We start from the raw sequence: 57,671 nt of genomic DNA, 5'->3' as shown, positions 1-57,671 counted from the left end.
ACACCTACCGCACCCGCGGCTTGCTGCCCGAGGCGCTGGCGCTGGCGCAGGAACTGACCCGGCTGGGACGCGCCAGCGGCAACGACGTCGCCCTTGCCAAGGGCCTGCTGGCGGAAGGCTACGTGCGCTTTTCGATGCATGAACTGGCGCGCTCGCACAAGCTGGCCTGGGAGGGTGCGGCCCTGGCCGACAAGACCGGTGACATGGCCTTGCGCATTACGGCCGCCATCACCGCGGGCCAGGCCTACGCTGAGGAAGGCAATTTCCCCGAGGCGCTGGCGCGGACGCAGGCGGCGGTGGCGCTGGCCCGCGCGTACGACAAGCCCCTGCAAAACGTCATGGCGCTCAATGCACTGGCACTGCTCTACGGCCAGTTGAAGGAATACGACAAGGGTTTTCAGGCGCTCGATGAAGCTTACCGCAACGCCGCCCTGACCGATTCGCCCGTGCGCATCGTCAACCTGAAAAACACCGAGTACGGCCTGGCGATCGACACCAATCAACCCAGGCGCGCGCTGGCGGCCCTGCTGGCGGTGCTGGAGATCCAGCGCCGCCTCGACGCCACCACGCACCTGCCGCGCACGCTGGTCAATATCTCGGACAGCTATCTGCACCAGCGCGACTACCGCAACACGCTGCTCTACGCGAACCAGGCCATGACGGCCGCCCGCGCCGTCAATGACACCGCCATCGAGGCGACCGCCCGCGTCAACATCGGCCAGGCCTACCTGGGCATGGGCAGGCTGGTCGAGGGCAAGCGCAGTTTCGAAGCGGGCCTGGCGGTCTACGAACAGATCAACGACAAGCCCGAGCTGCAGGTCGTGCTGGCCGAATATGGCGAAGCGCTCGAGCGCGCCGGCGACATGGGCGGCGCCGTCGCCGCCTACCACCGCGAGCGCCTGCTGTCGAACCAGCTGTTCGAAGCGGGCCGCCAGAAGGCCGTGCAGGAACTGCAGGGCAAATATGAGGCGGACAAGAAGGAACGCCAGATCGAACTGCTGCGCCGCGAAAACCAGGTCAAGGGCGCCGAACTGGACAACCGGCGCCTGCAGCAGCGCATCTGGTGGCTGCTGGCGGTGGTGTGCGCGCTGGTGGCCGTCATCGTCGGCATCCTGTACCGCAAGGTACGCAACGCCAACGCCCAGCTACAGGTGAAAAACCTCGAACTGAAACAGCAAAGTTCGCGCGACCCCCTCACCTCGCTGTACAACCGCCGCCACTTCCAGGAATTCATGCGCGCCCGCGAGCAGCCCGAGCAGCGCGCCTTTGTGCCCGATGAAGATACCGTGGCCGCCCTGTTCCTGCTCGACGTCGACCACTTCAAGAACGTCAACGATACCTATGGCCACGCCGCCGGCGACGCCGTGCTGACGATGATTTCGGAGAGTCTGCGGGTGATCCTGCGCGAGACCGACATGATCGTGCGCTGGGGCGGTGAAGAGTTTCTGGCCTACTTGCCGGCGGTGCCGCGCGATGGCATCGACGACATCGCGCGCCGCCTGCTGGCGGGGATCTCCGCCAGCACCATCGACTACAACGGCAGCCGCATCTCCGTCAACGTCTCGATCGGCTTCGCGCCGTGCCCCCTGTCACCAGGCGAGCCGCCCTTGCCGTGGGAGCGCGCCGTCAACCTGGTCGACATGGCGCTGTACATGGCCAAGGGCCACGGCCGCAACCGCGCCTACGGCGTGCGCGGCTTCACCCCGGACAGCGGCAGCACCATCGAGCAGGTCGAGCAGGACCTGGAACAGGCCTGGCGCTCCGGCGCCGTCGACATGTCGGTGGTGCTGGGCAGCTGGGATGACGGCGCCGTCGTCCGCGACGCCGCGGCGAGCAGCCTCGCCTAAGCCAAGGCCAAGGCCAGCGCGCGCCGCTTACTTCTTGGTCGACTGCTGGATGCTCTCGCCCGCCTGCTCGACCTTCTTGCCCACCTTGTTGGTCGCCGCATCGAGCCCCTTGCTGGCATCGGCGGCGGCGTCGGCGGTGGCATCGGCAATCCGCTCGCGCGTCTGCTGCGCCGAATCGCTCACCTGCCTGGCGGCGGCGTTGGCCTTGTCGAGTTTTTCCTGCAGCTCGCGCGCCACCTTGTCGCCCGCATTGTCGACCGCCTGGCCGGCCTGTTGCGCCGGCCCCATGCCGTCTTCTTTTTTGCTGCAGCCGCCAGCGCCAGCCAAAGCGACCATCACCCCCATCGTTACCGCCAGTTGTGTCAATTTCATGATTTTCTCCGTTAAAGACATTGCGCTTTTGTTGCTGCTCAGCATACACCCGGCCACCAGGTAGCGGTTGACAGTCCGGCAAGGAATCCTGACAATAGCACGACCGTTCGATTACTCAGTTCTCCCACCCTTGCCGGAGCAGCCATGACCGAGATCACCAGTGTCCACCGCATCTGTCCATTTTGCGAGGCCTGCTGCGGCCTCAAGATCGATCTTCAAACGGACCCGGCAACGCGTCTGCAACGCGTCATCAAGGTGCGCGGCGACGATGACGATGTGTTTTCGAAAGGCTACCTGTGTCCGAAAGCGGTGGGCCTGAAAGAGTTACAGGACGATCCCGACCGCCTGCGCACGCCCCTGATCAAGCGCGACGGCGTGTTCGTCGAAGCGAGCTGGGACGAAGCCTACGCCGAAATCGCCCGGCGCCTGCCGCCCATCATCGCCGCCGGCGGCGCCAACGCGGTGGCCACGGTGCTGGGCAATCCGGTGGCCCATAAAATGGGGCTGATGCTGTACTTTCCCCGCCTGGCGCGCATGCTGGGCACCCGCAACATGTTCTCGGCCTCCAGCGTCGACCAGATTCCCAAGATGCTTTCGTGCGGCCTGATGTTCGGCAGCTGGCTGGGCATTCCCGTGCCCGACATCGAGCGCAGCGACTTTTTGCTGATTATCGGCGCCAATCCGATGGTCTCGAACGGCAGCCTGTGGACGCTGCCGGACTACCGCGGCAAGGCGCGCGCGCTGCGCGAACGGGGCGGTCGCATCGTCGTCATCGACCCGCGCCGCACCGAGACGGCGGCGGCGGCCGACGCGCACCATTTCATCCGGCCCGGCGCCGACGTGTTCTTCCTGCTGGGGATTGCCCACACCCTGTTCGATGAAGGCCTGGTCGCGCTGGGCGCGCTGGCCGCGCACGTCAACGGCGTCGAGCAGCTGCAGCCGGCCTTGGCGCACTACGCGCCGGAACGGGTGGCGGCCAGGTGCGGCATCGACGCCGCCGTCATGCGCGAGCTGGCGCGCACGCTGGCGGCCACCCCGCGCGCGGCGGTGTACGGCCGCATCGGCACCTGCACCCAGCAATTCGGCACCCTCGCCTCCTGGCTGATCGACGTCATCAACGTCCTCACCGGCCACCTCGACACGGTCGGCGGCGCCATGTTCCCCCGCCCGGCCGCGTTCGGCGCCAACACGCGCGGCAAGCCCGGCGTCGGTCGCGGCGTCGTCACCGGCCGCTACGCTTCGCGCGTTTCGGGGGTGGCCGAAGTGAGCGGCGAACTGCCGCTGACCTGCCTGGCCGAGGAAATCGACACACCCGGTCCCGGCCAGGTCAAGGCGCTGATCGCCATCGCCGCCAACCCGGTGCTATCGAGCCCGAATGGCGCGCGCCTGGCCGCCGCCCTCGACCAGCTCGACTTCATGGTCAGCCTGGACATCTACCTCAACGAAACCTCGCGCCATGCCGACGTCATCCTGCCCGGCCCGGCGCCGCTGGAAGACGATCATTACGATGTCACGTTTACCCAGTTCTCGCACCGCAACCACGCCCGCTACAGCGGCGCCGCGCTGGCGCGCACCGACGGCCAGCCGGAGGAGTGGGAAAGCATGCTGCGCATCGGCGCGATCGCGGCCGGCCTGGGCGCCCACGCCGACCTGGACGCCCTCGACGACGCCGCCCTGCGCGAGGACCTCGAACGGGCACTGGGCGACGGCGCGCCCGCCGTACTGGCGGCGCTGGCGGGACGGCGCGGCCCCCGCCGCCTGCTCGACCTGGGCTTACGCGGTGGTCCCTTCGGCGACCAGTTCGGCCGCCAGCCGGGTGGCCTGAACCTGGCGGCGCTCGAGGCGGCGCCGTCCGGCATCGACCTGGGCGCCATGACGGCGCGCATGCCGGAAGCGCTGCGCACGCCCTCGGGCAAGATCGAGCTGGCGCCGGCGATGCTGCTGGACGATCTGGCGCGGGTCGAGCGCGAGCTGGCCGCGCCGGCGCCCGACCTGGTGATCATCGGCCGCCGCCAGCTGCGCTCGAACAACAGCTGGATGCACAATCTGCCGGCGCTGGCCAAGGGCAGTTTTCGCTGCACGGCGCTGGTGCACCCGGCCGACGCCGCCCGCCTCGGCCTGGTCGACGGCGCCCTCGCCCGCATCCGCAATGGCGCCAAGGCCATCGACGCGCAGGTCGAAATCAGCGACGAGATGATGGCGGGCGTGGTCAGCCTGCCGCACGGCTGGGGCCACGACCTGCCCGGCACGCAGATGGCGGTGGCGGCGCAGCGGCCCGGCGCCAACCTGAACGCCCTGCTCGACGAAAACCTGCGCGATCCCCTGTCGGGCAATGCGGTGCTGTCGGGGATTGCGGTGACGATGGCGCCGCTGTAGGCGCGCGGCCGGCTACTCGAACTTGAATTCGCACACGGCGGTCGAACAGCCCAGGCGTATCAGTTCGGGGCGAAAATCGATCTGGTGTACGCTGATCAGGCGCCCGTCGATGCTCACGCGCAGCAGCGTGCTGCCGGCCTCGGCATCGATGCCGACGAGGACCGTTTGATCGACCGTGAATTGGCCCGGTAAATCGGCGCGGTCGTGTTCGGCTTTCTGGTCTGCCGACAGCGTGTTGACACTGGCGCCCAGCACAGCGCTGTCGGGCGCCGTGCGGAACAGCTTGAAACAGGCGAAGTCGCTCGGCGCCTCGGCGACCACGCAGACCGAGGCCATGGCAGCCCACTGGGGATCGTTTTTGAGCTCGCGCACCGTCAGCGCCACCTGGCCCCGCGGCGCTGCGGCGAGGCGGTAAAACGCGCTGGTAAACATGCCGGGCGCGCCCGTAAAGTGCAGCACATCCTGCTCCTTCAGGTAGTGCACCTCCGCCTGGGCCGGCGCCGGGTCCACCGGCGGGCGCCAGCCTGCTTCGATTTTTTTCAGGGCCTCGATCGCCTGCAGGTCGCCGCCCTCGGCCGCTTCGCGCAGATAGCGCGCGGCAGTGGGCCGATCGGCGGGCCGGCCCAGCCCCATCTCGTAGATCCGGTACAGCGAAAACTTCGCCTGCGCCTGCCCTGCCTCGGCAGCCGTCATGTACCACTGGTACGCCAGCGCCTCATCGCGCGCCACGCCCTCGCCGGCAAGGTACAGGTCGCCCAGCCAGACCTGGGCGCTGCGCAAACCCATCGCCGCGCCGCGGCCGCAGTGCAGCAGCGCGTCGGCAGCGCTGCGCGGGGCGCCCTGGCCCGTCTTGTAACGCCGGCACAATTCGCCTTGCGCCTGGCGGTCGCCCAGCGCGGCCCAGGCGTTCACGGCAGGCAGGGGGCGGTCCGCCATCGTCACTTCGACGGGCTCGCCGGCGGTGGCGCCGGCGCCCAGGCAGGATGCCAGGCACAACAGGAGAGTCGACAGGTTTTTTTGCATGTTGGGCAGGCGTGAATGAAGGAGCCAAAAATTGCGGCTGAATAATATTAACAGTAGTGTAATTATTGCAGCACTGTCAAGCCACCCGTGGCCCTGTTACTGGCAACGCTCGCCGCCCCAGTCGGCGCCCCGCGCCAGGCAGCGCCGGCGCTCGCCGTCGAGGCGTTCGGCGCGCGCTTTGAGTTCGCCGCATTCGCGGGTATTGGCATCGACCATCGTCACGCACACTTCCATGGTATCGGCGGCGGCGCGGTAATCGCCCCGCGCCAGCGCGCCCCGCGCCTCGACGAGCAAATTGCGCACAGATTGTGATTGCGCCTGCTGGCCACCTGCGCGGGCGGCGCCTTTGGCGGGCGTCCTGGCGCGCGCGGGCCGGCGGCATGCAAGGTCGGCCTCATCGAGCGCCGTTTGCAGGCGCGCCAGTTGGGCCGGCGTGGCCGTGGTTTTTTTCAGGGCGATCAGTTCGGCCTGGGCGTCGTTGGCCTTGCAGGCGACGGCCAGGCCGATCGCCTTGTCGACGCGGGCGTCGAGCCGGGCGGCAGTGGGTCGCGCGCTGATCCAGATCAGCCACAAGGCGCCCAGCGCCAGCAGCCACCAGCGCAGGCGCACCGGCTGGCGCCGCGGCGGCGCGGCGGCGGTGGGCGGGGCGGCGGACACGCCAGGCGCGCGCGGCGGCGGCGCCACAGCAGCCTGCGCCACCGCGGCAGGGGCGGCAGGGGCAAGCGCGCTCGCCTGGTCGCGCGCCACCGCGGCGGCCCGGCTGGCGGCGGCGGCGGCGCGGGCGTTCTCGTCAAACGGGGTGGGCGCCGTGCCCGTGAGCGGCGCGGCAGCGCCATCGGCCGCGCGCGCCCCCCCTTCGACAGGACGCGGCGCGGCCGTGACCTGGTCGATGCCGCAGTACGGACAGTAATTGACGCGCCGCGGCAGCGCGCGCCCGCAGGACAGGTTCACACACCGGTAAATCACTTCGTCACGCACGTCTGCTGGCCTCACGGGGAAACACCATCGATGGCATCATCGGGGATCGGGAATATCGTCGGCGCCGCCGGCCGGGTCGGCGATGACGTCGTCGAACAGGGCCGCCAGTTGCGCCACCGCGTGCGCGGCCTGCCACTTGCCCAGCTTCGGCGATTGCAGCATGTTCCACACCTGGGTGTCAGCTTGGACCTCGCCGCGGCGAATTTGTTCAGCAACCTGCTCGACCGAATACGGCCCTTGCTGGGCGCCGTGGACGAACAGCTTGAAGCGCACGGCTGCGGCGCTGGCGGCGGGGCCCGGACTGGCCAGTGCCCGCGCCGCCGCCGCTTCGCTCGCCAGCAGGGCCGGCCGCAGTACCCGCTTGTCGACCGCCCGCTCCACCTCCCAGTGGTAGGCGTCGCTGGCCGAGTCGGGCACGGCATCGGTCCACTGGGCCAGGCCGGCCACGGCGGCGTCAAAGCGCTGGCGCGCCCCCTCCCCGGCCGGGTCGGCATCCTGCGCCTGTGCGCGCCGGGTCCACTGCTCCACCAGCCGGCGCGCCGTGATGTTTGGAAGCGACGGCGAGGGTAGTTGGGCGCCCGTCTCGTCCACCTCCAGCTTCGGCTCATAGACGCGCTGCTGGTAGTGGCGCATCAGGGCCGCCAGCAGCGCCAGCTGGTGCGGTCCCATCGCCGCCAGCCGGGTGCGCACCGCGCCGATGAGCTGCTCGCGGTAGTACGGCGGCAGGCCGTTCGAGCGGATCGCGAACTCGTTACCGATCTGCAGCCATTCGCCCGCGCCCGGCTCGACCTCGAACAGGTACTGGCCACGGGGCTGGAAGGCCGCTTCCAGGTCGCCCAGGTCGGCCTTGCGCTTGATCACCCCCAGCGCCACCGCCTGCAAGTACCACTCGTAGTCGTCGGCGAGCCGGTTGAGTTCATCCATCGACGGCGAGATGGGGTGACGAAAGCGCGTCGAATCGAAGTGCAGGTGGGTGGGGATTTTCGGATTTTCGATCTGGTACGAGGTGCGCCAGGTGGGCAGGCCGCGCAGCACCGTCATCGGATAACCGGACAGCTCGATGTAGCACACCGCGCGTCCCTGGACGCCCGTGTTGACGATATTGAGCTGGTCGCCGTGGAAGGACCCGCTGGGCACGGCGGCGCGGATGTCGGCCTCGAGGCGGCGCCAGGCGGCGACGTCGCCCACCCCGATGAAGCACTTGAACTGGTCGGCGCGGGGAGTAAATTCGGCGGAAAAGCGCGCGTTAATCCACGGCATGGCGCTCTTGATCCATTCGTTGAACACGCGCGCGCGCTCGGGCGGCGCCATGGCCGCCAGATGCTCGAGCAGCGGGTCCGGCGGCGCCGCGCCGGCGACCTGCTCGACCGTCAACTGGGTCTGGGCGCGCCGGAACAGTTTAAGCAGCAGGCTGGCGCGCAGGCGCTCTTGACCGAGTTGCGGGAACAGGCGCGCCGAGCCGCCAAATTCGAGCAGCACTTCCTCGCTCCAGGCACTCACGTCGCCCGTCAGGCGCACCGGCGCCGGCTCGCTGTCGGTGGCCAGCTTGATGTAGGTGGCGTGCTCCTCGCGGGCGTCGGCGCGCAACTGGCGGATGCGCTGGTCGACCGCGCCCAGCATCGCCTGCACGCTGCGGCGGCCTTCCTGGAACTCGCCGGCGATGCCGCTCCACAGGGCTTGTCCATGGTCGTCGAGCGACTGCGGGTCGCCCAGCCAGGCCGACATCGCCCGCATCACTTCGACCGCCTGGCCGGCCGCCACCGCCAGCAAGTGAAAGCGCAGGTAATCGGCGATGTCGCGTTTTATATGCGTCATCACTTCGCGCGCCTGGGCGTCCTTGCCGAACAGCCGCGACGCGGCCTGCGACAGATTGTTGAGCGACTCCTCGACCTGGCGCGTGCGCAGGGCGTCGCGGATATCGCGGTAGCGCTTGCCGTTGCGTTCGACCACGCCCAGGTCGCGCTGCTGCAGGCGCGCCTTGACCTGCTCGAGCAGGGACAGCACGAATTCCAGGCCACCCTGCTTGCGATCGTCCAGCAGTGCATAGAGCTGGGTGCGCGCCTGGCCGCGCAGGCGGCCCAGCTGTTCGCCCGTGTGGCGCTTGATGCGGTCTTCGCTCGTTTCGGCGGTGGCGCCGGCTTCGCGGATGGCGTCGCGTTCGAGCTGCGGCAGCAGTTCGGCCACCTTCTCGCGCCACAGCTTGAGATCGTAAGCGCCCATGATGCGGTCGATTTCCAGCTGCACCTTGCTCTCGATCCGCTCGAGCAGCGAGCGGCCGTCCTTGTCCATCAACAGCTGGTCGGTCAGCGCGTATTCGGGAAACGCGGTCAGGTCCACCGTGCCCTTCTTGAAATCGGGGAAGGTGTCGAACGGGTGCTCGGCGAGCGAGAGAAAATCGCGCATGAAGCTGTCGCGCTCCTGGTCGCCGGCGCGCCGCGCGGCCACGCCGTCGGCGCCGGCCAGGCCGAAGAAGGCCTTGACCATCAGCGCCGCCAGTTCGTAGGCGCGGATATCGTCGCGCAGGCTTTGCTGGGTGTCGAGCACCGACTGGCCGAACGCCGAATAGACCTTCGAATACGACAGGCGCATGTCGCCGAAGCGCTGCTCGGGCACGCGCGGGTTGTACGGCCCCAGCTTGTGCTGCTGCTGGTTGACGGCGATCGAGCGCTTGCGGTTGGCGAAGTCGGCCGAGGCGAAGTCCTCGAACAGGGTGTCGGCCACCATCTGGTAGACATCCTTGATGTCCTGGGTGGCCTTTTTGGCCAGGTTGGCCGTATCGACAAAATACACGTCGTCGAACGGCGCGCCCTTGCCAATGACACTGTCCGGGTCCATCCACTGCACCCGCGCGTTCATGTCGCGCATCGTCGTTTCCAGTTCCATCAGGGTGGCATAGGCGTTCGCCTCGGTGCGCTCCTTGTTGGCCTTGGCGAAACCGGACGGCATGAACAGCACCAGGTCGACCTGGTTGTCGGCCACTTCCTGGCGGGCGATCGCTTTCGAGATCCAGCCCAGGTCGATGGCGCTGCCGGCGCCGGTGCCGCCGGCGCACGAGGCGATGACGACGATGCGGAACTTCGACGTGTCGACCTGCAGGCCCAGTCGCTGGTAATTTTCCTTGCGCTCGTTGCCGGCATTACTGCTGAGGAAATTGAGGGCGCCCTTGATGCGCCCGCGCAGCTTCGGGTATTTGTCGAACAGGTACAGGCGCGCCAGCGCGCGGATCTGGCCGGCGCCCTTCGACGGGTCGATGCCCAGCGAACGCAGTTTTTTCGGCCGCAGCGGCATCCACGATTCGATCAGGGGAAAGCGCGCCAGGCTGTCGTCGGACTCGTGGTACTGCGGCAGGTCGAGCGGCTCGACCAGGCGTTCCTCGTCGGTCAGCTTGACCAGCTCGTACCAGGGGTCGGTGCGCAGCGACTTGCCCTCGTCGATGATGGCGTGGTTGTCGAGGTCGAAATGGAGAAAGCGGGCGACGGGGAAGTCGGCGATCGATTCGACGCGGGTCGGATGCTGGCGGTTCCAGACCGCCGACAGGATGCGGCGGCGGATGCGCATCATCACTTCCATGCCGGTGCCGCCGGCGCCGATGAACAGGGTCGGCCGCAGATCGACCTTCAGCTCGGCTTTCAAAGCGGCTGCGTGGTCGGCGCTGGCGCCTTGCGGGAATTCTGCCATGTCATTCTTTCAGTGGGGTGGTTCAGCGGCGGCCGACAAACAGGGTGGCGACCAGGGCGACCAGGCCGACGGCCACGAGCGGGCCGGTGATGCCGAAGGTGAGAAATTTGCTGGCGTTGACCAGCGCCAGCACGGCGGCGGCGCTGAGAAAGCACAAGCCGACGAACATCATCCAGCCGGCGCTGCCGGCGCTCGACGGCGCCACCCGCCGCACCACCAGGTGGTGCACGTAGGCGTTACGGACAAAGAAGAAAATCAGCAGCAGGATCAGGAACGCGGTGGCGCCGATGGCCAGGTCGCGGCTGGACGTGTCGGCGGCCACGCTGGCGGGGGCGCCCGCCACTTCGAGGCTGGCGGCGGGCCGGGCGGCGGCGGGCGCGGCGACGGCTCCCGCCGGCGCGCGCTCCTCGCCGGGCAGTTTAAAACCGGGATCGGCGGTCGGCGCATTTGCTTCATTTTTTTGCTCTTGCTGGTTTTGCATACTGCGCTCTCTTCTGATAAATGCCTCGAACCTGCTGAAAACTGCCGCCCCCGCTTGCGGGCGCTAGCGGCCCAACGTCACTTGCGCGCCCTCGATCAGTTCGATCAGGCGGCTGCCGAACACGGTGGTGTGCAGTTGCCCCACCTTGCGCCCGGCCTTGTCGAAAATCGGCTGCGTCAGCCCGGCCCGGGTGCGCATCGTGCGCGCCTCGCCATCGACGGTGACGACGGCCTTGCGCGGGCGGCCCACCGCCAGCGCCGTCGCCACCAGCGCTCCCGCCGCCACCAGCGCGGCGGCGATCAGGGCGATCAGGGGCGCCATGCCGTAGTGGACCCGCACTTCCAGCGGCAGCAGCGCGGTCGAGGCCTTGATGCGCTCGGGCGGGGTAAAAATATCGGGCAGCGGGTCGCCCGGGAACAGCGCCGCCATGCGGTCGCGGAACACCTGCGACAGCGCCAGCTTCTGGTCGGTCAGGCGCAGCTCGATCTGGCCGGGCAGCACGAAGGCCGAGCCGGCCGCCTTGACCGCCTGCAGCGACCATGCCGAGGGCAAGTCGTTGCCGGGCAATTGCATCACCGAGCCCAGCGGCACGGAACTGCCCGGGGCCAGCGCCGTGATGCGGTCGCGCGCCAGCACGATGGGCCGCTCCTGGTCGGCCAGCAGCGAACTGGCCACCAGGTGCGCGCTGACGATGGTGTACGGGTACATGGTGTTTTCCAGGTTCCAGGCGATTTTCGCCGTCGGCGCCAGGGCGTCGTCGATGTCGGCGCGCAGCACCCCGGCCGGCGTGAGGGAAAACCCCACCCCCTCGCTGCGCTCGACGCGGCGCGGCACCAGCCGCACGGTATCGCGGTCGAGCGGCTTCAGGCGCGCCGGCCGCTCGGTGATGACGGTGGCGATGCGGCCGCTGGCAAGCAGCGCATCGAGCTCGCTGGCGCCCTGGGCGCCGACGGCGAACACGTACACCATCAGGCCGTTGGCGCTGTAGCGGGCGCTCTTGACGGGCATTTTGAGGGGAAAGGCGAGCGCGCGGGTGATGGCGCCGCCCTGGTGAATGCGCTCGTAGAATTCGCGGTTGCGGCGCGCCGTCGCCTGGTCGTTGTTGGGACTGTTGCGATTGTTGGTAAACAGCCAGACCAGGCCGGGCTTGCCGCCCAGCGCGCTGTCGATGGCCGCGCCCAGCGCTTCGCCCAGGTCGGTGTCGGCCAGCGCCGTCCCGCTCGGCTTGACGGCCGGCTGCAAGGACGCCAGCGCCTGCGCCACGCTGGCGCCGGTGGCGGCCCCCGCGCGCGCGGACAGCAGCGCCTTCGGCGAGGGAGCCTGCGGCAGGCTCTGGTTGAACGAGGCCAGCACGAATGGCGCGCCCGGCGTCGTGGCGGCCACCACCAGCGCCGTCACCAGCGCCTTGTAGGGCGAGGCCGGGTCGCTGTAGAACGGCTCCATCCAGCCCGAGTTTTGCACCAGGAAGACCTGGGCGCCGGGCGCGGTGCCGGCGCCCGGCGGGGCCGCGGCCGCCGCCAGCGCACTGGAGCACAGCAGCAGCAGCGCCAGTGCGCCGGCGGCGCGCGCGCGCAGGCGCGTCATGTCAGACCTTCCAGGCGCCAGCCGCGGATATGGTGCCAGTCCGGGTGGTGCAGCCACAAGGTGTCGTCGTAGACGAAGGGCGTGCATTCGAGGGGGCGCGCGAGGCGCACGATTTCGTCGAGAATGACATTGCGCCGGCCGATCCATTCGACGGTGGTGCGGCCCAGCGTGCGCCCGCCCAGCGCATCTTCGGCGCGCCCCGTGTATTTGTGAAAGCGCAGCACCAGGCCGCTGGCGGCACCGCGGTTGTTGTTAAAGCCGCGCAGCAGCGGCAGCACCAGCGAATCGTCGTCCTGCAGGTCTTCGACGTTTTCCAGGTCCCAGGGCTCGCCCGTGACCTCGTGGCCGCGGCGGAAAATGAAGTTGGCAAAGCCCAGCCGGGCGCCGCTGATGGCTTCGGCGTCGGGCATGGCGCGCCCCAGTTCGATGAAGGCGTATTCGTCGCCCCGGTGGCCGATCTGCCACAGGCGGCCGTCGCGGCTCTGGGTGGGGCCGCCCAGTTCCAGCCGGGGCGCAAAGCCGGCCGGCCACGGCAGCCACTGGGGGCCGGCGCCCGGTTGCCAGATCAGCTGGCCGTCGGCGTGCAGCCACAGCAGGCGGCCGTCGTAGCCGACCGGGCAGCGCCAGCCGGCGTCCGGGGCGCCGATGCAATCGTGCAGTTCGACCTGGCTGCCGTCGTTGTGCGCGCTCCACAGGCGCGTCACGCCCTGCTCGCTGAACAGGCAGGCATGGTGGCGACGCACGGCGCCGGGCGCGCTGACCAGGCGGGCGGCGAATTCGACATCGGCGCGACAAGTGCCGCCCACCGGGTTGATCCACAAGCGGCACAGGCCCCCATTGGTGGGCACCAGCGCCACCTCGCCGCGACGGGGATTGGCCACCGGCAGCCAGGCGTAGGCCGCGCCCGTGAACGCCAGGTCGGCGCTGCCGTCCTCGGGCGTCATCAGTTGCCACAAGCGGGCCAGCGGATCCCAGTATTGCAGCACATTGCGGGTGGTGGCCAGCGCCAGCAGGCGCGGCGCCGGAAAACCGTAATGGGCGGCGGCGAACACGCACACGGCGTTCGGCGGCGCCGCCATGGCCACGTCGAAGCGGCCGACGGCGGGGGCGGCGGCGCGCTCTTCGAGCGCATCGCCCAGCGCCAGCGAGGTGACGGGCAAACCTTGCGGCACGTGGCGCGGCAGGAAGGCATCGCAGGACGGACCCCACCAGTCAGGCTGCGAATTGACGGCGCCGGCCAGGCGCTGCAAGGGCTTGCCGCAGTCGGGGCAAAAGGCGAAGCCCTCCGGGTAGATGGGCGAGCAGTGGCAGGCCAGCGGCAACGAGGCCCCCAGCAGGTGGGCGACATCGGCCAGGCGATCGCGCGCCTCGCCCTGCCAGTCGATGACGGACAAGCCGGCGCTGGCGGCGAGCGCGAACTGCCCGCTCGCTTCGTTCTCCAGCCAGACACTGGCCGGTGTTTCCCATCGATAGTCCATGTCGGAGTCCAGCGGTCGCCATATGCATGTTGAACACGGCCAAAAAATGCCTTGACCTGCCTGTGTTTACCATTCAAATCATAGCGTAATTGGGCCGTTCTCGACGTTTGCTTGCCCGGTATCGCCTGGCGCGCCGACGGGGGGCGGCTGGCGGGATCTGCATGTCTGGTGCGGGGCCATTTTGCGTCACCACAAGCTTGAGCGCGGCGCCGTTTGCGACGGCGCAGGCGACCATCCCCGCCCCGCCTGCCGTGCCGGTTCTTTTGCGCGCAGCCCCGAGCTGCGCGCAAAACCCCATTGCGCCGTCGCAAGCTCCGTATAATTGGGGCATGAACCCGTCTTCCATTGCTGCTTCCGACCCGGCCGTCGCGCCGCCGTCCGCCTGGGGCGCCGTCGCCGCCGCCGATGTCGCTACCGCCAGCGCCCACCTGGGCGCCATCCTCGGTACCGTGTTCGAACACGGCCCCGCGCACGCCGCCCTGGTGGTGTCCGACACCGGCACCGACCTGGCGCGCGCGCTCACCGAAGCGTACCGGCGCCAGTTGCCGGACGCCCGCTTCATCGATTTCGACAGCGTCGCCGCCGCCGATGTGCTCGCCGCGTTCGCGGCGCTGGCGCCGGGCGACCTGGTGGTGCTGGTGCAGTCGACCAATTTCAGACTCGACGGCTTTCGCCTGCGCGTCGAATTGTTCAAGCTGGGCCTGAAAGTGATCGAACACCTGCACCTGGACCGCATGCCCGGCATCCAGGGCAGTTACTACATTGCCGGCCTGGCCTATGACGCCGGCTACTACCGCACGGTGGGCCCGGCCCTGAAGGCGCGCATCGACGCGGCCAGCTCGGCGCGCATCGACAGCGGCGGCGACGTGCTGACCTTCGGCTCGGCGCTGGAATCGGCCAAGCTCAACATCGGCGACTACAGCGCCATGCACAACGTCGGCGGCCAGTTCCCCATCGGCGAAGTGTTTACCGAGGCGCAGGACCTGGAAGCGGTGCACGGCCGCGTGCGCATCCACGTGTTCGGCGACACCGCCTTCATGGTCAACTGCCCGCCCGTGCCGATCACCCTCGTCGTCGAGCGGGGCCGCGTGGTCGGCGTCGAGGACAGCACCGCCGAATTCGACGAGGTGCTCGCCCGCATCCGCGCCGACGAGGGCGAAGTGTGGCTGCGCGAACTGGGCTTCGGCATGAACCGCGCGTTCACGCGCGAGCGCCGGGTCGACGACATCGGCACCTATGAACGCATGTGCGGCATCCACCTGTCGCTGGGCGCCAAGCACGGCGTCTACACCAAGCCCGGCTTCAAACGCAAGGACGCGCGCTATCACGTCGACGTGTTTGCCGTCACCGAAGCGGTCTACCTCGACGACGAGCAGGTCTACCGCGACGGCGCCTGGCAGGTCTGAAACCATGATCCCCACCGAGGAATTGAACATGCTCACTACCGAACAACAGGCGCGCTACCACGCCGACGGCTACCTGGTCCTGCCCGGCTTCAAGGACAGCGCCGCCATCGCCGCCCTGCGCGCGCGCGCGCTGGCCATCGTCGACGCCTTCAACCCGGCCGAAGGCAGCGCCATTTTCACCACCCAGAACCAGGCCGCCGCCAGCGACGACTGGTTCCTCGGTTCGGACCGCACGTTGCGCTGCTTTTTCGAGGAGGCCGCGTTTGCCCCCGACGGCACGCTCAAACAGGCCAAGGCCCTGTCGATCAACAAGATCGGCCACGCCATGCACGACCTCGACCCCGTGTTCGAGCAGTTCTCGCGCGATGCGCGGCTGGCCGCCATCGCCCGCGACATCGGCCTGGTCGACGCCAGGGTGTGGCAGTCGCAGTACATCTTCAAGCAGCCTGGCATCGGCGGCGAAGTGCGCTGGCACCAGGACGCGACGTTTTTCGACACCACCCCGGTGAGCGTGACGACGTTCTGGTTCGCGCTGGAAGAGGCCACCGTGGACAACGGCTGCCTGTGGGTCGAAACGGGCGGCCACACCAGCCCCTTGCGCGAACGCTTCGTGCGCGACGGCGAGCGCATCGCCATGGAAAAACTCGACGACATGGCGTGGCCCGACAACAGCGTGGCGGTGCCACTGGAAGCGCAGGCGGGCGACCTGGTGATTTTCCACGGCCTGCTGCCCCACTACAGCGCGCCCAACACCTCGCCCCGCTCGCGCCACGCGTTCACCCTGCACGCCACCGACGGCGCCACCAGCTACTCGGCGCGCAACTGGATCCAGCGCGACGCCGCCCTGCCGGTGCGCGGATTCGACTGAACTGGCGCCCGGGAGCGGCGCCTTATTGTTGCATGCATATCAAGTTTTTCTCTGTAAGTCACGATTTTCTCCCTATAATTATTGACTGATAATGACCTGATGGGAGAGCCTCGATGCGCCGTGTTTCCTGCTTGACGTTAGCGCTGGCGGTATCGGGCCTGGCCGCCGCCCAGGGCTACCAGCCCGACTTCAATCCGGCCTTGCTGAAAGGCCCGGCGACGGGCGCGCGCAACGAGGTGCTGGTGCTGGGCTCGCCCCACTTGTCGCAATTGCCCAAATCGTTCGACCCCGCCCAGCTGGTGCTGCTGCAACAGCGCCTGGCCGGCTGGCGCCCGCAGGCGATCGCCATCGAAGCCCTCTCTGGCATGCAATGCGATTTCCTGCGCCGCTTTCCCGCCCGCTACGCCGACACCATCACCTCGTACTGCCGCGATACGGCCGCGGCGCGCGCGACGACCGGGCTCGATGTGCCTGCCGCCACCGCCCGCATTGACCAGTTGCTGGCGGCCTGGCCAGCGGCGCCCACGCCGGCCCAGCGGCGCCAGCTGGCCGCGCTGTTCCTGGCCGGCGGCGAAGGGGCGTCGGCGGTGGTGCAGTGGCTGCGCCTGCCGACGAGCGAGCGGCAGGCGGGCGATGGCCTCGACAGCGCCCTGGTCGGGCAGATCACGGCGCTCGCACAGCGGCGCGACGAGAGCATCCTGATCGCCGCCCGCCTGGCCGCCGAACTCGGTCACGAGCGCGTCTACCCGATGGACGATCACACCGCCGACAGCCCCGACGCCGACCCGAAGGGGGCTGGCGCGGCCCTCATGAAGGCCTGGAACAACCCCGCGTCGGCCCAGCGCAAGCGCGCCAGCGAGGCCCTCAAGGCGCAGCTGGACAGCGCCGAAGGCGTGCTCGCCATGTACCGCGCCTACAATGCGCCCGGCGTCGGCAAGCTCACGTTCGAGGCCGACTTCGGCGCCGCCCTCGAGGAGCCGTCGCCCCAGCAGTTCGGGCGCGACTATGTCGGCTACTGGGAAACCCGCAACCTGCGCATGGCGTCGAACATCCGCGAGGTGCTGGGCAAGCAGAGCGGCCTGCGCATGCTGGTCGTCGTCGGGGCGTCCCACAAAGGCTACCTCGAGGCGTATCTGAACCAGATGCACGATGTGCGCATCGTCGACGCCATGGCCCCGCTGCGCTGAATATCTACGACTGCGTGGCGGCGGCCTGGCGCAGCGCCGCTGGCGACGCCACCAACAGCGGCGCCACCCGCGGCGCCACCATCGGCATCATGATCGTCACGCTGGTGCCATGCCCGGGCGATGATTCGATGCTGATGGTCCCGCCCAGCATGCCGGTGACGACGTTATAGACGATGTTCATGCCCAGGCCCGAGCCACCCTGCCCCAGCTTGGTGGTGAAGAAGGGGTCAAAAATCTGGTGCAGGGTTTTTTCGCTCATGCCCACGCCGTCGTCGCGAAAGCGCAGCACGATATGGCTGCCATCGATCTCGCCGGCGCTGATGGCAATGTGCGGGGGCGCGACGGCGGCGGCGCCGAAGGCGTGCAGGAGGGCGTTGTTGATCAGGTTCGACAGCACCTGGCCCAGTCCGCCCGGATAGGAGTCGAGCGTGACGCGCGGCGCGATGTCGACGTCGATGCTGCAGTTGGCGCGGCGCAGTTGGGCGGCGTAGGTGGCGACGGTGTCGCCCACCACCTCGGCCAGGTCGAAACGGCGGCGCTGATCGCTGGTCTGGTCGACCGACACCTGCTTGAACGATGTAATCAGGTCGGCCGCGCGGCCCAGCGAGCTGGCCATGATGGAGCAGGCCAAGCGGGTGTCGGCCAGGTGCGCTTCCAGCGCCGAGCGGCGGATGCCGCCATTGGTGTACTGCTTTTCGAAGTCGGCCACCATGTCGGCCAGCGCGGTCGCCGTCAGCAGGCTGTTGCCGATCGGCGTATTGAGTTCGTGGGCGATGCCGGCCACCAGCGCGCCCAGCGAGGCCAGCTTTTCCGAGGTGATCAGGTTGGCCTGCGCCTGCTTGAGCGTGATGAGCACTGACGACAAGTCGCCATGGGCCAGCTCGACGTGCTTTTTCTGCTGCGCCAGTTCGACCAGGCTGGCCTGCTTTTCATCGAGGATGGCGCGCAAGCGCTGCTCGAGCATGGCGCCCCGGTGCGACGCCAGCAGCAGCGCCGCAATGAGCGCGCTGATCACCAACCCGCCCAGGCCCACCAGCACGGGCGGCACGATGTCGCGGCCGTAGCGGCTGCCCGCCAGCGCGCTGTAGCGCAGTTGCCATTGGCGCTGGGCCACCTCGACCTGGTTGACCAGCACGCGCTGGGCCAGCACGCGCGCGCCTTTCGAGTGGCTGTCGAACAGCAGCGCGCCGCCTGCGGCGAACGCCGCCGCCTTGTCCTTGTTGCGTTCACTGTCGCCGGCATCGATCACCTGCAAGCTCAGGTGCTGCAGCAGGGCCGGATCGAGCACTTCGCTCAACAGATGGTCGACCCGGAACACGATGGCGACGACACCAAGGAAGGCGGCGCGCCGCTGTTCGACGGTATCGACCGGCATGTGCTGGCGGTACACGGGGGCGCGCACGACAAAGCCGGGGTGGTCGGCCGTGTCCTGGATCAGCACCGTGCGGCCGGTGGCGACGATGCGGCCGCTGTCGCGCGCCTCGGTCACTGCCGCCAGCTGCGCCGGCATGCTGGCCAGGTCCAGCCCGAAGGCATTCTCGTTGCCCGCCATCGGCTCGTTAAATTCGATGATGTGATGGTCGCCCTGATCGTCCGGCGGCGGCAGCGGATGCACGGCGAACGGCGGCATGCCGGGCTGGCCGGCGGTGCGCCGGCGCACCTCGGTGGCGAAGGTGGCGACGGCGCCGCCGCGCACGTAACGGACGAACTGCACGGCGCGAAAGCCGGGGTAGCGCTCGGCCAGGCGCAGCTCGCGCACGAACAGGGCGAACTGCGCGCGATCGATCTCGCCGCTGACGGAGAACAGCGCCTTCAGGCTGAGCAGGGTGTCGAAATAGGTTTGCAGGCGCGCCGAGGTATCGGCCGCCACTTTGTCGGTGTCGCGCACGAAGCTGCCCCGTATCTGCGCGTCCTGCGCGTTGACCACCAGCGTGCAGGTCCAGATGGTCAGGCAGATGCCAATGACAAAGGCCAGGTAGCCATTGATGCGCAGCGGCTCGCGGGCCATGGCAGCGGCGCCCTAGGGCGCGTCGGCCAGCTCGGCGGCGATGGCGCGAAAGCGCTCCTCGACCACCAGCACGGCGTCGGCGACGTCCGGATCGAAGTGTTCGCCGCTGGCCTGGCGTATCAGTTCGATCGCTGTCTCGTGGGTGAACGCGGGCCGGTACGCGCGCGCCGTCACCAGCGCGTCGTAGACATCGGCGGCCGCCATCAGGCGGGCGGCGACGGGAATGGCCTCGCCCGCCAATCCCTGCGGATAGCCCGAGCCGTCCCATTTTTCGTGGTGCGACCAGGCGATCTCGCGGGCGTAGCGCAGCAAGGGCGTGGCCCCGCCCAAGGTAAGTTCGACCGCCGCGAGGGCGTCGCGCCCGCCGCCGGTGTGGCCCCGCATGGCGACGAATTGCTCATCCGTGAGTTTGCCGGGATTGCGCACGATGGCGGCATCGACGGTCGCCTTGCCAATGTCGTGCAGCGGCGTCGCCTTGACGATCAGCGCCATATTGTCCGCCGTGAGGACGGCGCGAAAGCGGCTGTGGTATTGCAACTGGGCCGCCAGCGCAGCCACCAGGCGCTGGGTGCGCAACAGGTGCTTGCCGATGTTCGGTTCGTGCGCTTCGGCCAGCGCGGCCATGGCGAGAATGGCGCCGCCGTCGGCGCCGTCGGCCGGCGTGCTGGCGGCGCCGGCGGCCCCCGCCCGCAAGCGCTGCAATTGCAGGTGCAGCGCCACGCGGGCGCGCAGGGCGGCGCCGGACACCGGTTGCTCGATGATGTCGGTGGCGCCCTCGCGCCAGGCGGCGTCCTCGGTCGCGCGCTCGACCAGCACCAGCAGGGGCGCGTGCAGGCCGGCGTCGCTGCGCAGCGCGCGCAAGGTGGCGCCGGCGGCCAGGGCGCCATCGAGCACGATCAGATCGGGACGGGGCGCCAGCGCCGCCAGGCGCAGCGCATCGGCGCCGTTGGCCGCCAGCTTGATGTGGTAGCGCGCTTGCAACATTTCCTTGAGCACCGCGACAGCGCCAGGATCGCCGTGGGCGATCAAAATAGTTGCCTCAAAATTAATATCCATCCGCACGCTTTCCGCCCTCCGAGGCTGCGATTCCATCATACCGCCTGCGCGTGCAATGTTTCAGGTTTTTTACAATCGCACATAACCGTTGATTCAAAGCTAGTATTAAAATTGTCATTCCAAAAATCTTATAAATACAGGGTAACCATGATACGTTTGCCGATCGGATTGGCCGCTTTATGCCTCGCCGGGGCCGCGCTTGCGGCTGAACCATTTGACGACAAATTCCGCCAGCTCGAGGAATTGTTACCGACGCCGGGGTCGATCCGCAGCGCCTCGGGGGCGCCCGGCGCCGCCTACTGGCAGCAGCGCGCCGACTATTCGATCCGCGCCACGCTCGATGAAGCCAACCGCGCCATCACCGGCGCCGAGACGATCACGTATCACAACAATTCGCCGGACGCCCTGTCCTACCTGTGGCTGCAGCTCGACCAGAACCTGTTCAAGCCCGGTTCGGACAACCGCAGCACCGCCATCCAGCCCTCGCGCGAGGCCTGGTCGAAGGGCCGCAGCGCCATGGACGGCGTCAGTTTCAACGCCATGCAGGGCCTGATGGAGTCGCGCAGTTTTGAAGGCGGCTTCAATATCAAGTCGGTCAAGGGACCGAACGGCGAGCCGCTCAAATTCGTCATCAACAAGACGATGATGCGCATCGATATGCCGCAGACCCTCAAGGCCGGCGCCAAGTTCGTCTTTTCCATCGAGTGGAACTACAAGATCAACGACGCCAAGGTGCTGGGCGGGCGCTCCGGCTACGAGCGTTTCGACGACGCCGATAAAAACGATTTATACGAAATCGCCCAGTGGTTCCCGCGCATGGCGGCCTACTACGACGTCTACGGCTGGCAGCACAAGCAGTTCCTCGGCTCGGGCGAATTCACGCTCGAATTCGGCGACTACGACATCCAGCTGACGGTGCCTTCCGACCACATCGTCGCCTCCACGGGTGAGCTGCAAAATCCCGACGCCGTGCTCACCAGCACCCAGCGCGAGCGCCTGCGCCAGGCGCGCACGGCGAGCAAACCGGTGATCATCGTCACCCAGGCCGAGGCCGAACTGGCGGAAAAAACGCGCGCCACCACCACCAAGACCTGGCACTTCAAGGCCAGGAACGTGCGCGACTTCGCGTGGGCCTCGAGCCGCAAGTTCATCTGGGACGCGCAAGGCTACAAGAAGGACGGCACCAACACGATGGCGATGTCGTACTACCCGAAGGAAGGCAACCCGCTGTGGGAGAAGTATTCGACCCAGGCCATCATCCACACCATCGAGCAGTACAACAAGTACTCGCTCGACTACCCGTATCCGGCGGCGATTTCCGTCAACGGCCCGGTGGGCGGCATGGAATACCCGATGATCTCGTTTAACGGTCCGCGTCCCACCAAGGACAAGAAGACCGGCGAATTGACGTACTCGAAGCAGACCAAGTATGGCCTGATCGGCGTGATCATCCACGAAGTGGGCCACAACTACTACCCGATGATCATCAATTCGGACGAACGCCAGTGGTCGTGGATGGACGAGGGCCTCAACAGCTTCGTCCAGTACCTGGCCGAACAGGCGTGGGAAGAAGGCTATCCGCAGTCGCGCGGCGAACCACGCGCCATCGTCGACTACATGCGCTCGAAAAACCAGGTGCCGATCATGACGAACTCGGAATCGGTGCTGCAGTTCGGTTTTAACGCTTACGCCAAGCCGACCACCGCCCTGATCATCCTGCGCGAAACGGTGCTGGGACGCGAGCTGTTCGACTTCGCCTTCCGCGAATACGCCCAGCGCTGGAAATTCAAGCGCCCCACCCCGGCCGATTTTTTCCGCACCATGGAAGACGCTTCCGGCACCGACCTCGACTGGTTCTGGCGCGGCTGGTTCTACACCACCGACGCGGTCGACGTGAGCATCGACGGCATCACCGAGTACGGCGTCTCGAGCAAGAATCCGGAGATCGAAAAAGCCTGGAAAAAAGCCCAGAAGGATGCCGAGCCCGTGTCCATCACCAACCAGCGCAACAAGGGCACGCTGGCGCGCCGTCTCGACGCCCACCCCGAGCTGAAGGATTTTTATAACGAGCACGACGACTTCACCGTCACCAACAAGGACCGCAACAGTTTTAACGAGTCGGTCGACAAGCTCGAGCCGTGGGAAAAAGCGCTGCTCACGCAGGGCAAGCACCTGTACATGGTCGATTTCAGTAATCTCGGCGGGCTGGTCACCCCGCTGGTGCTGGAAATCCAACTGGCCAGCGGCAAGAAATATATCGAGCGCATTCCCGCCGAGGTGTGGCGCTATTCGTCGAAGAAGATCACGAAACTGATCGTCACCGACGAGCCGATGGTGGGATTGACGCAGGACCCGTACTGGGAAACGGCCGACACCGATGTGTCGAACAACAGCTGGCCGCGCAAGATGACGCCGTCGCGGGTCGAACTGTTCAAGCAGGAACGGGGCGGCAACGACCTGATGAAAGACTTCAACACCAAGTTGAAAACCAAGGACGCCAAGGACAGCAAGGAAGACACCAAGGCCGAATAATCGTTTGACACCGTGGTAAACCCGCCGGCGGCCGCACGAGCATTTCGTGTCGCCGCCGGTTATCATTTGCGCCCCTGCCCTGAAGCCTCTCCATGAAACCGATCCGCCTCTCTTTTCTGCTCGCCGCCCTGTGCGTTTCCATCGGCGCCAGCGGCCAGCAATTCAACGACAAGTTCCGCCAGCTCGAGGAACTGCTGCCCACGCCGGGCAGCACCCGTACCGCCTCCGGCGCCCCCGGTCACGCCTACTGGCAGCAACGCGCCGACTATGCGATCCGCGCCACGCTCGATGAAGCGAGCCGCAGCATTGCCGGCGAAGGGGCCGTCACTTACCATAACCGTTCACCGGACACCCTGTCCTACCTGTGGGTGCAGCTGGACCAGAACATGTTCCGCGCCGACGCCGACAACCGCAGCACCGCCACCGTGCCCTCGCGCGAGGCCTGGGCCAGGGCGAAGACCGAAGCCGATGGCCTGAAATTCGAGCAGCTGCGCTTTGCGATGGAAAGCCGCAGCTTTGACGGCGGCTTCAAGATCGATGCCGTCACCGACGCCGACGGCCGCCCGCTCAAGCACGTCATCAACAAGACCATGATGCGCATCGACCTGCCGCAGCCGCTGCAACCAGGGTCGAGCTACCGCTTCAAGCTGGCCTGGCGCTTCAATATCCCGGAAGTGAATGTGCTGGGACGGCGCAGCGGCTTCGAACGCTTCGACGACGCCGACAAGAACGACCTGTTCGAAGTGGCCCAGTGGTTCCCGCGCATGGCCGCCTACTACGACGCCACCGGCTGGCAGAACAAGCAGTACCTGGGCGATGGCGAGTTCACGCTCGAATTCGGCGACTACGACGTCCAGTTGACGGTGCCGGCCGACCACGTCGTCGCCTCCACCGGCATCCTGCAGAACCCCGACACGGTGCTCACCAGCAGCCAGCGCGAGCGCCTGCGCCAGGCCGCCAGCGCCACCAGCCCGGTCATGATCGTCACCCAGGCCGAGGCCGAACTGGCCGAAAAAACCCGCAGCACCAGCACCAGGACCTGGCACTTCAAGGCGGCCAATGTGCGCGACTTCGCCTGGGCCTCGAGCCGCAAGTTCCTGTGGGATGCGCAAGGCTACAAGAAGGGCGGCACCGACGTCATGGCGATGTCGTACTACCCGAAGGAAGCCAATCCCCTGTGGGGCCAGTACTCGACCCAGGCGGTGATCCACACCATCGACCAGTACAACAAGTACGCCTTCGACTACCCCTACCCGATCGCCATCTCCGTCAACGGCCCCGTGGGCGGCATGGAATACCCGATGATCTCGTTTAACGGCCAGCGTCCCACCAAGGACAAGAAGACCGGCGAAGTGACGTATTCGAAACGGGCCAAATATGGCCTGATCGGCGTGATCATCCACGAGGTGGGCCACAATTATTTCCCCATGATCGTCAACTCCGACGAGCGCCAGTGGACCTGGATGGACGAGGGCCTCAACAGCTTCGTCCAGTACCTGGCCGAACAGGCGTGGGAAGAAGGCTATCCGCTGGTGCGGGGCGAACCGCGCAATATCGTCGACTACATGCGCTCGACCAACCAGGTGCCCGTGATGACCAATTCGGAGTCGGTCACCCAGCGCGGCAGCAATGCCTACGCCAAGCCGGCCACCGCCCTGAACATCCTGCGCGAAACGGTGCTGGGACGCGAGCTGTTCGACTTCGCCTTCCGCGAATACGCCCAGCGCTGGAAATTCAAGCGCCCCACCCCGGCCGATTTTTTCCGCACCATGGAAGACGCTTCCGGTACTGACCTCGACTGGTTCTGGCGCGGCTGGTTCTACACCACCGACGCGGTCGACGTGAGCATCGACGGCATCACCGAGTACGGCGTCTCGAGCAAGAATCCGGAGATCGAAAAAGCCTGGAAAAAAGCGCAGAAGGATGCCGAACCGGTCTCCATCACGGACCAGCGCAACAAGGGCACGCTGGCGCGCCGCCTCGACGCCCACCCCGAGCTGAAGGATTTTTATAACGAGCACGACGATTTCACCGTCACCAACAAGGACCGCAACAGTTTTAACGAGACCATCGACAAGCTCGAGCCGTGGGAAAAAGCGCTGCTCACGCAGGGCAAGCACCTGTACCTGGTCGATTTCAGTAATCTCGGCGGGCTGGTCACGCCGCTGGTGCTGGAAATCCAACTGGCCAGCGGCAAGAAAACCATCGAGCGCATTCCCGCCGAGGTGTGGCGCTATTCGTCGAAGAAGATCACGAAACTGATCGTCACCGACGAGCCGATGGTGGGATTGACGCAGGACCCGTACTGGGAAACGGCCGACAACGATGTGTCGAACAACAGCTGGCCGCGCAAGATGACGCCGTCGCGCGTCGAACTGTTCAAGCAGGAACGGGGCGGCAATGACCTGATGAAGGATTTCGGCACCAAGCTCAAGGAACCGAAGGCCGATCCGAAGGCTGCGCCATGAAGACCCTGCGACGCGCCTTCGCCGGCGCGCTGCTCGCCTGCAGCGCGCTCGCCTTCGGCCACCAGTTCCATATCGGTTTTACCGACCTGTCCTACAACGCCAGGTCGGCCAGCCTGGAAGTGGTGCACACGTACCACACCGACGATGTCGACGCCTTGCTGGCCAATCTGTACCAGCGCCAGTTCGACCTGAGCCGGCCGGAAGACGAGGCGGTGCTGCGCAAGTACATCGAAAAACAGTTCTGGATCGCCGGCGCCGACGGCAAGCGCCTGCCGCTGCGCTGGATTGGCCTGAGCGTGGGACCGGAGACGGTGGTGGTGTACCAGGAAGTGGCCAACACGGCGCTGGCGCAGGCGGCCGTGATACATCACGCGATCCTCAGCGACTTCCTGGCCGATCAGTCGAACACGCTCAACATCACCGAAAACGGTACCGTGCGCACGCTCAGCTTCAACCGCCAGGCGCAGGAACAGCCGCTGCGCTGATGGCCGGCCTGTACGATCGATACGCAACAATGCTACGCTAACGCCGATGACCCATTCGACCACCGCCCCCGTCCCGCCCTTTACCGACCCCGCCACCCTGGCGCACGAGCTGCGCGCGCGCGGCTACGCGCTGCTGCGCCCCGCCGATGTGGCGGCGCTGGCTGGCTGCACCATCGCCGACCTCGACGCGCTCACGCCCGGCTGGAACCACCTGGCGCGCGACAATTACCTCAAGGACGGCGGCAATTACCGGCGCCGCCGCCATTCCTGCTTTGTCGATGACGGCGCCACGCTGCGGCAAACGGCGCACCGCGCGCACTGGCAGCCGATCGAGTACAACGCCCTGCACGGCGGCATGCACCGGCTGTTCGAGCCGATCGACCCCGCCACCATCGCCAATCCTGCGTGGACGGCATTGCTGCTGGCGCTGGGGCGCGCCTGTTCGCAGGCGAAAGGGGCGCGTGACTGGTTCGTCGAGGCGCACCAGTTCCGCATCGACACGCTCGAAGGGATCGGCCGGCCCACGCCGGAAGGGGCGCACCGCGACGGCGTCGATTTCGTCGCCGTGCTGCTGGTGGGGCGCCACCATGTCAAGGGCGGCGAAACACGGGTGTTCGAAGCGGCCGGCACGGCCGGCCAGCGCTTTACCATGACGACGCCGTGGACCCTGCTCATGCTCGATGACGCCGCCGTCATCCACGAGTCGACGCCGATCCAGCCGACGGGCGAGAACGGCTACCGCGACACGCTGGTGCTGACCTGGCGCGCGGCGGCATTCCAGGGCGACGACGCCTGACCCAACCCCCGCCGCGCCCGGCGCGGCGCACCGATTCGGCCGCACAGGCCCAAGGAGACGCGCGTGGAACAGCAACCGACCCTGCAGCCGCAGGACCATGAAGTGCTCATCGTCGAAGACAGCCCGACCCAGGCCGAGCGCCTGCGCCGCCTGATCGCGGCGGCCGGCTACCGCGTGCGGCTGGCCCATAACGGCCGTGACGCGCTCGAGCAGATCGCCGCGGCCAGGCCGCAGCTGATCGTCTCCGACATCATCATGCCGGAAATGAACGGCTACGAACTGTGCCGCGCCCTGAAGGCCGATCCGGCCCTGTGCGACATCCCGGTGATCCTGGTGACGGCCCTGAACGACGCCCGCGACATCATCCGCGGCATCGAGTCGGGCGCCGACAACTTCATTCGCAAGCCCTACTCGGAAGCGTATCTGCTCAACCGCATCAGCCAGGTGCTGCTCAACCAGCTGCTGCGCCAGGACGCCGGTCCCGAGGCCGGCATCGGCGTCTACCTGGGCGAGCAAAAGCATTTCATCAATGCCAGCCGCCAGCAGATGCTCGACCTGCTGATCTCGACCTACGAACAGGCGGTGCAGGTCAATGGCGAACTGCAGGCGCGCGAGCGCCAGGTGATCGAATTGAACATGCGCCTGTCGCAGCACGCGGCCGAGCTGGAACAACACAATCGCGAGATGGCCCTGAAGAACCTCGAACTGGCTGAGGCCAGCCGCATGAAGTCGGCCTTCATCGCCAATATGTCGCACGAGTTGCGCACGCCGCTGAACGCCATCATCGGCTTTACCGGCACGCTCCTGATGAAGCTGCCCGGCCCCCTGCTGCCCGACCAGGAGCGCCAGCTGAACACGATCCGCGCCAGCGCGCGCCACCTGCTCTCGCTGATCAACGACATCCTCGACGTGGCCAAGATCGAGGCGGGCAAGGTGACGGTGACGGCGGCGCCCCTCGACTGCCGCGCCCTGCTGATCGAAACGGCCGATTCGCTGCGCCCGCTGGCCAACCAGAAGGGGCTGCTGCTGTCGGTGGACGTGCCGGCCACCCCCGTGCTGCTCGTCAGCGACCACCGCGCGCTGGTGCAAATCATCATCAACCTGGTCAACAATGCCATCAAGTTCACCGACAGCGGCGCGGTCAGCCTGGCGCTGACGCAGACGACGACGGGCGCGGCGGTCCTGACCACGTTTTCCGTCAGCGACAGCGGCGCCGGCATCCGCGCCGAGGACCAGGCCAAGCTGTTCCAGGCCTTCTCTCAACTCGACGCCACTTCGACCCGCAACGTCGAAGGGGCCGGCCTGGGACTGTACCTGTGCCAGAACCTGGCCAAGCTGATCGGCGGCACGCTCAGCCTGACGAGCGACTTCGGCCACGGCAGCACGTTTACGCTGACGCTGCACACGCCCGGCTAAGAACCTATCCCGGTAGGTAGGAGGAAGCGGATTGCGATGCATGGCAGCCGAGGGCAAGGCGCGAGGATGACGCATGGCGAGCCATGCGAAGACGAGCAACGCCGCCATCGGTTGCCAGGCGCGCAAGCAGCGACTCCGACCTACCGGGATAGGTTCTAAAGCAGCCGGCCGTGCAGGTGCAGGTGCAGGTGCAGCAATTGCCCGCGCACAAAAAAAACGCCCGAAGCCTTTACAGGCCCGGGCGGTAATCCAATTTGCGGGAAATTGGAGGAGACGAGTCCAATATAAGCCGATTTATTGTGCAGTGCAATAGAGGCAAACCTCTAAGTGCGAAATAATTGGAATCGCCCGCCGCGCTGTGGCAAATTTGGGAAAATCTTTTGCAGCTGGCGCTCGCCCAGCCCCATGTGCCGCTCAGCGATTTGGGCCAGCACGTGGCGGAAATCGGTCGTCACCGGCAGGTCGCGCCCCTCGTTGAGGGCGGCGTCGCCCAGCCCCTGCCAGTCGCCGTGGACGTGGCCGCCGTTGACGGCGCCGCCCAGTACCCACATCACATTGCCGTGACCATGGTCGGTGCCGCCATTGCCGTTTTCGCGCGCGGTGCGGCCAAATTCGGACATGACGACAATGGTGGTGTCGTCGAACATGGGCCCCAGCCGCCTGGCCAGCAGCGCCAGGCCCTGGCCCAGCGGGGCCAGGCGGTTGGCCAGCTGGCCGCGGGCGGCGCCCTGGCCCGCGTGGGTGTCCCAGCCGCCCAGGTCGATAAAGGCGACCTGAATAGTCGGATCGTTGCGCATCAAGGTGGCCAGGCGCGCGGCGTCGTCGGGGAAACCGTTCGGCAGGGGCGCGCCGCGATCGGCGGGATTGGCTTTGTCGTGCTCGAGCGCGGCGGCGGCGGCCGCCATCACATCCTGGTGCGCCTGCTTGCCATCCTGGTAGGCGCGGCCGAAACGCTGGTGGCTGCCGTAGAGCTGGTCGAAGGCGGCGCCCACCTCTTTCTTGTCGAGGATGTTGGCGCGGGTGGCGGCGGCGCCGTTGGGCAGGTTCATCGCCGCCGACGGCCCCGACAGGATGCGCGGCATGACGGGGCCGATCGACAGCGCCCGGCTGGGCGTGGCCACGCCCGGCAGGGCCGCCAGCAGGCGGTTCATCCAGCCGTCGGCGGTGCTCTTGCGGCCCGGGGTGGCCGATTCCATGTAATCCTGCGCGTCGAAGTGGGAGCGCGTGCTGTCGGGAGAGCCGCTGGCATGGACGAAAGCCAGCTTTTTCTCCGCCCACAGGCCCTGCAGGTCCGCCAGCGCCGGGTGCAGGCCAAAGTAGCCGTCGAGATCGATGGCGCCGCCCTCCATGCCGGGCAGGGCCAGGCCGATGGTGGGGCGCAGCCGCAGGTAGTTTTCGTCGGCCACGGGCGCCACCACATTGAGGCCGTCGACGGCGCCGCGCAGCATGACGACGATGAGTTTTTTCTGCGTGGGCGTGCCCGCTGAGGCGGCCCAGGCCGCGCGGCCCAGCGGCAGCAGCAGGCCGGCGCCCAGTGCCATCGAATCGAGGAAGGTTCTGCGTTGCATGGTGATTCTCCGCTTAGCGTTGCATGAAATCGGGACTGCCGAGCAGCATGGCCGCCCGCAGCGGCGCGGCGCTGGCCGCCACGGCGCCCAGGGTGCGCGCCGAGATGGACTCGCCCAGGGTGGCCTGCAGGCGCGCCGGATCGAGCGGCACTGACGCCGGCGCCGGCGCCATCTGCGCTGGCACCGCTGCCATCGTCGCCATCGCCGCCGGCGCCGCGCCGGCCGGCGCGGCCGACAACGGCAATTTGCCGCCCGCCAGCGCCGTGGCAAAGCCGATCCGGCGCGTGATGGCGTCGGGATTGAGCCAGGCCTGCTCGGTATCTTTATAGCCGTCCGGCGTCTGGCAGCCGTACAGGGGCATGCCCAGTTGCGCCAGCGTCGCCAGCAGCGGCGCCACGTTGACCACGGGAGTGGCGCTGGCGCGGGCGGCCGACACGACGAACTGGTACGGCGTCTTGAACTTGGCGCCAACGGCGTCGGGCGCGAGGAACTGGCTGCTGGCGAACAGCACCCGCATCACCGAGCCGATATCGCCGTCGGAGGCCTGGAACACGCGCGCCATGCGCTCGACCAGCGCCGGATTGGGCACGTCGTCGACGAAATACTGGGCCAGCTTGTAGCTGATGTGACGCGCCGTGGCCGGGTGGCGCGCCAGCACCTCGAGCGCCATGTCGCCCTCGGCGACGCCAGCGGCGGCCACCTCGCGGCCCAGCCAGTGCTTGACGCCCTTGTCGTGGCGCGCGGCGTCGAAGCGGAAGGTCTGGTTCGATTCGATCAGCGCGCGCTGGTTATAGGTCCAGCCGGTGAGCATGCGCGCCAGTTCCGTCACGTCCTGCTGGCTGTAGCCGCCATCGACCCCCAGCGTGTGCAGCTCCATCAGTTCGCGCGCATAGTTTTCGTTCAGGCCGGTGGCCCGTCCCTTCTGCCCGGGCGCCTTGCCGCCCTGGCGATAGCCGTCCGCCGTCGACAGGAAATTATCGAGGTAGTACAGCATCGCCGGATGGTGGGCGGTCGCCTTCAACAGCGCGCCGAAATTGCCCAGCGCGTTCGGACGGATGGCGTCGCGCTCGTAACTGGCCACCAGGGCGCGGTCGATCCCCTTGCCGGAGAAGACATTGAAATGGTTGTACCAGAACTCGACCATCACTTCTTCCAGCTGGCGCGGACTGTCGATGGCGCGCGCCAGGCGCGCCTCGGCCGTTTCGACGGCAATCGCGGTGAGGGCGGCGCGGCGGCGCTGGCGCGCCCCGTCATCCTCGTCGCGCACCTGCTTTTGCAGCTCGACATAGTCGCCCACCACGGCGCCGGCCGTGCGGTTGGGCGTGGCCAGCGCCGCCAGGCGCGCGCTCAGTGCGGGCGGATAGGCCAAGGCGGCGGGGCGCAACTGCTCGTCGAGGTAATTTTGCACGCCGATGCTGCTCACCCGTTCGATGTCGCCCGGGCGGGGGCCGAAGGCGACCCGGTTCAACACGTGCACGGCCTGCTGCTCGGGGGTCAGGGCGACCGGCGCCGGCGCGGCCTGGCCGGCGGCGCTGGCCAGCACCAAGCCAAAGGTGGCGAAGGAGGAACGAAACAGGGACATGGGCGGCCTCATCGGTTAAACAGCGGCGTCGGCTAACCCGACATCAACCTTTATACCCTGCCGGGGCCGCCACAGTAAGTCCAGTGCGATATCGCATGTAAAGAAATGTAAGAAAAGATCGAGCGTTCGTTTGACTTATATCATTCGTTTGATTTGTGTGGTTTAATTGCTTATGGATAATAAAGACCACTTTAGCGCCCAGCACGGCGCCGCCGAGCTCGACGAGCACCGCGGCACCCGCGCCGACGGCGCCCAATCGCGCCAGCGCCTGCTCATCACCGCCATGCGCCTGTTCGCCGCGCAGGGCTTCGCCACCACCTCGACGCGCGAAATTGCGCTGGCGGCGGGCACCAATATCGCCGCCATCAGCTATTATTTTGGCGACAAGGCGGGCCTGTACCGCGCCACCTTCCGCGAAATGTCGCCATGCACGCCGGACGCCGTATCGAACTTCACGGACCCGGCCCTGTCCCTGCGCGCCATGCTCACGCAGTTCTACGGCATGCTGCTGGGCCAGCTCAAGCAGGGCGAGGACGCGCGCGTGGGCATGCGCCTGTGGTTTCGCGAAATGCTCGAGCCGACCGGCCTGTGGCGCCAGGAAATCGACAACGACGTGCGCCCCGCCCACAACGCGCTGGCGCTGGCGCTGAGCCGCCACCTGGGCCTGGACCCGGGCCGCGACAACGTCGCCCGCCTCGCCTACAGCATCGCCGGCCTGGCCCTGCACATGATGGTCTCGCGCGAAGTGATCGATGTGCTCTCGCCCCAGCTGATGAAGGACGAAGCGGCCATCGACATCTGGCTGGCGCGACTGGTCGATTACGCCGAGGCGCTCGTCAATGTCGAGCGCGCCGCCGCCGTGCCCCCCTCCCTGCCACGAAAGAAAAAATCATGAAGCACCTGCGTACCCTGTTCTGCGCCGCCGCGCCCCTGTTACTGGGCGCCTGCGCGGTGAGCGCGCCGCCCGCCAGGGTGGCGGCGCCAGCACCGGCCGCCTGGCAGGCGGCCGGCGCCGACGCGCCCGCCCAGGCCCGCCTGACCGAACTGGCGAGCTGGTGGCAAGGCCAGGGCGACCCGCTGCTGGCCGAGCTGATCGGCGCGGCGCAAACGGCCAGCCCGACGGTGTCGGCGGCGCGTTCGCGCATCGCCCAGGCGCGCGCGCAGAGCGTGGCCGCCGGCGCCGCCCTGCTGCCCGCTGTCGATGCCGCCGCCAGCATCTCGCGCGCCAGCCAGCAAAGCACGCTGCCGCTGGGGACCACGTCCCAGCTGGGCTTGCAGACGGCGTGGGAGATCGACCTGTTCGGCGCCCGCCGCGCCGAGCGCAACGCCGCCGACGCGCGCCTGGCCGGCAGCACCGCCACCTGGCATGAGGCGCGCGTGTCGGTGGCGGCCGAAACGGCCAACCAGTATTACGCGCTGCGCAGCTGCGGCGCCCTGCTGGCAGTGGCCGAGCAGGATGCCGCCTCGCGCACCGACAGCGCGCGCCTGACGGCACTGACCACCGAGGCGGGCTTCCAGTCGCCCGCCAACGCGGCGCTGGCGCGCGCCAGCGCGGCCGAAGGCAGCAGCCGCGTCATCGAGCAGCAAGCCCAGTGCGAGCTGGACCTGAAGGCGCTGGTGGCGCTGACGGCCCTGCCGGAAGCCCAGCTGCGCCAGCGCCTGGCCGCCAGCGGCGCGGTGGCCGCCAGCGCGGTCGAGATCAGCGCCGTGCCGACCCAGCTGCTGGCGCAACGGCCCGACGTGTTCAACGCCGAGCAACTGGTGGCGGCCGCCAGCGATGATGTTGGCAGTGCCCAGGCCGACCGCTATCCGCGCCTGAGCCTGCAAGGCAATGTGGGGGTGGCGAACTTTCGCAGCGGCGGCGAAAACACCAAACTCGACACCTGGACCATCGGCCCGCTGGCCTTGTCGCTGCCGATCTTCGACAGCGGCCGCCGCGCCGCCAATGTCGACGCCGCGCGCGCGCGCTACGACGACGCCGTCGTCAGCTACCGCGCCACCGCGCGCCAGGCCGTGCGCGAAGTGGAGGAAGCGCTGGTGCGCCAGCGCAGCGCCGCGCGCCGCAGCGCCGACGCCGGTACCGCCCTGGACGGCTACCGCTACGCGTTTCGCGCCACCGAAGACCTGTACAAGAACGGCCTGGCCAGTCTGCTGCAGCTGGAAGATGCCCGCCGCACCCGCCTGAACGCGGAAAACGCCCTGGTCAACCTCGAACGCGAACGCAATGCCGCCCTGGTCGCCCTGTACCGCGCCGCCGGCGGCGGCTGGACCGTGGCCACCAACCGCCCCCCTGCCAGCGCCGCCACCGCGGCGCGCCAGTAAGATCGCCCGCCCTGGCCCCACTAATATGACTGATATCGCCATGACCATCAAAACCCTGCTCACCCATCCCGCCGCCGCCATCGCTCTCGGCGTGCTCGCCGCCACCGGCGCGGTCGCCCTGCTGGCGGCGCCGCCGTCATCGGCCGCCGACAAGACGGCGGCGCCGCTCAAGCCGGCGCTGACCGTCACCACCACCCGGCCGTCGGCCGCCAGCCTGCCGCTCCTGCTGGCCGCCAACGGCAACGTCAGCGCCTGGCAGGAAGCGATCATCGGCAGCGAGACGGGCGGCTACCGGCTCAACGAAGTGCGCGTGAACGTGGGCGACATCGTCAAGAAGGGCGCCGTGCTGGCGGTGTTTTCCGCCGACAGCGTCAACGCCGACCTGGCCCAGGCCAGGGCCGCGCTGCTGGAAACGCGCGCCAACGCCGCCGAGGCGGCCGCCAACGCCGCGCGTGCGCGCACCCTGCAAAGTTCGGGCGCCCTGTCGGCCCAGCAGATCAGCCAGTACATGACGGCCGAGCAGACCGCCAACGCCCGCATCGCCGCCTCGCAGGCGACCCTGTCGGCCCAGCAGCTGCGCCTGAAATACACCCAGGTGGTGGCGCCCGACAGCGGCATCATCTCGGCCCGCAGCGCCACCGTCGGTTCGGTAGTCGGCGTCGGCACGGAACTGTTCCGAATGATCCGCCAGGGCCGCCTCGAGTGGCGCGCCGAAGTGGTGGCGGCCGACCTGGCCCGCCTGAAACCGGGCACGCGCGCCATCGTCACCGCCGCCAGCGGCGAAAAACTCAATGGCACGGTGCGCATGATCGCCCCCACCATCGACCCGCAGACCCGCTCGGCACTGGTCTACGTCGACCTGCCCACCTCGCTGTCGGCAAATGCGCCGTTCAAGGCCGGCATGTTCGCCAGCGGCCAGTTCGAACTGGGCAGCTCGTCCGCCATGACGGTGCCGCAGCAGGCGGTGGTGGTGCGCGACGGCTTCAGCTACGTGTTCCGGCTCAATCCCGACCAGCGCGTCAGCCAGCTCAAGGTGGGCACGGGGCGGCGCCTGGCCGACCGCATCGAAGTGACCGCCGGCATCAAGAACGACGACCTGGTCGTGGTCGATGGCGCCGGTTTCCTCAATGACGGCGACCTGGTGCGCAATGTCGCCGCCGCCAAGCCGGCCGTCGCCACGAAATAAGGGGGCGCCATGAATTTTTCCGCTTTATCGATCAAGAACCCGGTGCCGGCGATCATGCTGTTCGTGCTGCTGACGCTGGCCGGGCTGCTCGCCTTCAAGGCCAACAAGGTGCAGGATTTCCCCGACATCGAACTGCCCATCGTCACCGTCACCGCCACCCTCGACGGCGCCGCGCCGGCCCAGCTGGAAACGGAAGTGGCGCGCAAGATCGAGGACTCGGTGGCCAGCCTGCAAGGGGTCAAGAACATCTACACCAAGGTGCTCGACGGCGTGGCCACCATCACCGTCGAATTCATCCTGGAGAAGGACATCGCCGAGGGTGTCAACGACGTGCGCGACGCGGTCGCGCGTGTGAAAGCCGACCTGCCCGCCGAAATGCGCGACCCGACGGTGACGAAGGCGTCCACAGCCGGCCGCGTGGTGCTCACCTTCGTCGCCTCGCCCGTGGTGGTCAACCATGGCGCCGCCCTCGACAGCCAGGAAGTGTCCTGGTTCGTCGACAACGCCGTCGCCAAGCGACTGCTGTCGGTGCCCGGTGTCGGTTCCGTCAAGCGGGTCGGCGGGGTGTTCCGTGAAGTGCGCGTCGAACTCGACGACGCCCGCATGGCGGCCCTGCGGGTGGCCGCCATCGACGTCTCGCGCCAGCTCAAGAACGTGCAGCGCGAAGCGCCCGGCGGACGGGGCGACATCAGCGGCGCCGAGCAGTCGGTGCGCACCATCGCCACCGTGCAGACGGCGGCCGAACTGGCCGCGCTCGACATTCCCCTGGCCGACGGGCGCCGCGTGCGCCTCGACCAGATCGCCCGGGTCACCGACACGGTGGCCGAGCCGCGCTCGATCGCCGAGCAAAACGGCAAGCCCGTGGTGGGCTTCGAAGTATTCCGCACCAAGGGCGCCAGCGAAATCGACGTGTCACGCGGCGTGCGCGATGCCGTCAAGGACCTGCAGGGCGAGCACGCCAACATCGCACTGACCGAAGTGATCGACAACGCCGCCCCCGTCGAGGAAAATTTCGACGGCTCAATGGAGCTGCTCTATGAAGGCGCCATCCTGGCCGTGCTGGTGGTGTTCTGGTTCCTGCGCGACTGGCGCGCCACCCTGGTGGCCGCCGCCGCCCTGCCGCTGTCGGTGATGCCGGCCTTCCTGGGCCAGTACCTGTTCGGCTACACCCTGAACACCGTCACGCTGCTGTCGCTGGCGCTGGTGGTGGGCGTGCTGGTCGACGACGCCATCGTCGAAATCGAGAACATCTCGCGCCACCTGCGGATGGGCAAAACGCCGATGCAGGCGGCGCTCGAAGCGGCCGACGAAATCGGCATGGCCGTCATCGCCACCACGTTCGCGCTGGTGGCGGTGTTCCTGCCGACCGCCTTCATGGGTGGCGTCCCCGGCAAATTTTTCAAGCAGTTCGGCTGGACCGCCGTGCTGGCCATCCTCGCCTCGCTGCTGGTGGCGCGCCTGCTCACGCCGATGATGGCGGCCTACATCATGAAGGCCACGCCGCACCGTGAAGAGGCCGACGGCGCCCTGATGCGACGCTACATGGGCGCCATGAAATGGTGCCTGAACCACCGCTGGATCACGGCATTCGCCTCGCTGCTGTTTTTCGTCGGCTCGATCGCCCTGGCCGGCCTGCTGCCGACCGGCTTCGTGCCGCCAGCCGACCGCGGCCAGACCCAGATCAACCTGGAGCTGCCGCCCGGCTCGACGCTGGCGCAAACGCGCGTGGTGGCCGAACAGGCGCGCCTGGCGGCGATGCAGGTGGCCGGCGTGACGGGCGTGTTCAGCTCGATCGGCGGTGGCTCCAGCGGCGACGCCTTCGCCCCCGGCGCGGCGGCCGAAGCGCGCCGCGCCGTGCTGACGCTCACCACGCTGCACCGGACCAAGCGCGCCGCCTCGCTCAACACCATCGAAAACGCCATCCGCGCCAGGCTCGACCAGATTCCCGGCGCCCGTTTCAATGTCGGCCCGCCCGATACGGGCGTCAAGATGCAGCTGGTATTGCGCTCGGAAGACCCGGTGGCCCTGAACGGCGCGGCGCGCCAGGTCGAGCGTGAACTGCGCACCTTGCGCGGCATCGGCAACGTCAGCTCGAGCGCGTCGCTGGTGCGCCCCGAGATCATCGTGCGGCCCGATTTTGCCAAGGCCGCCGACCTGGGCGTGACGGCCCAGTCGATCGGCGAGACGGTGCGCGTGGCCACCGCCGGCGACTACGACGTCGCCCTGACCAAGCTCAATCTGTCGGAGCGCCAGGTGCCGATCCGCGTCAAGCTGCCCGATGCCGTGCGCGCCGACCTGGCTGCCATCGGCCGCCTGACGGTGCCGGGCAAGAACGGCCCCGTGATGCTGGCAAACGTGGCGACCATCACCATGGAGAGCGGCCCGGCGCAGATCGACCGCCTCAACCGCAGCCGCAACGTCACCCTCGACGTCGAACTGTCCGGCCGCTCGCTGGGCGAAGTGAACGCCGAGGCGCGCGCGCTGCCGTCGATGAAAGCCCTGCCCGCCTCGGTGAAAATCGCCGAACTGGGCGACGCCCAGGAGATGCAGGCGCTGTTCGCCAGTTTCGGCATCGCCATGGCCATCGGCGTGCTGTGCATCTACGGCGTGCTGGTGCTGCTGTTCAAGGACTTCATGCAACCGCTGACGATCCTGATGGCCTTGCCGTTGTCGATCGGCGGCGCCTTCGTCGCGCTCCTGGTGACGGGACGGGCGCTGTCGATGCCGTCGATGATCGGCCTGATCATGCTGATGGGGATCGTGACGAAGAACTCGATCCTGCTGGTCGACTACGCGATCCTGGCGCGCCAGGCCGGCATGAACCGTTTCGACGCGCTGGTCGACGCCTGCCACAAGCGCAGCCGCCCGATCATCATGACCACCATCGCCATGGGCGCCGGCATGATGCCGCTGGCGCTGGGCTGGGGCGCCGACCCCAGCTTCCGTTCACCGATGGCGATCGCCGTGATCGGCGGCCTGATCACCTCGACGCTACTGAGCCTGCTGGTGGTGCCGGCCGCGTTCACCCTCATCGATGACCTCGAACACTGGCTCAAGCGCCAGCTGGGCCGGCTGCGCGGCAAGGGGAGCGCGCCTGCTGCGGCGCTGACGCCGCCGGCGCCGGTGCTGATGAAGTAAGGCCAATGACAAAAAAGCGGATCGCTCGATCCGCTTTTTTTCGCCTGCGCCAGGCCTGCCTGCCGCTACAATGCGGCACGACGACAAGGGAGGAACGCAATGACACGGTGGACATCGAATAAAACGGCGCTGGCGGCGCTGCTGCTGGCGCTGACGTGCGCGGGCGCGCAGGCGGGCGGCCCCCGTCACCAGCGCAGCGAGGGTGAACCGGGCCGCTTCGACTACTACGCCGTGGCGCTGTCCTGGTCGCCCGCGTTTTGCGCCACCCACGACGACCCGAACCAGTGCGCGCCCGGACGCCAGGCCGGCTTCGTGCTGCACGGCCTGTGGCCGCAGTACCAGCGCGGCTATCCGCAAAGCTGTTCGACCGAGCCCTTGAGCAGCGCCGATCGGGCCCGCTACGCGCCGCTGTACCCGTCGCCCAAGCTGATCGGCCACGAGTGGCAAAAGCATGGCACCTGTTCGGGTCTGGCGCCGGCGGCCTATTTTGCCCTGTCGGCCAGGCTGCGCCAGCAGTTGCGCATTCCGGCCCCGTTCGAGAAGCCGGCACAGCCCCTGCGCACCACGTACGCGGACTTTGTCGGCGCCTTCCGCGCCGCCAATCCCCGACTGCCCGAGCATGCCGTGCTGCCCTTCTGCGGTGCCGGCGGCCGCTTCCTCAACGAGATCCACGCCTGCTACGACAAGGGCGGCGCGTCGATGGCCTGCGGCGAAGCGGAAATCCGCCGCTCGCGCAACACCTGTCGCCAGGACAGCTTTTTACTGCAAAGCGGGCGCTAAGGCCGCGCGCGCCGGCGCGGTGCGCCCGTGCCCCGCGCCAGCGGGCGCCAGTTTGAACACGCTCACCACCTGCGCCAGCCGGGCCGCCTGATCCTGCATGGCTTCGGACGCGGCCGAGGCCTGCTCGACCAGCGCGGCGTTCTGCTGGGTCACCTGGTCCATCTGGGTGATGGCCTGGTTGATCTGGTCGATGCCGGTGGTCTGTTCGTGGCTGGCCGAGCTGATTTCGCCCATGATGTCGGTGACCCGGCGCACGCTGTCGACGATCTCGCGCATGGTCTTGCCGGCCTCGTTGACGAGCATGCTGCCGGCGTCGACGCGGTCGACCGAATCGCCGATCAGGGTCTTGATTTCCTTGGCGGCGGCGGCCGAGCGCTGGGCCAGGGTACGCACTTCGCTGGCGACGACGGCAAAGCCACGTCCCTGCTCCCCGGCACGGGCCGCTTCGACGGCGGCATTGAGCGCGAGAATATTGGTCTGGAAGGCGATGCCGTCGATGACGCTGATGATGTCGACGATCTTGCGCGAAGAGGTGTTGATGTCGCCCATGGTCCCGACCACCTGGTCGATCACTTCGCCGCCCTTGGCGGCCACCGCCGACGCGGTGCTGGCCAGCACATTGGCCTGGCGGGCGTTGTCGGCATTCTGGCGCACGGTCGAGGTCAGCTCTTCCATCGACGCCGCCGTCTGTTCCAGCGAACTGGCCTGCTCTTCGGTGCGGCTCGACAGGTCCAGCGTGCCGGCCGCAATCTGGCCGGAAGCGGTGGCGATCAGGTCGGTACCGCTGCGCACTTCGGCGACGATGTTCACCAGGCCGCCGTTCATCTTTTCCAGCGCCATCAAGAGCTGGCCGATTTCATCGTTCGAGGTGATCACGATCGGCTCAGTGAGGTCGCCGCCGGCCACCGCATTGGCCACCCGCAGGGCCTGGGCCAGCGCGCCGCCGATGCCGCGGATCAGCCAGATGCCGATGACGACGCCGCAGGCGAGCCCCGCCACCAGCAGCACGATGGCGACGTTGCGGGCCTGGTCGTAGCGCGCCAGCGCCGCCGCATACTCCTGGGCGGCGACGTCGACCTGCAGCTTGACCAGTGCGCGCATGTTCGCCCGGGCCGGCACGAAGGTCGTGCTCAGGGGGCCGTGCACCAGCGCCAGCACGGCCGCCATGTCGTTGGCGCGCAGGGCTACCAGCACCGGCTTGAGACCCTGCACGACGAATTGCTTGCGGCTGTCGGCAAAGCGCTGCGCCAATACTTTCTCGTCGTCCGTCAGGTAGGTGGCCATGTACTGGTCCCAGCTCTTGGTAATCTCGCCGATGCGCTGCTCGACCAGCACGATGGTGGCGGGGATGCGCTCGGCCGGGCCGCTGGCGGCCAGCGCCAGCGCGTTCTGGTTTTCCTGCATCTTGGTCAAGATGTCGCCCAGCTGTGCCAGCGCGACCAGGCGATCGTCATAGACCGTCTTGAGCGCTTGATTGGTGGCGTTCAGGTTGTACAGGCCGACCGCGCCGACCAGCACGGAGATGAGCGAGAGCAGGCCAATAACGAAGATCAGGCGGGACTTGATGCTGAGGTGATTGAGCATGGGGGTGAGAGGTGGCGTGGCAGGGCCGCGAAATCGAACAACGGAACCCGGGTACGCCGCACGACGCCGACACCCCTGGCTGGCAGATGTAACACTCGGCAGCTGCCGGAAGTCACATCCCCAGCCTACAGAGGAACAAATGCGCTGGAAATGTCGGCGAAGCAATTAACTTCAAATTAGGGGCCGCCCCTTGGCCGCTGTGGTTTTTTGGATACTGCGCTGCACCATGGCGGTGCGCCATGCAGGTAAATGCAAAAAGGATGGCCGGTGAAGGCCATCCTTTTTGCGTTCAAACCCGCTGCGGGGCGGGCGGCGCCAGTTTAGCGGCGGCTGCCCAGCAGTTTCGACAACAGGTAGCCAGCGCCCAAGGCGACCAGCACCGACGTTGCGGGGCTGGTGCGGACGTAACCGCGGCCCGTGTCTGCGAAGGCGCGCGCGGCATCGGTCAACTGGCGGCCCTTGGCATCGAGGCCTTCGGTGGCGCCCGACAGCGCGCCCGACAACTTATCGACACCTGCGTGGGCCGAATTGGCCATGCGCTCGACGATGGGGCGGGCGGCATCGGCGGCCTGGTCGATCTTGTCGTGCACGCCGGCAGCGCCCGCTTGCACGGCGCCGGACGCATCGCGCGCGAGGTCTTTCGCCTTGTCGACGGCATGACCTGCGGCATCGCTGAGATCCTTGCCCAGTTCCTTGCCCGACTCGCGCGCCTTGTCGATGGCATTGCCGGCAGCATTGCTCAGGTCCTTGCCCATGCTGGCGCCGGCGCCTTCGCGCGCGCTATTGCCTTGATTGCCTTGATTGACTTGGTTGTTTTTCTGGTTATCCATGATGTATTCCTTTTCAATATTGTTGGCGCAGGCGCGAGGCGCTTGACCCAACGCAAGCTTGCGCGGTTGTGAGCCGAAAAAACACCCGATCGTTCCGACTGCTTAGCATCCGTCTGCATGTATGCCAACATATACGAGTAACAATGTTGGCACTGTGCGGTGACTAACAGAGCCGAACGTGCGGCCACATTCGGCGTCCTGGGGCCCGGGCGGCGCTGCCGCGCCCGCTGGAAACTTTTTATATGGATATTTTTATTTCCACGTGGACACATTTGAGCAAACTGGCTACACTGCCGGTGCAGCTTTCGCGCCGCCACGGCGCGCCGCCGCCAAGACCAGTCCGGCTTAATTTGCGCCCCGATTGAACTTATCCAGCCGGGCCAGGTCGAAGCCAGGCGATCCACAGCAATCCCCCTCTGAGGTCCGCGCATCCATGAGCTACCGGTATTCCCGACTGCGTTCAGAAGCACACCGCGACGTTGCACACTGGCGTGGCGCCAGGGGCGGGGTGCGCGTATTGAGTTTGCCAAGCTGTTCGGGCTGGCTGCAGCGGCAGGCCAACGACGCCTGCTACGATTTCTGGCCCGACCTGGCCATCGGCGCCCAACTGCCGCCTCCGGCTGACGGCGGCGCCGCCCTGCCGCACGCGGCATCGGCCACCGTGCTGGTGCTGCAGAAAGATGCGGGGGGCGCCTGGCTGATCGATCCGTGGCGGGCCGACCAGGCGGGGGTCATGCGGCCCCTCGCCGCCAATGGCTGGCAGCCGCACGCGAGCGCCAGCGTGGTAGTGGCCCTGGGCGAGCAGGGCACCGCGGCCAGTCGCGCGGGGCCCGCAAGCGACCGGCATCGGTCGGCTGGCGACCGTGTGGCCAAGGCCGTGCCTGCCCCCCTGCAAGCAGTGGCGGGCGCCGGCGAAGCACAGCGCCCGGCAAGTGCTTCCACGAACAGTTTTATTATTGAAATCGGCGGCAGCGCCCGCTGAAGCACCGTCCGTACCAAGCGAGCAAGCAAACGAGCAAGCTTGCGTAAGCTGGCATAAGCTGGCTTACGCTAGCGTGCCCGCCGGCGCGGCGCCTGACGCTCAGCCCTTGCCGTCCGCTGCCCGCTGGCGCTGCTGCGCCTGTTCGCGGCGCTCGCCCGGATCCTTGTCGGCCGGCGTTTCCTTGCCTTCGTCCCGCCAACCACCGCCGAGCGCCTTGAACAGCGACACGGTCGCATGCAAGCGCTTGAGCTTGAGTAAACCCAGCTCATTTTGTACATCCGACATGGTGCGCTGGGTGTCGAGCACGGTCATCAAGTCTTCGGCGCCCACCTTGTAGCGGATCTGCGATAAATCATTGGCAATGCGCGCCTGCTCGAGCTCCATCGACTTCAGGCGCCGCTGTTCGTCGATGGTGCGGATCAGGCCCAGCACATTGTCCACTTCCGAAAGGGCCGCCACCACCGTCGCGCGGTACACCTGCACCAGTTCCTGCTTGCGGGCAATGGCCAGGTCGCGTTCGCTTTTCAGGCGGCCGCCGTCGAAAATCGGCGTGATCAGCGAGGCGCCCACCGTGGCGAGCAAGTTGGGCCCGTTGAACAGCGCCAGCAAGGCATTGCTCTGCGCGCCCGCCGCGCTGGTCAGGCGGATGCGGGGAAACAGGGCGGCGCGGGCGGCGAACACGTCGGCATTGGCCGCGTCCAGCACCGCTTCGGCGCGCAGGATGTCGGGGCGGCGCGACAACAGTTCGGACGGCAGGCCGGGAGTGACGTCCGGCAGCACCACACTGTCGAGGCCGTGATTGTCGATGTCGAAGGTCTGCGGCTGGCGCCCCAGCAGGATTGCCAGCGCCGACAGCGCCTCGCGCGCCTGCTGCTGCAAATCGGGAATCGCCGCCTTCAGGCCGGCCACGGCCGAGCGCTGGCGCGCCAGGTCCAGCGTCGAGGCCGACCCCGCCTCGAGCTGGGCCTGCACCAGCACGAGCACTTTCTCGGCGTTATCGACGTGTTCGCGGGCGATGTCGAGGCGGTCGTTGAGCGAGAGCACTTGCAGGTACACGGAAACGATGGCGCTGGTGGTGGTCAGCGCCACCGTCTGGCGGTCGTAGCGGTTGGCCTTGAGGGAGGCATCGGCCGACTTCACGCTGGCGTCGTTCTTGCCCCAGAAGTCGACCTCGTAGGCGGTCGACAGCCAGACGTTGGCCGAGGTGCTGCCGGCGCCGCTGCCGAGGGGCACATCGCGGCTGGCGCCGCTGGCAAGGTCCACCGTCGGCAACAATTGCACGCCGGCGATGCGCGCCTGCGCTTCGGCCTGGCGCACGCGCGCGCGCGCCGCGCCCAGGTCCAGGTTGCCGACCTGGCCCGCTGCCACCAGGCCGGTCAGTTCGGCGTTGCCGAAGCGCTTCCACCAGTCGGCGTCGATGCGGTCGGCCATGCCCCGCTTGGCGCTGTTGGTCCAGGCCAGCGGCACATCGACCGCCGGCGTCGCTTCCGGCAGCGCGACCTTGGTGGCGCAGCCGGACAGGCCGGCGGCCAGCAGTGCGATCGCGGCAGCGAGCGCCGCCTTGCGGGGAAAATCAGGGTACATCGATGTCTCCGGTTTCATGTCGACGGCGCCGCCGCGAGGGCCAATTCGGGCGCGGCAGGTGGGCTGGCAGGCACCGGCGCCGGCGTGGACGGCGCCGGTCTGAGCGCCAGCGGCGGCGCAGCCACCCGGGCGACGATCACCTGCTCGCCCTCCGCCAGCCCCGACAGCACTTGCACCTGCTGGCTGTTGCGCATGCCGGTCTTGACGCGGCGCAAGGTCGGCTTGCCATTGCCATCGATCACACTGACACTGTACACGCCATCGGCATCAAGCGCTCCCAGCGCGCGCGCGGGTAGCAGCAGGGTGTCCTGGGCCTGACCGACGATGAAGCGCACGCGCGCGCTCATGCCGCTCATCAATTGCTGATCGGGATTGGCGACGTCGAACACCACGTTGTACACGGTGTCGCGGCCCTGCTCGCCCGAATTGTCGGCCGGGATCGGCATCACCTGGCGCAGCTTGCCCGACCAGCGCTGGCCGGGCAAGCCGGGAGTGGTAAATTGCGCCGCCATGCCCTTGCGCAAGCGCGTGACGTCGATCTCGGCCACCCGCGCCTGCACCGTCATCCGGCTCACGTCGGCAATGCGCAGCAGCGCCACCTGGACGGTGCCCGGCCCCACCGGCTGGCCCGGGTGGGCGTTCATCGCCACCACCGTGCCGGCGATCGGCGCCACCACCTGCGCGTGCAGGCGGCCTTCCTCGTCGATTTTCAGATTCGCTTCGACCTGGCGGATCTGCGCGTGGATCGCATCGACGCGCGCGCTGGCCGAGGCCAGGCCCATGCGGCTCGACTCGACGGCATCTTCGCGCGTGGCGTTCTTTTCCTTGAGCTGGCTCTGGCGCTTGAACTGCAGCTCGGCGTAGTCGAGCTGGGCGCGCTGGTCGGCCAGTTCAGCCTGCAGGCGCGCCATCTGGGCGCGCTGGATTTCCACCTTGGCCGGCAGCACGGTGGGGACGATCTCGATGAGCATGGCGCCCGCCTTGACGGGATCGCCCACCGCCACCAGCACCTCCTTGACCTGGCCGGCGATCTGCGCGCTGACGTCGACATATTTATAGAGCTGCAATTTGCCGGCGGCATCGACGCTCGCTTGCAGGTCGCCCCGCTCGACGGTGACGAGCTCCGGCCTGGCAGCGGCAGCGGCAGCGGTGGGCGCGATCGCCGGTGCCGCCGCGCGGGGGGCCGCCCCCGTCGCCGCTGGCGGCGCGGCCGGCTGCTGCAACACCTGGGCCAGCCCCATCCCCGCGCTCAGGGCGATCACCAGCGACAGCGACAGCATCGGCCCGCGCCGGCCCAGGGCCCGCAGGGACAGGCGCGGCGGCGCGGCGGCGGTGGTGCTTGAACTGGTAGCAGGCTCAACAGATTTCATGGTCATCAAACAATGCGTGGGTGCGACGGCGTCAAAACAAGCGGTATACTAGACGATCTGGGCGATGCTGAGCGGTCGGCGTCATGTCCCCCGGCAATTGTGAGCATGCGCCCGCCCTGGCCACGCCTGCAGCGTCGGCAATGCAGGCGCAGGTATGAGGGCGAATCGCCCCGTATATTCGAACATGGTTTGAAGCAATACTGTGGCAATCTGTCGATACTGGAGAAACCGGCAAAGGCGCGCTGCGCCCGTGGCGTGTTTGATCAGCGAACCGGACCCCGCCCTCCTCTGCGAAAGTACACGATGCGCTTTGTTTATACCAGGCTAGGTAATGCGCCCGCCATCGGCTTGCAGGGCGAAGGCGCGCTCGATGCGGGCTGGCTGGGCGGCGCCAGCGCGTGCGGCTTGCCGCGCCGGGCGGCCTGGGTCGCCAGGGGCAAGCGCGGCGACGCCAGCGACATCTGGCGCGACCTGGGCTTTAGCGCCCCCGCCCAGGGCATGCCGGCCACGCCGGCCCAGGATGGGCAATCCTATATCTTGCAGCAAGACCGGGACGGCCGGTGGCTGGTCGATCACTGGCATGGCGACGCCAATGCCCTGCGCCCGGCCAGCACCGCCGCCACCGCCGGCGTCCCCGCCGAGCCCGTCAGCACCTGCTTCATCATCGAACTGGGCCACGCGACCCAGCGTTGATACGCCGCCCGCGCCACCGGGCGCCGAAACAAAAAACAGAAAACAAAAAACAAAAAACAAAAAACCCGCGCCTCTTGCGAGAACGCGGGTTGATCGTTAATGCGGGTGTTCCTGGTGCCGCTTGCCGGAATCGAACTGGCGACCTTTTCATTACGAATGAACTGCTCTACCAACTGAGCTAAAGCGGCGGCGAGCCGTATTCTAGCAAGAACTGCACCGTTCCTGCTAGTGCGATTTCGAAAAGGCGGGCAATCTGTGCAAATTGCCCTGCCCGGCCCCCTTAAACGGCGTGGTAAGCGCTGACTTTCTCGACTTCGTTCTTCGATCCCAGGAACACGGGCACGCGCTGGTGCAGTTTATGGGGGACGATGTCGAGGATGCGCTGCTGGCCGTCGGTGGCGGCGCCGCCGGCCTGTTCGACGATCATGGCCATCGGGTTCGCTTCGTACATCAGGCGCAGCTTGCCCGGCATGGACGTGTCACGGGTGTCGGCCGGGTACATGAAAATGCCGCCGCGCGTGAGAATGCGGTGCACGTCGGCCACCATCGAGGCCACCCAGCGCATATTGAAATTCTTTTGGCGGGGCCCCGTCTCGCCGGCCAGCAGCTCATCGACGTATTGCTTGACGGGCGCATGCCAGTGGCGCTGGTTCGACATATTGATGGCGAATTCCTTGGTGTCGGCAGGAATTTTCATGTCGCGCTGGGTCAGCACCCACGAACCCATCTCGCGGTCCAGGGTGAACACATTGACGCCGTTGCCGGTGGTGAGCACCAGCATGGTTTGCGGGCCGTAGACGGCGTAGCCGGCGGCGACCTGGGCGCTGCCCGGCTGCATGAAGTGTTCTTCGGTGGGCGTGCCCATGCCCTCGGGCGCTTTGAGCACGGAGAAAATGGTGCCGATCGAAACGTTCACGTCGATGTTCGAGGAGCCGTCGAGCGGGTCGAACAGCAGCATGTATTCGCCCATCGGGTAGCGGTTCGGGATCGGGTGGATCGATTCCATTTCTTCGGACGCCATGGCGGCGAGGTGACCGCCCCACTCGTTCGCTTCGAGCAGGATTTCATTCGAAATGACGTCGAGCTTTTTCTGCACTTCGCCCTGGATGTTTTCCGTGTGCGCGCTGCCGAGGATGTCGCCGAGCGCGCCCTTGCCCACTGAATGGCTGATGGTTTTGCAGGCGCGGGCGACCACTTCGATCAACAGGCGCAGCTCGGCCGGAATGGTGTTGTGCAGGCGTTGCTCTTCAACCAGGTACTGCGTGAGACTGACGCGTTTCATGGACATCCTTTGGATTTATGGAGGAATAAACTAATTGAAAATTACTCGGCGAGTGCCTTCGAAATGACTTCGCGCACATCGCTCGAGAGTTTTTTGACGGACGCCACGCGCAGCAGGGCCTGCTTCATGTGCGCCTGCAAGTGCGGCGTGTAACGGCGCCAGCGGTCCATCACGCGCGCCAGCCGGCTCGCCACTTGCGGGTTGATGGCGTCGAGGGCGATCACCTGCTGGGCCCAGAAATCGTAGCCGCTGCCGTCGATGGCGTGAAATTGCGAGGCGTTGCCGCCGCAGAAATTGAAAATCAGGCTGCGCGCACGGTTCGGGTTCTTGATGTTGAAGGCGTGGTGGGCCATCAGCGCGCGCACGGCGGCGACGTCGTTGTCGGGCGCCGCCGCCTGCATGGCGAACCACTTGTCGACCACCAGCGCCTCGCCGGCGAACTCCGTATAGAAGGCGTGCAGGGCCAGGTGGGCGCCGGCCGCCTGCGCGTGCACCAGCGCCTGCAGGGCCGCCACGCGGTCCGTCATGTTGCCGGCATGGTCGAACTGGGCTTGCGCCAGGTGGCCGCTGGCGGCGTCGGGCGCCGCGTTCAGGTAGGCCAGGCACAGGTTTTTCAGGCCCCGCTTGCCGGCGGCGATGGCGTCCGGGCTGTACGGGCCGGGCGTCAGGTTGGCGTGGTACTGCGCCGTCAGTTCGGCGCGCAAGGCGTCGCCGATGGCGGCGCGCATGAACTGGCGTGCCGTGTGGATGGCGTGCGGATTGACCACCTGCAAGCGCTCGGCGATGATGGTTTCCGAAGGCAGCATCAAGGCTTGCTCGCGGAAGGCCGCGTCCAGCGTGTCATCGACCAGCAGCTTGCGCAGCGCCTCGATGAAGGTGGTGTCGAGGGTGGGCGCCACCCCTTCTTCGATGGCGTCGGTGAGCGCCAGCAGGCGCACCATGGCCAGGCGCTGGCCCGCTTCCCAGCGGTTGACGGCGTCGCTGTCGTGGCTGAACAAGTGCAGCAACTGCGCGTCCGTGTAGTCGTATTCGAGCAGCACGGGGGCGGAAAAGTCGCGCAGGATCGACGGCGTGGGCACCGTGGCGACACCATTGAAGGTGAAGGTCTGGCTGGCCTCGGTCAGCTCGAGCACGGCCGTGGTGGCGTGGTGGCCGCCGTGGCCCAGCTGCATGTCGCGGCCCGCAGCGTCGAGCAGGCCGACGGCGACCGGTATGTGAAACGGCAATTTGCTGGCCTGGCCCGGGGTCGGCGGGCACGACTGCGTCAAGGTCAGCGCGAACGTCTGCTGGGCCGCGTCGTAGTGCGAACTGGCCTTGACGACGGGCGTGCCGGCCTGGCTGTACCAGCGTTCGAACAGGGACAGATCGCGGCCGCTGGCGCTGGCCATGGCGGCGCGGAAATCGTCGCAGGTGACGGCCTGGCCGTCGTGGCGTTCAAAATACAGGTCCATGCCCTTGCGGAACAGCTCGCGTCCCATCAGGGTCTGGTACATGCGCACCACTTCGGCGCCTTTTTCGTAAATGGTGACGGTGTAAAAATTGTTGATTTCGACAAAGGAGTCGGGCCGCACGGGGTGCGCCATGGGCCCCGCGTCTTCGGGAAACTGGGCCTGGCGCAAGGTGCGCACCTGGTCGATGCGGGTGACGGCGCGGCCGCTGGCGGTGCCGATCATGTCGGCCGAAAATTCCTGGTCGCGGAACACCGTCAAGCCTTCCTTCAGGGACAGCTGGAACCAGTCGCGGCAGGTGACCCGGTTGCCCGTCCAGTTGTGGAAATACTCGTGCCCCACCACCGCCTCGATACCGGCGAAGTCGACATCAGTGGCCACGCGTGGATTGGCCAGCACGTACTTGGTGTTGAAAATATTCAGACCCTTGTTTTCCATCGCGCCCATATTGAAGTCGCTGACGGCGACGATCATGAAGCGGTCGAGATCAAGTTCGAGGCCGAAGCGCTGCTCATCCCAGCGGATGCTGTTCTTGAGCGACTGCATGGCGTAATCGGTCTTGTCGAGGTTGCCGTCCTCGACCCACACCTGCAGCAACGCGTCGCGGCCGTCGGCCAAAGTGAACGTTTCTTCCTGGCAGACCAGGCGCGCCGCCACCAGCGCGAACAGGTACGACGGCTTGCGAAACGGGTCTTCCCACTTGGCGTAATGGCGGCCGTCGTCCAGGTCGCCCTGTTCGACCAGGTTACCGTTCGACAGCAGCACGGGATAGCTGGCCTTGTCGGCGCGCAGCATCACGGTGAACACGGCCATGACGTCGGGCCGGTCGGGAAAATACGTGATGGCGCGGAAACCCTCGGCTTCGCACTGGGTGAAAAAATTGCCGTTCGAGCAGTACAAACCATTGAGCGTGGTGTTCAGGCCGGGCGCACAGGTGGTCTCGATTTCCAGCACCACCGCATCGGGCGCGTTGGCAATATGGAGCATATTGCCGGCGATGCGATACTGGCGCTTGCTCAAGGGCACGCCGTTCATGCGCAGCGCCACCAGCGTGATGTTTTCGCCGTACAAGTCGATCTGGCGGCCGCTCCCTGCGGGATTGCGGCGCATGGTCAGGCGATTGGCCACCACCGTGCGCGCCGGGTCGAGGTCGAAACCGAGTTCGACCGTGTCGACCAGATAAGCGGGCGGCGTGTAATCGCTGCGGTAGATCGTCTGGGAGGTGTCGGTGCGCATAGGAAAGCCAGTCGGACAAGTGGGCGAACAGCTATTTTACCAAGAGCGGGCCGGCGCCGCGCCCTTCGTTTGATGGCGCCGTCCACCCCGCCCCGGTAACATTCTGTAAATCTTTTGCGTTTCAACAGTGTGTGCCATACACTGAATTTGGGAAATACCGATGCTCATGGAGAACAATATGAAACGCCTGACCCTCAGTGCAGCCGCCGCCTGCACCGTCCTGCTGGCCGGTTGCGCCAGCACCATCCGCAGCGACGTCACCACGTTCCACCAGTGGCCGGCGCAACTGAGCAGCAAGACCTACTCGATCGATGCGCCCGCGCCCGAGGACGACACGCTGGAAGTGCGCAGCTACCTCGACCTGGTGCGCGGTCAGCTGGCCCGGCTGGGCTTCCAGGAAGCGGGCTCCGATGCTGCCCTCAAAGTGAAAATGCGCTTTCGCACCACCGACGTGCCGGTGCGGGTGGTGCAGGCGGTCGATCCGTTTTTCAGTGCCTCGTCCCGCTTCGGCTACTGGGGACCGGGCCGCCGCCACTGGGCCTCGCCCTACTACGGTGGCATGACTGATCCGTTCTGGGCCGGCCCGGCCGGCTACCAGGTCGTCGAGCGGCATACCTACCAGCGCGACGTGCAGGTGGCGATCCGCTCCGCCGTCGACGGCAAGCCCCTGTTCGACGTGACGGTGCATAACAACAGCGGCCAATCGTCGACGCCGGCCCTGATGCCGGCCCTGGTGCAAAGCGCGTTCGAAGGCTTTCCCGGGCCGAACGGCGGGGCCCGTGTCATCACCCTGAAGGAAGCGAAGGGCTGAGCCGCGCCGCAGCGCGGCCCGGTTCGTTCACGGCAGCAGGATCGACGAACCGGTCGTCTTGCGCGCTTCGAGTTCCTGGTGAGCGCGGGCGGCTTCGGCCAGCGGGTAGCGCTGGCGGATGTCGATTTTTACCTTGCCGCTGACGACCATCTGGAACAGCTCGGCCGCCATCGCTTCCAGGTCGGCCCGCCTGGCGGCGTAGGAGAACAGGGTGGGCCGGGTGATGAACAGCGAGCCGCGCGAGGCGAGCTCCTGCAAGGAAAACGGCGGCACCGGGCCGGAGGCGCTACCGAAGCTGACCATCATGCCCAGCGGCTGCAGGCAGTCGAGCGAGCCGATGAAGGTGTCGGCGCCGATCGAATCGTACACCACCGGCACCTTGGCGCCGCCCGTCAATTCCTTGACCCGCTCGACAAAATTTTCCGTGTTGTAGTTGATGACGTGGGTGGCGCCCGCCGCCAGCGCCAATTGCCCCTTGGCGTCGGAGCCCACCGTGCCGATCAGCCTGGCGCCGATGGCGCGCGCCCACTGGCAGGCGATCAGGCCCACGCCACCGGCGGCGGCGTGGAACAGGATGGTCTCGCCCGCCTTGACCTTGTAGGTGCGGTTGAGTAAATACTGCACCGTCAGCCCCTGCAGCATCATCGCCGCGCCCGTCTCGAAATCGATCTCGTCGGGCAAGCGCAACAGCAGCGCCGCCGGCATGTTGCGCGCCTGCGCGTAGGCGCCGTTGGGGCGGCCCGCGTAGGCCACGCGGTCGCCCACGGCCACCTCGGTGACGCCCTCGCCCACCGCCTCGACCACGCCGGCGCCTTCCATGCCGGCGCCGGCCGGCAAGCTCTGCGGGTAAAGGCCCGTGCGGAAATACACATCGATAAAATTGATGCCGATGGCATGCTGGCGCACGCGCGCTTCGCCGGGACCGGGCGCGCCCAGTTCCACGTCGACCAGTTCAAGCACCTCGGGGCCGCCGGTGCGGTTGATGCGGATTGCTTTTACGATGTCTGCCATGGCGATCTCCGTTTATGGTTGTGGTTCGATGACCAGCGCTTGCAACTGTGCTGGTTGAAGCTGCAACTGCGCCAGCACCAGGTGCGCGCTGGCCAGGTTGGTGGCGCAGGCGACGTTGTGGACGTCACAGGCGCGCACCAGGGCGTTGATGTCCGGTTCGTGCGGCTGCGGCGTCATCGGGTCGCGCAGAAAAATCACGGCGTCGATGCGCCCGGCCACCAGTTCGGCGCCGATCTGCAAGTCGCCGCCCCACGGTCCCGACAGCTTGCGCTCGACCTCCAGCCCCACCTCGGCCATCAGGCGCGCGCCCGTGGTGCCGGTGGCGACCAGCCGGCAGCTGCGCAAAAAGGGCGCGTACTCGGTGGCCAGCGCCACCATGTCGTCTTTTTTCATGTCGTGGGCGATCAACGCCAGGCGCGGGGTGGGGAGCATGGTTTCCTTATCGTTTTTTGGACAGCATATAGATCCCGCCAATGACCAGCGCGGTGCCGGCCAGCTGGATCGCGGTGATGGGTTCGCCCAGGATCAGGGCGCCCAGGAACAGGGTCGAGACGGGGCCGATCATGCCCGCCTGCGAGGCGGTGGCCGCGCCGATGCGCTGGACGGCGATCATGGTCATGAACACCGGCAAAATCGTGCACAGCACGCCATTGACCAGCGACAGCCAGTAGACCGGTGCCGGCTGGATCAGCATGCTGGCCGGGCGCAGCAAAAAAAACTGGCCGATGCAGGCGGCGCTGGAGACGCACATGGCGTAAGCGACCAGCCGCAGCGAGCCGATGCGCTGCACCATCTCGCCCGTGAACAACAAGTAAATGGCATAGCTGATGGCCGAGCCCAGCACCAGCAGCGCCCCCGTCACGGTGCTGCCGGCGCCGCCGGCCAGGTCGTGCACGAACACCAGCACGATGCCGCAATAGGACAGGGCCAGCGCGGCCCACTGGGCCGGGCCGATGCGGCGCTTGAACAGCAGCGCCGTCGCCAGCAACACGAAGGTGGGCGTGAGGAACAGGATCAGCCGTTCCAGGCCCACGGAAATGTATTGCAAGCCGAGGAAATCGAGAAAACTCGACAGGTAGTAACCAACCAGCCCCAGTCCCACCAGGCGCCAGCGGTCGGCCACCGACAGGGGCGGCCCCACCCGCATCTTCCACAGCGCCACGGCGGCGAACACGGGCAGCGAAAACAGCATGCGGAAGGCGATCAGGGTGACCGCGTCGATGTGATAGCGGTACAGCAGCTTGGCGACGACGGCCTTGGTGGAAAACAGGATGGCGCCGACGATGGCGATGGCCAGGCCGCCGGCCAGGGCGGCCGGTGGGGCGGCCGTGAAAGGTGTTGCAGATTTGCTCATCGAATAATTGTACGGTGAAATGGCGATTCGCACCGGCCGTGGCCGCCACGCAGCCAGCAGGGGCCGGCGTCGATGACGGTTCGCGGCCCCGCCCCCATGCTAAAATACTGGCCTCATCCGCATACCGCTGAAGGAAGTTTCGACATGGCTGGACACAGCAAATGGGCCAACATCAAGCACAAGAAAGCCGCCACCGATGCCAAGCGCGGCAAAGTGTGGACGCGCCTGATCAAGGAGATCACCGTGGCGTCCCGCATGGGCGGCGCTGACGTCGACGCCAACCCTCGCCTGCGCCTGGCGGTGGACAAGGCGGCCGATGCCAACATGCCGAAAGAGAACGTCACCCGCGCCATCCAGCGCGGCTCCGGCAGCCTCGAGGGCGCCAACTATGAAGAAGTGCGCTACGAAGGCTACGGCATCGGCGGCGCCGCCATCATCGTCGACTGCATGACCGACAACCGGGTGCGCACGGTGGCCGAAGTGCGCCACGCGTTCAACAAGCACGGTGGCAACATGGGCACCGAAGGCTCGGTCGCGTTCATGTTCCAGCATTGCGGCCAGTTGCTGTTCGCGCCCGGCGTCGATGAAGACAAGCTGATGGAAGCGGCGCTCGAAGCCGGCGCCGACGACGTCATCGCCGACGAAGAAGGCGGCTTCGAAGTGCTGTGCGATCCGTTCGCCTTCGCCGCCGTCAAGGAGGCGCTCGACAAGGCGGGCTTCAAGGCCGAAGTGGCCGAGATCATCATGAAGCCGGCCACCGAAACCGTGATTGGCGGCGACGACGGCATCAAGATGCAAAAAATTCTCGATGCGCTCGAAAACCTCGACGACGTCCAGGAAGTCTATACCAACGTTTTGATCGAAGAGTAAATACAGCATGAAAATTCTGGTAGTCGGCTCCGGCGGCCGCGAACACGCCCTGGCATGGAAACTGGCCCAATCGGAACGCATCCAGATGGTCTACGTCGCCCCCGGCAACGGCGGCACGGCGCGCGATAACCGCCTGGTCAATGTCGATCTCACCGACCCGGCCGCGCTGGCCGATTTTGCCCAGCGCGAGCACATCGGCCTGACCGTGGTGGGCCCGGAAGTGCCGCTGGCGGCCGGCATCGTCAACCTGTTCCGCGGGCGCGGCCTGAAAATTTTCGGCCCCACCCGGGAAGCGGCGCAACTGGAGAGCTCGAAGGATTTCGCCAAGGCCTTCATGCAGCGCCACGGCATCCCCACCGCCGCCTACCAGACCTTCACCGACGTCGCCGCCGCCCACGCCTACATCGACCAGCAGGGCGCGCCCATCGTCATCAAGGCCGACGGCCTGGCCGCCGGCAAGGGCGTGGTGGTCGCCATGACGCTGGCCGAGGCGCACGCCGCCGCCGACGAGATGCTGCTCGATAACGTCCATGGCGACGCCGGCGCCCGCATCGTCGTCGAAGAATTCCTCACGGGCGAAGAAGCGAGCTTCATCGTCATGTGCGATGGCAAAAACGTGCTGGCGCTGGCCACCAGCCAGGACCACAAGCGCCTCAAGGACCACGACGAAGGCCCGAACACGGGCGGCATGGGGGCGTATTCGCCCGCCCCCATCGTCACCCCGGCCATGCATGCGCGCGTGATGCGCGAGGTGATCAACCCGACCATCAACGGCATGGCCAAGGACGGCATCGTGTTCACGGGCTTTCTGTATGCGGGCCTGATGATCGACGCGGCCGGCAATCCAAAAACGCTGGAATTTAACTGCCGCATGGGCGACCCGGAAACCCAGCCCATCATGGCGCGCCTGAAGTCGGACCTGGTGACGGTGATGGAACACGCCGTCAACGGCACGCTCGACGCCGTCGAACTCGAATGGGACCGCCGCACCGCGGTCGGCGTCGTCATGGCCGCCGCCGGCTACCCGGACAATCCGCGCAAGGGCGACGTCATCACCGGCATTCCCGCCGAAACGCCCGAATGCGTCACCTTCCATGCGGGCACCACTGCCGTCGGCGCCGGTGCGGGCACCACCTTGCACACCAATGGCGGGCGGGTGCTGTGCGTGGTGGGCTTGGGCGACAGCGTCAAGATGGCGCAGAAGCAGGCCTACGAAAACGTCGACAAGATCCATTTCAATGGCGCCCAGTTCCGCCGCGATATCGGCTGGCGCGGCCTCAAGCACTAAAGCTGAGGGGCCGGCATGCGCGCCGGCCGGCCCCCTTCGAGCGCGTTTGCGGGGCCCCTGCGGCCATGCTGTACAATGCCTCCTCCGTTTTTGTCTTTACTAAATCTCCCACATGCCCTCAAAGTCGCCTGAAGCCGTCAAGACCTGGCTGCTCGAGCTCCAATCGCGTATCGTTGCCGCCCTCGAGGGTGTCGATGGGAGCGCGTTCGCCAGCGACAGCTGGCAGCGCGCCGAAGGCGGCGGCGGGCTGTCGCGGCTGATCGAAGAAGGCCATGTATTCGAGCGGGGCGGGGTCAATTTTTCGCACGTGATGGGCGCCAGCCTGCCGCCGTCGGCCCTGCATGCGCGGCCCGAACTGGCCGGCCGCGCCTGGGTGGCGATGGGGGTCTCGCTGGTGCTCCACCCGCGCAATCCCTACGCGCCGACGGTGCACATGAACGTGCGCTTTTTCGAGGCCGTGGCCGACGACGAAAACGCCGCGCCCGTGTGGTGGTTCGGCGGCGGCATGGACCTGACGCCGTACTACGGCTTCGAGGAAGACGCCCGCCATTTCCACCACAGCTGCCGCAGCGCGCTGGCGCCGTTCGGCGCCGAGCTGCACCCCCGCTTCAAGACCTGGTGCGACGACTATTTTTACCTGAAACACCGGCAGGAAGCGCGCGGCGTGGGCGGGATTTTCTTCGACGATTTCAATGAACTGCCGTTCGAGCAGGCCTTCGCCATGACGCAGAGCGTGGGCGATAGTTTCATCGACGCCTACCTGCCCATCGTGCAGCGCCGCTGCGCCACCCCGTACGGCGAACGCGAACGCGATTTTCAATGCTACCGGCGCGGGCGCTATGTCGAATTTAACCTGGTGTGGGACCGCGGCACCCTGTTCGGCCTGCAGTCGGGCGGGCGCACCGAGGCGATCCTGATGTCGATGCCGCCGCTGGTGAAGTGGCGCTACGACTGGCAGCCGGAAGCGGGCAGCGCCGAAGCGGCGCTGGCGCGCGATTTTCTGCCGGCGCGGGACTGGCTGGCGCCATCGTGAGCTGCGTGGCACTGCTGGGCGGCAGCTACGACCCGGTGCACGCGGGCCACGTGGCGCTGGCGGCCCTGTTCGCCGACCTGCTGCAGCCGGACCAGTTGCGCATCGTCCCGGCGGGCGACCCGTGGCAGAAAGCGCCCTTGCAGGCGGACGCGGCAGATCGCGTCGCCATGCTCGCGCTGGCCTTCGAGGCGGCCCGCCTGCCGATCGTCATCGACCGCCAGGAAATCGAGCGGCACGGTCCCAGCTACACCATCGACACCCTGAAAAACGTGCGGGCGACGCTGGGACCGGGCGCCTCGCTGGTGTTCCTGATGGGCGCCGACCAGTTGATGCAGCTCGACAGCTGGCGCGACTGGCACGCCTTGTTTGACTACGCCCACCTGGGGGTGGCGGCGCGCCCCGGCTACAGCCTGGCCGCGGCCAGCCTGCCGCCGGCGGTGGCAGCAGAAATAACGGTACGCCAGGGGAGCCTGGAACAGCTTCGTACCACCCCGTCCGGCCGGATTTATCTGGCCGAGACGCTGGCTGTGGATATCTCCGCCACCCAGATTCGCGCGGCATTGCGGGACGACGATCAGGCCAGCCTCGCGGCTTGCTCGCTGATCCCGCCGGTAGTGCTAGACTACATTCAACAACATCACCTATATAAGAACTAATGGATATCAAAAAACTGCAAGCCCTGGTCGTCGACGCACTCGAAGATGTCAAGGGCCAGGACATCACCGTGTTCGATACCGTTCACCTGACCAGCCTGTTCGACCGCATCGCCGTCGTCTCGGGTACCTCGAACCGCCAGACCAAGGCGCTGGCCGCTTCGGTGCGCGACAAAGTCAAAGCCGCCGGCGGCGACGTCATCGGCATGGAAGGCGAGGACACCGGTGAATGGGTGCTGGTCGACTTGGGCGACATGATCGTCCACATCATGCAACCGGCGATTCGCCAGTACTACCGTCTCGAGGAAATCTGGGGCGACAAGCCCGTCAAGCTGGGCGCGGCCAAGCGCAAGACCACCTCCGAAGGGATCGATGCGGCACTGCCGAAAGCGCAGTCGAAGCACTTGACCTCGACCCAGGCGGCGCCGGAAGTCAAGCCGATCAAGGAAAGCAAGTCGAGCAACCCGGCCGCCAAGCCAGCTGCGAAAAAAGCGGCGCCGAAAAAAGACGCCGCGCTCAAGGGCCCGGCCGTCAAGAAGCCGTCCGTGAAAAAAGCGCTGGCCTCGAAAGCGGTGGGCAAGACCGTCAAGGTGGCGCCAGCCAAGTCGGAAATCGCCGCCGTCGAAGCGCTCAAGCAGTTGCCGCCGAAACGCGTGCGCGCCAAGGCCGCACCGGCCGACGCCCTGCCGGAAAAGAAAGTCATCAAGCGCGTGGCCAAGAAGGCTGTCGACGAGTAAGCGGGAGTTGCAATGCAGTTGTTGATCGTCGCCGTCGGCCACAAGATGCCGGCCTGGATCGAGACGGGCTTTCAGGAGTACACCAAGCGCATGCCCCCCGAGCTGCGCATCGTGCTCAAGGAAGTCAAACCGGTCGAGCGCTCGGGCAGCAAGACGGCGGCCACGGCGATGGCGCAGGAACGCGAGCGCATCGAAGCGGTGCTGCCCAAGAACGTGCGCATCATCGCCCTCGATGAGCGCGGCAAGGATCTCACCAGCGTCGGCCTGTCGCAGCAGTTGCTGGGCTGGCA

Annotated in this window: 44 protein-coding genes and 1 tRNA gene (2 of these 45 only partly in view); 24 read left to right on the top strand and 21 right to left on the bottom strand. The window is 67.2% G+C overall.

Going from position 1 to position 57,671, the window contains the following annotated elements; all coding sequences use genetic code 11:
• Window positions 1-1,847: the 3' portion of a diguanylate cyclase gene (locus ACP7EY_RS09855; RefSeq protein WP_426192937.1), read on the top strand. 274 nt of this gene lie to the left of the window's left edge; only the last 1,847 of its 2,121 coding nucleotides appear in the window; the start codon falls outside the window, past its left edge; the stop codon is at window positions 1,845-1,847.
• A 27-nt stretch (window positions 1,848-1,874) separates the two neighbouring features.
• Here ACP7EY_RS09855 and ACP7EY_RS09850 read toward each other — a convergent pair whose 3' ends face one another.
• Window positions 1,875-2,219 (bottom strand): hypothetical protein, encoded by a 345-nt coding sequence (locus tag ACP7EY_RS09850; RefSeq protein WP_426192935.1) that lies wholly within the window; start codon window positions 2,217-2,219, stop codon window positions 1,875-1,877.
• Window positions 2,220-2,363: 144 nt separating this feature from the next.
• On the opposite strand from ACP7EY_RS09850, the gene ACP7EY_RS09845 reads away from it, so the two are divergent.
• Complete coding sequence (locus ACP7EY_RS09845; protein ID WP_426192932.1) at window positions 2,364-4,595, top strand: molybdopterin-dependent oxidoreductase; 2,232 nt, start codon at window positions 2,364-2,366, stop codon at window positions 4,593-4,595.
• A gap of 12 nt (window positions 4,596-4,607) precedes the next feature.
• Here ACP7EY_RS09845 and ACP7EY_RS09840 read toward each other — a convergent pair whose 3' ends face one another.
• From ACP7EY_RS09840 to ACP7EY_RS09815, 6 genes are all read right to left on the bottom strand, one after another.
• Window positions 4,608-5,618, bottom strand: a complete 1,011-nt coding sequence (locus tag ACP7EY_RS09840; RefSeq protein WP_426192929.1) for a tetratricopeptide repeat protein — start codon at window positions 5,616-5,618, stop codon at window positions 4,608-4,610.
• Between the two features lie 96 nt (window positions 5,619-5,714).
• Entirely contained in the window at window positions 5,715-6,611 is an 897-nt protein-coding gene (locus tag ACP7EY_RS09835) for a hypothetical protein (RefSeq protein ID WP_426192926.1), read from the bottom strand.
• Window positions 6,612-6,632: 21 nt separating this feature from the next.
• The gene (locus tag ACP7EY_RS09830) at window positions 6,633-10,274 is read right to left on the bottom strand and encodes a tubulin-like doman-containing protein (protein ID WP_426192923.1); all 3,642 of its coding nucleotides are present in this window, start codon (window positions 10,272-10,274) and stop codon (window positions 6,633-6,635) included.
• A 22-nt stretch (window positions 10,275-10,296) separates the two neighbouring features.
• A complete protein-coding gene (locus ACP7EY_RS09825; protein WP_426192921.1) occupies window positions 10,297-10,755 on the bottom strand; it encodes a hypothetical protein in 459 nt (152 codons plus the stop codon).
• Between the two features lie 63 nt (window positions 10,756-10,818).
• Window positions 10,819-12,339, bottom strand: coding sequence for a hypothetical protein (locus ACP7EY_RS09820; protein WP_426192918.1), 1,521 nt, complete (start codon window positions 12,337-12,339; stop codon window positions 10,819-10,821).
• The gene (locus ACP7EY_RS09815; RefSeq protein WP_426192916.1) at window positions 12,336-13,817 is read right to left on the bottom strand and encodes a hypothetical protein; all 1,482 of its coding nucleotides are present in this window, start codon (window positions 13,815-13,817) and stop codon (window positions 12,336-12,338) included. Before ACP7EY_RS09815 ends, ACP7EY_RS09820 begins: the two co-directional genes overlap by 4 nt.
• Window positions 13,818-14,146: 329 nt before the next feature.
• Between ACP7EY_RS09815 and ACP7EY_RS09810 the strand changes: the two genes are divergently transcribed.
• The 3 genes from ACP7EY_RS09810 to ACP7EY_RS09800 all read left to right on the top strand — a co-directional run bounded on the left by ACP7EY_RS09810 (window position 14,147) and on the right by ACP7EY_RS09800 (window position 17,278).
• A complete protein-coding gene (locus ACP7EY_RS09810; protein ID WP_426192913.1) occupies window positions 14,147-15,223 on the top strand; it encodes a hypothetical protein in 1,077 nt (358 codons plus the stop codon).
• A gap of 28 nt (window positions 15,224-15,251) precedes the next feature.
• Complete coding sequence (locus ACP7EY_RS09805) at window positions 15,252-16,091, top strand: phytanoyl-CoA dioxygenase family protein (protein WP_426192911.1); 840 nt, start codon at window positions 15,252-15,254, stop codon at window positions 16,089-16,091.
• 113 nt (window positions 16,092-16,204) lie between these two features.
• Window positions 16,205-17,278, top strand: a complete 1,074-nt coding sequence (locus tag ACP7EY_RS09800; protein ID WP_426192909.1) for a DUF5694 domain-containing protein — start codon at window positions 16,205-16,207, stop codon at window positions 17,276-17,278.
• 4 nt (window positions 17,279-17,282) lie between these two features.
• On the opposite strand, the gene ACP7EY_RS09795 is transcribed toward ACP7EY_RS09800, so the two are convergent.
• Both ACP7EY_RS09795 and ACP7EY_RS09790 read right to left on the bottom strand, forming a co-directional pair.
• A complete protein-coding gene (locus ACP7EY_RS09795; RefSeq protein ID WP_426192906.1) occupies window positions 17,283-19,286 on the bottom strand; it encodes a CHASE domain-containing protein in 2,004 nt (667 codons plus the stop codon).
• A 12-nt stretch (window positions 19,287-19,298) separates the two neighbouring features.
• On the bottom strand, window positions 19,299-20,342 hold the full coding sequence (locus ACP7EY_RS09790) for an HD-GYP domain-containing protein (protein ID WP_426192904.1): 1,044 nt from the start codon (window positions 20,340-20,342) through the stop codon (window positions 19,299-19,301).
• Between the two features lie 147 nt (window positions 20,343-20,489).
• Between ACP7EY_RS09790 and ACP7EY_RS09785 the strand changes: the two genes are divergently transcribed.
• The 5 genes from ACP7EY_RS09785 to ACP7EY_RS09765 all read left to right on the top strand — a co-directional run bounded on the left by ACP7EY_RS09785 (window position 20,490) and on the right by ACP7EY_RS09765 (window position 28,039).
• Window positions 20,490-22,874 carry a M1 family metallopeptidase gene (locus ACP7EY_RS09785; RefSeq protein WP_426192902.1) on the top strand — a complete coding sequence of 795 codons (2,385 nt, stop codon included), beginning with the start codon at window positions 20,490-20,492 and terminating at the stop codon, window positions 22,872-22,874.
• Window positions 22,875-22,966: 92 nt separating this feature from the next.
• On the top strand, window positions 22,967-25,342 hold the full coding sequence (locus ACP7EY_RS09780) for a M1 family metallopeptidase (RefSeq protein WP_426192899.1): 2,376 nt from the start codon (window positions 22,967-22,969) through the stop codon (window positions 25,340-25,342).
• Complete coding sequence (locus ACP7EY_RS09775) at window positions 25,339-25,827, top strand: DUF6702 family protein (protein ID WP_426192897.1); 489 nt, start codon at window positions 25,339-25,341, stop codon at window positions 25,825-25,827. The genes ACP7EY_RS09780 and ACP7EY_RS09775 overlap by 4 nt, the downstream gene beginning before the upstream one ends.
• Window positions 25,828-25,873: 46 nt before the next feature.
• Entirely contained in the window at window positions 25,874-26,623 is a 750-nt protein-coding gene (locus ACP7EY_RS09770; RefSeq protein WP_426192895.1) for a 2OG-Fe dioxygenase family protein, read from the top strand.
• A 63-nt stretch (window positions 26,624-26,686) separates the two neighbouring features.
• Window positions 26,687-28,039: a hybrid sensor histidine kinase/response regulator gene (locus ACP7EY_RS09765; protein WP_426192893.1), complete on the top strand. Its 1,353-nt coding sequence runs from the start codon at window positions 26,687-26,689 to the stop codon at window positions 28,037-28,039.
• Between the two features lie 323 nt (window positions 28,040-28,362).
• Here ACP7EY_RS09765 and ACP7EY_RS09760 read toward each other — a convergent pair whose 3' ends face one another.
• A complete protein-coding gene (locus ACP7EY_RS09760) occupies window positions 28,363-29,607 on the bottom strand; it encodes a DUF1501 domain-containing protein (protein WP_426192891.1) in 1,245 nt (414 codons plus the stop codon).
• Between the two features lie 13 nt (window positions 29,608-29,620).
• Complete coding sequence (locus tag ACP7EY_RS09755; RefSeq protein WP_426192889.1) at window positions 29,621-31,189, bottom strand: DUF1800 domain-containing protein; 1,569 nt, start codon at window positions 31,187-31,189, stop codon at window positions 29,621-29,623.
• 172 nt (window positions 31,190-31,361) lie between these two features.
• On the opposite strand from ACP7EY_RS09755, the gene ACP7EY_RS09750 reads away from it, so the two are divergent.
• The 5 genes from ACP7EY_RS09750 (at window position 31,362) to ACP7EY_RS09730 (ending at window position 38,615) form a co-directional block, all read left to right on the top strand.
• A complete protein-coding gene (locus ACP7EY_RS09750; RefSeq protein WP_426192887.1) occupies window positions 31,362-32,084 on the top strand; it encodes a CerR family C-terminal domain-containing protein in 723 nt (240 codons plus the stop codon).
• Window positions 32,081-33,511 carry an efflux transporter outer membrane subunit gene (locus ACP7EY_RS09745; protein ID WP_426192885.1) on the top strand — a complete coding sequence of 477 codons (1,431 nt, stop codon included), beginning with the start codon at window positions 32,081-32,083 and terminating at the stop codon, window positions 33,509-33,511. The genes ACP7EY_RS09750 and ACP7EY_RS09745 overlap by 4 nt, the downstream gene beginning before the upstream one ends.
• 40 nt (window positions 33,512-33,551) lie before the next feature.
• Complete coding sequence (locus ACP7EY_RS09740) at window positions 33,552-34,697, top strand: efflux RND transporter periplasmic adaptor subunit (protein ID WP_426192883.1); 1,146 nt, start codon at window positions 33,552-33,554, stop codon at window positions 34,695-34,697.
• Between the two features lie 9 nt (window positions 34,698-34,706).
• Window positions 34,707-37,835: an efflux RND transporter permease subunit gene (locus ACP7EY_RS09735; RefSeq protein WP_426192881.1), complete on the top strand. Its 3,129-nt coding sequence runs from the start codon at window positions 34,707-34,709 to the stop codon at window positions 37,833-37,835.
• A gap of 99 nt (window positions 37,836-37,934) precedes the next feature.
• A complete protein-coding gene (locus ACP7EY_RS09730) occupies window positions 37,935-38,615 on the top strand; it encodes a ribonuclease T2 family protein (protein WP_426192878.1) in 681 nt (226 codons plus the stop codon).
• Here ACP7EY_RS09730 and ACP7EY_RS09725 read toward each other — a convergent pair.
• Both ACP7EY_RS09725 and ACP7EY_RS09720 read right to left on the bottom strand, forming a co-directional pair.
• Window positions 38,595-40,199 (bottom strand): methyl-accepting chemotaxis protein, encoded by a 1,605-nt coding sequence (locus ACP7EY_RS09725; RefSeq protein WP_426192876.1) that lies wholly within the window; start codon window positions 40,197-40,199, stop codon window positions 38,595-38,597. The genes ACP7EY_RS09730 and ACP7EY_RS09725 overlap by 21 nt on opposite strands.
• A 320-nt stretch (window positions 40,200-40,519) precedes the next feature.
• Window positions 40,520-41,029: a hypothetical protein gene (locus ACP7EY_RS09720; protein WP_426192874.1), complete on the bottom strand. Its 510-nt coding sequence runs from the start codon at window positions 41,027-41,029 to the stop codon at window positions 40,520-40,522.
• A 517-nt stretch (window positions 41,030-41,546) separates the two neighbouring features.
• Between ACP7EY_RS09720 and ACP7EY_RS09715 the strand changes: the two genes are divergently transcribed.
• Window positions 41,547-42,011 carry a hypothetical protein gene (locus ACP7EY_RS09715; RefSeq protein WP_426192872.1) on the top strand — a complete coding sequence of 155 codons (465 nt, stop codon included), beginning with the start codon at window positions 41,547-41,549 and terminating at the stop codon, window positions 42,009-42,011.
• 99 nt (window positions 42,012-42,110) lie between these two features.
• Here ACP7EY_RS09715 and ACP7EY_RS09710 read toward each other — a convergent pair whose 3' ends face one another.
• Together ACP7EY_RS09710 and ACP7EY_RS09705 are read right to left on the bottom strand one after the other, a co-directional pair.
• The gene (locus ACP7EY_RS09710) at window positions 42,111-43,595 is read right to left on the bottom strand and encodes an efflux transporter outer membrane subunit (RefSeq protein ID WP_426192870.1); all 1,485 of its coding nucleotides are present in this window, start codon (window positions 43,593-43,595) and stop codon (window positions 42,111-42,113) included.
• A 14-nt stretch (window positions 43,596-43,609) separates the two neighbouring features.
• Entirely contained in the window at window positions 43,610-44,965 is a 1,356-nt protein-coding gene (locus ACP7EY_RS09705) for an efflux RND transporter periplasmic adaptor subunit (RefSeq protein ID WP_426192868.1), read from the bottom strand.
• Window positions 44,966-45,268: 303 nt separating this feature from the next.
• Here ACP7EY_RS09705 and ACP7EY_RS09700 point away from each other — a divergent pair, with 303 nt between their 5' ends.
• Window positions 45,269-45,658, top strand: a complete 390-nt coding sequence (locus ACP7EY_RS09700; RefSeq protein ID WP_426192865.1) for a hypothetical protein — start codon at window positions 45,269-45,271, stop codon at window positions 45,656-45,658.
• 112 nt (window positions 45,659-45,770) lie between these two features.
• Here the strand turns inward: ACP7EY_RS09700 and ACP7EY_RS09695 are convergent.
• The 3 genes from ACP7EY_RS09695 to pepN form a co-directional block, all read right to left on the bottom strand.
• Window positions 45,771-45,846, bottom strand: a tRNA-Thr gene (locus tag ACP7EY_RS09695).
• Window positions 45,847-45,938: 92 nt separating this feature from the next.
• Window positions 45,939-46,940: a class 1 fructose-bisphosphatase gene (locus ACP7EY_RS09690; RefSeq protein ID WP_426192863.1), complete on the bottom strand. Its 1,002-nt coding sequence runs from the start codon at window positions 46,938-46,940 to the stop codon at window positions 45,939-45,941.
• Between the two features lie 41 nt (window positions 46,941-46,981).
• The gene (gene pepN / locus ACP7EY_RS09685) at window positions 46,982-49,624 is read right to left on the bottom strand and encodes an aminopeptidase N (protein WP_426192861.1); all 2,643 of its coding nucleotides are present in this window, start codon (window positions 49,622-49,624) and stop codon (window positions 46,982-46,984) included.
• A gap of 178 nt (window positions 49,625-49,802) precedes the next feature.
• Between pepN and ACP7EY_RS09680 the strand changes: the two genes are divergently transcribed.
• Window positions 49,803-50,435 carry a DUF4136 domain-containing protein gene (locus ACP7EY_RS09680; protein WP_426192859.1) on the top strand — a complete coding sequence of 211 codons (633 nt, stop codon included), beginning with the start codon at window positions 49,803-49,805 and terminating at the stop codon, window positions 50,433-50,435.
• Between the two features lie 27 nt (window positions 50,436-50,462).
• On the opposite strand, the gene ACP7EY_RS09675 is transcribed toward ACP7EY_RS09680, so the two are convergent.
• From ACP7EY_RS09675 to ACP7EY_RS09665, 3 genes are read right to left on the bottom strand one after another with little or no spacing between them, the layout of a single operon-like run.
• The gene (locus ACP7EY_RS09675; protein ID WP_426193000.1) at window positions 50,463-51,437 is read right to left on the bottom strand and encodes a quinone oxidoreductase family protein; all 975 of its coding nucleotides are present in this window, start codon (window positions 51,435-51,437) and stop codon (window positions 50,463-50,465) included.
• 21 nt (window positions 51,438-51,458) lie between these two features.
• Window positions 51,459-51,878 (bottom strand): methylglyoxal synthase, encoded by a 420-nt coding sequence (locus ACP7EY_RS09670; RefSeq protein WP_426192857.1) that lies wholly within the window; start codon window positions 51,876-51,878, stop codon window positions 51,459-51,461.
• A gap of 7 nt (window positions 51,879-51,885) precedes the next feature.
• Complete coding sequence (locus ACP7EY_RS09665; RefSeq protein WP_426192854.1) at window positions 51,886-52,800, bottom strand: DMT family transporter; 915 nt, start codon at window positions 52,798-52,800, stop codon at window positions 51,886-51,888.
• A 144-nt stretch (window positions 52,801-52,944) separates the two neighbouring features.
• Between ACP7EY_RS09665 and ACP7EY_RS09660 the strand changes: the two genes are divergently transcribed.
• The 6 genes from ACP7EY_RS09660 to rlmH form a co-directional block, all read left to right on the top strand.
• On the top strand, window positions 52,945-53,670 hold the full coding sequence (locus ACP7EY_RS09660; protein ID WP_426192852.1) for a YebC/PmpR family DNA-binding transcriptional regulator: 726 nt from the start codon (window positions 52,945-52,947) through the stop codon (window positions 53,668-53,670).
• 7 nt (window positions 53,671-53,677) lie between these two features.
• Window positions 53,678-54,958 (top strand): phosphoribosylamine--glycine ligase, encoded by a 1,281-nt coding sequence (gene purD, locus ACP7EY_RS09655; RefSeq protein WP_426192849.1) that lies wholly within the window; start codon window positions 53,678-53,680, stop codon window positions 54,956-54,958.
• A 112-nt stretch (window positions 54,959-55,070) separates the two neighbouring features.
• Window positions 55,071-55,991, top strand: a complete 921-nt coding sequence (gene hemF / locus ACP7EY_RS09650; RefSeq protein WP_426192847.1) for an oxygen-dependent coproporphyrinogen oxidase — start codon at window positions 55,071-55,073, stop codon at window positions 55,989-55,991.
• A complete protein-coding gene (locus ACP7EY_RS09645; RefSeq protein WP_426192998.1) occupies window positions 55,985-56,647 on the top strand; it encodes a nicotinate-nucleotide adenylyltransferase in 663 nt (220 codons plus the stop codon). The genes hemF and ACP7EY_RS09645 overlap by 7 nt, the downstream gene beginning before the upstream one ends.
• The gene (gene rsfS, locus ACP7EY_RS09640; RefSeq protein ID WP_426192845.1) at window positions 56,647-57,381 is read left to right on the top strand and encodes a ribosome silencing factor; all 735 of its coding nucleotides are present in this window, start codon (window positions 56,647-56,649) and stop codon (window positions 57,379-57,381) included. Before ACP7EY_RS09645 ends, rsfS begins: the two co-directional genes overlap by 1 nt.
• Window positions 57,382-57,393: 12 nt before the next feature.
• A protein-coding gene (rlmH, locus tag ACP7EY_RS09635) for a 23S rRNA (pseudouridine(1915)-N(3))-methyltransferase RlmH (protein ID WP_426192843.1) crosses the window boundary here: on the top strand, window positions 57,394-57,671 show its 5' portion. 193 nt of this gene lie beyond the right edge of the window; only the first 278 of its 471 coding nucleotides appear in the window; it begins with the start codon at window positions 57,394-57,396; the stop codon falls past the right edge of the window.

Origin of the sequence: Massilia sp. DWR3-1-1 (assembly GCF_049898325.1) — a bacterium.
Classification (GTDB): Bacteria; Pseudomonadota; Gammaproteobacteria; order Burkholderiales; family Burkholderiaceae_D; genus JAFCUW01.
Note: the sequence above shows the minus strand (reverse complement) of the source record. Positions and strands in the feature narration are given on the sequence as shown.

Coding starts and splice junctions, on each gene's coding strand:
- ACP7EY_RS09815 (WP_426192916.1), bottom strand. CDS start 13,817: ATGGACTATCGATGGGAAACACCGGCCAGTGTCTGGCTGGAGAACGAA.
- ACP7EY_RS09710 (WP_426192870.1), bottom strand. CDS start 43,595: ATGTACCCTGATTTTCCCCGCAAGGCGGCGCTCGCTGCCGCGATCGCA.
- ACP7EY_RS09670 (WP_426192857.1), bottom strand. CDS start 51,878: ATGCTCCCCACCCCGCGCCTGGCGTTGATCGCCCACGACATGAAAAAA.
- ACP7EY_RS09700 (WP_426192865.1), top strand. CDS start 45,269: ATGCGCTTTGTTTATACCAGGCTAGGTAATGCGCCCGCCATCGGCTTG.
- ACP7EY_RS09770 (WP_426192895.1), top strand. CDS start 25,874: ATGACCCATTCGACCACCGCCCCCGTCCCGCCCTTTACCGACCCCGCC.
- ACP7EY_RS09845 (WP_426192932.1), top strand. CDS start 2,364: ATGACCGAGATCACCAGTGTCCACCGCATCTGTCCATTTTGCGAGGCC.
- ACP7EY_RS09805 (WP_426192911.1), top strand. CDS start 15,252: ATGCTCACTACCGAACAACAGGCGCGCTACCACGCCGACGGCTACCTG.
- ACP7EY_RS09690 (WP_426192863.1), bottom strand. CDS start 46,940: ATGAAACGCGTCAGTCTCACGCAGTACCTGGTTGAAGAGCAACGCCTG.
- ACP7EY_RS09665 (WP_426192854.1), bottom strand. CDS start 52,800: ATGAGCAAATCTGCAACACCTTTCACGGCCGCCCCACCGGCCGCCCTG.
- ACP7EY_RS09775 (WP_426192897.1), top strand. CDS start 25,339: ATGAAGACCCTGCGACGCGCCTTCGCCGGCGCGCTGCTCGCCTGCAGC.
- ACP7EY_RS09850 (WP_426192935.1), bottom strand. CDS start 2,219: ATGAAATTGACACAACTGGCGGTAACGATGGGGGTGATGGTCGCTTTG.
- rsfS (WP_426192845.1), top strand. CDS start 56,647: ATGGATATCAAAAAACTGCAAGCCCTGGTCGTCGACGCACTCGAAGAT.
- ACP7EY_RS09830 (WP_426192923.1), bottom strand. CDS start 10,274: ATGGCAGAATTCCCGCAAGGCGCCAGCGCCGACCACGCAGCCGCTTTG.
- ACP7EY_RS09820 (WP_426192918.1), bottom strand. CDS start 12,339: ATGACGCGCCTGCGCGCGCGCGCCGCCGGCGCACTGGCGCTGCTGCTG.
- ACP7EY_RS09750 (WP_426192887.1), top strand. CDS start 31,362: ATGGATAATAAAGACCACTTTAGCGCCCAGCACGGCGCCGCCGAGCTC.
- ACP7EY_RS09760 (WP_426192891.1), bottom strand. CDS start 29,607: ATGCAACGCAGAACCTTCCTCGATTCGATGGCACTGGGCGCCGGCCTG.
- ACP7EY_RS09720 (WP_426192874.1), bottom strand. CDS start 41,029: ATGGATAACCAGAAAAACAACCAAGTCAATCAAGGCAATCAAGGCAAT.
- ACP7EY_RS09680 (WP_426192859.1), top strand. CDS start 49,803: ATGAAACGCCTGACCCTCAGTGCAGCCGCCGCCTGCACCGTCCTGCTG.
- purD (WP_426192849.1), top strand. CDS start 53,678: ATGAAAATTCTGGTAGTCGGCTCCGGCGGCCGCGAACACGCCCTGGCA.
- ACP7EY_RS09825 (WP_426192921.1), bottom strand. CDS start 10,755: ATGCAAAACCAGCAAGAGCAAAAAAATGAAGCAAATGCGCCGACCGCC.
- pepN (WP_426192861.1), bottom strand. CDS start 49,624: ATGCGCACCGACACCTCCCAGACGATCTACCGCAGCGATTACACGCCG.
- hemF (WP_426192847.1), top strand. CDS start 55,071: ATGCCCTCAAAGTCGCCTGAAGCCGTCAAGACCTGGCTGCTCGAGCTC.
- ACP7EY_RS09810 (WP_426192913.1), top strand. CDS start 14,147: ATGAACCCGTCTTCCATTGCTGCTTCCGACCCGGCCGTCGCGCCGCCG.
- ACP7EY_RS09745 (WP_426192885.1), top strand. CDS start 32,081: ATGAAGCACCTGCGTACCCTGTTCTGCGCCGCCGCGCCCCTGTTACTG.
- ACP7EY_RS09660 (WP_426192852.1), top strand. CDS start 52,945: ATGGCTGGACACAGCAAATGGGCCAACATCAAGCACAAGAAAGCCGCC.
- ACP7EY_RS09785 (WP_426192902.1), top strand. CDS start 20,490: ATGATACGTTTGCCGATCGGATTGGCCGCTTTATGCCTCGCCGGGGCC.
- ACP7EY_RS09800 (WP_426192909.1), top strand. CDS start 16,205: ATGCGCCGTGTTTCCTGCTTGACGTTAGCGCTGGCGGTATCGGGCCTG.
- ACP7EY_RS09725 (WP_426192876.1), bottom strand. CDS start 40,199: ATGCTCAATCACCTCAGCATCAAGTCCCGCCTGATCTTCGTTATTGGC.
- ACP7EY_RS09840 (WP_426192929.1), bottom strand. CDS start 5,618: ATGCAAAAAAACCTGTCGACTCTCCTGTTGTGCCTGGCATCCTGCCTG.
- ACP7EY_RS09705 (WP_426192868.1), bottom strand. CDS start 44,965: ATGAAATCTGTTGAGCCTGCTACCAGTTCAAGCACCACCGCCGCCGCG.
- ACP7EY_RS09755 (WP_426192889.1), bottom strand. CDS start 31,189: ATGTCCCTGTTTCGTTCCTCCTTCGCCACCTTTGGCTTGGTGCTGGCC.
- ACP7EY_RS09735 (WP_426192881.1), top strand. CDS start 34,707: ATGAATTTTTCCGCTTTATCGATCAAGAACCCGGTGCCGGCGATCATG.
- ACP7EY_RS09730 (WP_426192878.1), top strand. CDS start 37,935: ATGACACGGTGGACATCGAATAAAACGGCGCTGGCGGCGCTGCTGCTG.
- ACP7EY_RS09740 (WP_426192883.1), top strand. CDS start 33,552: ATGACCATCAAAACCCTGCTCACCCATCCCGCCGCCGCCATCGCTCTC.
- ACP7EY_RS09780 (WP_426192899.1), top strand. CDS start 22,967: ATGAAACCGATCCGCCTCTCTTTTCTGCTCGCCGCCCTGTGCGTTTCC.
- ACP7EY_RS09795 (WP_426192906.1), bottom strand. CDS start 19,286: ATGGCCCGCGAGCCGCTGCGCATCAATGGCTACCTGGCCTTTGTCATT.
- ACP7EY_RS09790 (WP_426192904.1), bottom strand. CDS start 20,342: ATGGATATTAATTTTGAGGCAACTATTTTGATCGCCCACGGCGATCCT.